Annotated in this window: 55 protein-coding genes, 2 tRNA genes and 1 pseudogene (1 of these 58 running past the window's edge); 13 read left to right on the plus strand and 45 right to left on the minus strand. The window is 72.8% G+C overall.

Translation table 11 applies throughout. From position 1 onward, the window contains the following. Positions 1 to 18 precede the first annotated feature (18 nt). From ABD127_RS14575 to ABD127_RS14585, 3 genes are all read right to left on the minus strand, one after another. Complete coding sequence (locus ABD127_RS14575; RefSeq protein WP_344202839.1) at positions 19 to 918, minus strand: AIM24 family protein; 900 nt, start codon at positions 916 to 918, stop codon at positions 19 to 21. A gap of 3 nt (positions 919 to 921) precedes the next feature. Next, positions 922 to 2,478: a long-chain-fatty-acid--CoA ligase gene (locus tag ABD127_RS14580; RefSeq protein ID WP_344202840.1), complete on the minus strand. Its 1,557-nt coding sequence runs from the start codon at positions 2,476 to 2,478 to the stop codon at positions 922 to 924. Between the two features lie 87 nt (positions 2,479 to 2,565). Continuing rightward, a complete protein-coding gene (locus ABD127_RS14585) occupies positions 2,566 to 3,429 on the minus strand; it encodes a phosphoribosylaminoimidazolesuccinocarboxamide synthase (RefSeq protein ID WP_344202842.1) in 864 nt (287 codons plus the stop codon). Between the two features lie 55 nt (positions 3,430 to 3,484). On the opposite strand from ABD127_RS14585, the gene ABD127_RS14590 reads away from it, so the two are divergent. After that, complete coding sequence (locus tag ABD127_RS14590) at positions 3,485 to 4,039, plus strand: maltokinase N-terminal cap-like domain-containing protein (RefSeq protein ID WP_344202844.1); 555 nt, start codon at positions 3,485 to 3,487, stop codon at positions 4,037 to 4,039. A gap of 3 nt (positions 4,040 to 4,042) precedes the next feature. Further along, complete coding sequence (locus ABD127_RS14595; RefSeq protein ID WP_344202845.1) at positions 4,043 to 5,050, plus strand: LLM class flavin-dependent oxidoreductase; 1,008 nt, start codon at positions 4,043 to 4,045, stop codon at positions 5,048 to 5,050. Position 5,051: 1 nt separating this feature from the next. On the opposite strand, the gene purB is transcribed toward ABD127_RS14595, so the two are convergent. From purB to ABD127_RS14610, 3 genes are all read right to left on the minus strand, one after another. Then, positions 5,052 to 6,473 carry an adenylosuccinate lyase gene (gene purB, locus ABD127_RS14600; RefSeq protein WP_344202847.1) on the minus strand — a complete coding sequence of 474 codons (1,422 nt, stop codon included), beginning with the start codon at positions 6,471 to 6,473 and terminating at the stop codon, positions 5,052 to 5,054. A gap of 165 nt (positions 6,474 to 6,638) precedes the next feature. Next, positions 6,639 to 7,898, minus strand: a complete 1,260-nt coding sequence (purD, locus tag ABD127_RS14605) for a phosphoribosylamine--glycine ligase (protein ID WP_344202848.1) — start codon at positions 7,896 to 7,898, stop codon at positions 6,639 to 6,641. 46 nt (positions 7,899 to 7,944) lie between these two features. After that, positions 7,945 to 8,817 (minus strand): alpha/beta hydrolase, encoded by an 873-nt coding sequence (locus tag ABD127_RS14610; protein WP_344202850.1) that lies wholly within the window; start codon positions 8,815 to 8,817, stop codon positions 7,945 to 7,947. Positions 8,818 to 8,937: 120 nt separating this feature from the next. Here ABD127_RS14610 and ABD127_RS14615 point away from each other — a divergent pair, with 120 nt between their 5' ends. Next, positions 8,938 to 9,516 (plus strand): TetR/AcrR family transcriptional regulator, encoded by a 579-nt coding sequence (locus tag ABD127_RS14615; protein ID WP_344202851.1) that lies wholly within the window; start codon positions 8,938 to 8,940, stop codon positions 9,514 to 9,516. Positions 9,517 to 9,520: 4 nt separating this feature from the next. On the opposite strand, the gene ABD127_RS14620 is transcribed toward ABD127_RS14615, so the two are convergent. Then, complete coding sequence (locus tag ABD127_RS14620; protein ID WP_344202853.1) at positions 9,521 to 10,819, minus strand: adenylosuccinate synthase; 1,299 nt, start codon at positions 10,817 to 10,819, stop codon at positions 9,521 to 9,523. Between the two features lie 89 nt (positions 10,820 to 10,908). Between ABD127_RS14620 and ABD127_RS14625 the strand changes: the two genes are divergently transcribed. Beyond that, positions 10,909 to 11,859, plus strand: coding sequence for a diacylglycerol/lipid kinase family protein (locus ABD127_RS14625; RefSeq protein ID WP_344202855.1), 951 nt, complete (start codon positions 10,909 to 10,911; stop codon positions 11,857 to 11,859). A 5-nt stretch (positions 11,860 to 11,864) separates the two neighbouring features. Then, positions 11,865 to 13,169, plus strand: coding sequence for an MATE family efflux transporter (locus ABD127_RS14630; RefSeq protein WP_344202857.1), 1,305 nt, complete (start codon positions 11,865 to 11,867; stop codon positions 13,167 to 13,169). 111 nt (positions 13,170 to 13,280) lie between these two features. Here ABD127_RS14630 and ABD127_RS14635 read toward each other — a convergent pair whose 3' ends face one another. From ABD127_RS14635 to ABD127_RS14700, 14 genes are all read right to left on the minus strand, one after another. Beyond that, positions 13,281 to 14,039: an ABC transporter permease gene (locus ABD127_RS14635; protein ID WP_344202858.1), complete on the minus strand. Its 759-nt coding sequence runs from the start codon at positions 14,037 to 14,039 to the stop codon at positions 13,281 to 13,283. Continuing rightward, positions 14,036 to 15,052 carry an ATP-binding cassette domain-containing protein gene (locus ABD127_RS14640; protein WP_425545829.1) on the minus strand — a complete coding sequence of 339 codons (1,017 nt, stop codon included), beginning with the start codon at positions 15,050 to 15,052 and terminating at the stop codon, positions 14,036 to 14,038. The genes ABD127_RS14635 and ABD127_RS14640 overlap by 4 nt, the downstream gene beginning before the upstream one ends. Positions 15,053 to 15,118: 66 nt before the next feature. Next, a complete protein-coding gene (locus ABD127_RS14645; RefSeq protein ID WP_344202860.1) occupies positions 15,119 to 15,523 on the minus strand; it encodes a DUF3151 domain-containing protein in 405 nt (134 codons plus the stop codon). Positions 15,524 to 15,571: 48 nt separating this feature from the next. Then, positions 15,572 to 16,240, minus strand: a complete 669-nt coding sequence (locus ABD127_RS14650) for an SDR family NAD(P)-dependent oxidoreductase (protein ID WP_344202862.1) — start codon at positions 16,238 to 16,240, stop codon at positions 15,572 to 15,574. A gap of 196 nt (positions 16,241 to 16,436) precedes the next feature. Then, positions 16,437 to 17,804 (minus strand): AMP-binding protein, encoded by a 1,368-nt coding sequence (locus ABD127_RS14655; protein ID WP_344202863.1) that lies wholly within the window; start codon positions 17,802 to 17,804, stop codon positions 16,437 to 16,439. After that, positions 17,804 to 18,898, minus strand: a complete 1,095-nt coding sequence (locus tag ABD127_RS14660) for an MSMEG_0565 family glycosyltransferase (RefSeq protein ID WP_344202865.1) — start codon at positions 18,896 to 18,898, stop codon at positions 17,804 to 17,806. The genes ABD127_RS14655 and ABD127_RS14660 overlap by 1 nt, the downstream gene beginning before the upstream one ends. Beyond that, a complete protein-coding gene (locus ABD127_RS14665) occupies positions 18,895 to 19,737 on the minus strand; it encodes a carbon-nitrogen hydrolase family protein (RefSeq protein WP_344202866.1) in 843 nt (280 codons plus the stop codon). The genes ABD127_RS14660 and ABD127_RS14665 overlap by 4 nt, the downstream gene beginning before the upstream one ends. Before the next feature lie 3 nt (positions 19,738 to 19,740). Beyond that, entirely contained in the window at positions 19,741 to 20,994 is a 1,254-nt protein-coding gene (locus tag ABD127_RS14670) for an MSMEG_0569 family flavin-dependent oxidoreductase (RefSeq protein ID WP_344202868.1), read from the minus strand. After that, positions 20,991 to 21,293, minus strand: coding sequence for an MSMEG_0570 family nitrogen starvation response protein (locus ABD127_RS14675; protein ID WP_344202870.1), 303 nt, complete (start codon positions 21,291 to 21,293; stop codon positions 20,991 to 20,993). Before ABD127_RS14675 ends, ABD127_RS14670 begins: the two co-directional genes overlap by 4 nt. Further along, entirely contained in the window at positions 21,286 to 22,137 is an 852-nt protein-coding gene (locus tag ABD127_RS14680; RefSeq protein ID WP_344202872.1) for a carbon-nitrogen hydrolase family protein, read from the minus strand. Before ABD127_RS14680 ends, ABD127_RS14675 begins: the two co-directional genes overlap by 8 nt. Next, positions 22,134 to 23,558, minus strand: a complete 1,425-nt coding sequence (locus ABD127_RS14685) for an MSMEG_0567/sll0787 family protein (protein ID WP_344202873.1) — start codon at positions 23,556 to 23,558, stop codon at positions 22,134 to 22,136. Before ABD127_RS14685 ends, ABD127_RS14680 begins: the two co-directional genes overlap by 4 nt. Before the next feature lie 5 nt (positions 23,559 to 23,563). Further along, on the minus strand, positions 23,564 to 24,652 hold the full coding sequence (locus ABD127_RS14690; RefSeq protein ID WP_344202875.1) for an MSMEG_0568 family radical SAM protein: 1,089 nt from the start codon (positions 24,650 to 24,652) through the stop codon (positions 23,564 to 23,566). Positions 24,653 to 24,656: 4 nt separating this feature from the next. Then, a complete protein-coding gene (locus ABD127_RS14695; RefSeq protein WP_344202877.1) occupies positions 24,657 to 25,181 on the minus strand; it encodes an MSMEG_0572/Sll0783 family nitrogen starvation response protein in 525 nt (174 codons plus the stop codon). Positions 25,182 to 25,273: 92 nt separating this feature from the next. Then, complete coding sequence (locus ABD127_RS14700; protein ID WP_344202878.1) at positions 25,274 to 26,101, minus strand: amidohydrolase family protein; 828 nt, start codon at positions 26,099 to 26,101, stop codon at positions 25,274 to 25,276. A 236-nt stretch (positions 26,102 to 26,337) separates the two neighbouring features. Between ABD127_RS14700 and ABD127_RS14705 the strand changes: the two genes are divergently transcribed. Continuing rightward, complete coding sequence (locus tag ABD127_RS14705) at positions 26,338 to 27,282, plus strand: type IV toxin-antitoxin system AbiEi family antitoxin domain-containing protein (protein ID WP_344202880.1); 945 nt, start codon at positions 26,338 to 26,340, stop codon at positions 27,280 to 27,282. Between the two features lie 97 nt (positions 27,283 to 27,379). Here the strand turns inward: ABD127_RS14705 and fbaA are convergent, their stop codons facing one another. Then, a complete protein-coding gene (fbaA, locus tag ABD127_RS14710; protein ID WP_344202882.1) occupies positions 27,380 to 28,399 on the minus strand; it encodes a class II fructose-bisphosphate aldolase in 1,020 nt (339 codons plus the stop codon). A gap of 55 nt (positions 28,400 to 28,454) precedes the next feature. Next, the gene (locus ABD127_RS14715; RefSeq protein WP_344202884.1) at positions 28,455 to 29,816 is read right to left on the minus strand and encodes an FAD-dependent oxidoreductase; all 1,362 of its coding nucleotides are present in this window, start codon (positions 29,814 to 29,816) and stop codon (positions 28,455 to 28,457) included. A gap of 78 nt (positions 29,817 to 29,894) precedes the next feature. Between ABD127_RS14715 and ABD127_RS14720 the strand changes: the two genes are divergently transcribed. Then, positions 29,895 to 30,509, plus strand: coding sequence for a hypothetical protein (locus ABD127_RS14720; protein WP_344202886.1), 615 nt, complete (start codon positions 29,895 to 29,897; stop codon positions 30,507 to 30,509). Here the strand turns inward: ABD127_RS14720 and ABD127_RS14725 are convergent. Genes ABD127_RS14725 through ABD127_RS14740 form a run of 4 tightly spaced genes read right to left on the minus strand, consistent with a single transcriptional unit; the run spans position 30,498 to position 32,966 of the window. After that, the gene (locus ABD127_RS14725; RefSeq protein ID WP_344202888.1) at positions 30,498 to 30,965 is read right to left on the minus strand and encodes a GNAT family N-acetyltransferase; all 468 of its coding nucleotides are present in this window, start codon (positions 30,963 to 30,965) and stop codon (positions 30,498 to 30,500) included. The genes ABD127_RS14720 and ABD127_RS14725 overlap by 12 nt on opposite strands. Beyond that, the gene (locus ABD127_RS14730) at positions 30,962 to 31,588 is read right to left on the minus strand and encodes a TrmH family RNA methyltransferase (RefSeq protein ID WP_344202890.1); all 627 of its coding nucleotides are present in this window, start codon (positions 31,586 to 31,588) and stop codon (positions 30,962 to 30,964) included. Before ABD127_RS14730 ends, ABD127_RS14725 begins: the two co-directional genes overlap by 4 nt. Beyond that, the gene (gene pyrE / locus ABD127_RS14735) at positions 31,585 to 32,250 is read right to left on the minus strand and encodes an orotate phosphoribosyltransferase (protein ID WP_425545830.1); all 666 of its coding nucleotides are present in this window, start codon (positions 32,248 to 32,250) and stop codon (positions 31,585 to 31,587) included. The genes ABD127_RS14730 and pyrE overlap by 4 nt, the downstream gene beginning before the upstream one ends. After that, a complete protein-coding gene (locus tag ABD127_RS14740; protein WP_344202892.1) occupies positions 32,247 to 32,966 on the minus strand; it encodes a sortase domain-containing protein in 720 nt (239 codons plus the stop codon). The genes pyrE and ABD127_RS14740 overlap by 4 nt, the downstream gene beginning before the upstream one ends. Before the next feature lie 197 nt (positions 32,967 to 33,163). Between ABD127_RS14740 and ABD127_RS14745 the strand changes: the two genes are divergently transcribed. Further along, positions 33,164 to 34,324 (plus strand): pyridoxal phosphate-dependent aminotransferase, encoded by a 1,161-nt coding sequence (locus tag ABD127_RS14745; protein WP_344202894.1) that lies wholly within the window; start codon positions 33,164 to 33,166, stop codon positions 34,322 to 34,324. A gap of 354 nt (positions 34,325 to 34,678) precedes the next feature. Here ABD127_RS14745 and ABD127_RS14750 read toward each other — a convergent pair. Both ABD127_RS14750 and ABD127_RS14755 read right to left on the minus strand, forming a co-directional pair. Beyond that, a tRNA-Thr gene (locus ABD127_RS14750) sits at positions 34,679 to 34,755 on the minus strand. Positions 34,756 to 34,793: 38 nt separating this feature from the next. Further along, positions 34,794 to 34,869 (minus strand) — tRNA-Thr (locus ABD127_RS14755). Between the two features lie 112 nt (positions 34,870 to 34,981). Between ABD127_RS14755 and ABD127_RS14760 the strand changes: the two are divergent. Then, a pseudogene (locus ABD127_RS14760) lies at positions 34,982 to 35,344 on the plus strand (chorismate mutase). Positions 35,345 to 35,367: 23 nt separating this feature from the next. On the opposite strand, the gene ABD127_RS14765 reads toward ABD127_RS14760, so the two are convergent. The 9 genes from ABD127_RS14765 to ABD127_RS14805 all read right to left on the minus strand — a co-directional run bounded on the left by ABD127_RS14765 (position 35,368) and on the right by ABD127_RS14805 (position 46,481). Continuing rightward, positions 35,368 to 36,891: an alpha/beta hydrolase gene (locus ABD127_RS14765; protein ID WP_344202895.1), complete on the minus strand. Its 1,524-nt coding sequence runs from the start codon at positions 36,889 to 36,891 to the stop codon at positions 35,368 to 35,370. Positions 36,892 to 36,912: 21 nt separating this feature from the next. Further along, positions 36,913 to 38,073, minus strand: a complete 1,161-nt coding sequence (locus ABD127_RS14770) for a DNA polymerase III subunit delta' (protein ID WP_344202897.1) — start codon at positions 38,071 to 38,073, stop codon at positions 36,913 to 36,915. Next, the gene (gene tmk / locus ABD127_RS14775; protein WP_344202899.1) at positions 38,070 to 38,723 is read right to left on the minus strand and encodes a dTMP kinase; all 654 of its coding nucleotides are present in this window, start codon (positions 38,721 to 38,723) and stop codon (positions 38,070 to 38,072) included. Before tmk ends, ABD127_RS14770 begins: the two co-directional genes overlap by 4 nt. Before the next feature lie 28 nt (positions 38,724 to 38,751). Continuing rightward, a complete protein-coding gene (locus ABD127_RS14780) occupies positions 38,752 to 39,576 on the minus strand; it encodes a hypothetical protein (RefSeq protein WP_344202900.1) in 825 nt (274 codons plus the stop codon). Between the two features lie 49 nt (positions 39,577 to 39,625). Then, a complete protein-coding gene (locus ABD127_RS14785; protein ID WP_344202902.1) occupies positions 39,626 to 40,654 on the minus strand; it encodes an adenosine deaminase in 1,029 nt (342 codons plus the stop codon). 109 nt (positions 40,655 to 40,763) lie between these two features. After that, on the minus strand, positions 40,764 to 41,609 hold the full coding sequence (locus tag ABD127_RS14790) for an alpha/beta fold hydrolase (protein ID WP_344202904.1): 846 nt from the start codon (positions 41,607 to 41,609) through the stop codon (positions 40,764 to 40,766). Between the two features lie 203 nt (positions 41,610 to 41,812). Beyond that, positions 41,813 to 44,557, minus strand: coding sequence for a type I DNA topoisomerase (topA, locus tag ABD127_RS14795; RefSeq protein ID WP_344202906.1), 2,745 nt, complete (start codon positions 44,555 to 44,557; stop codon positions 41,813 to 41,815). A gap of 113 nt (positions 44,558 to 44,670) precedes the next feature. Continuing rightward, entirely contained in the window at positions 44,671 to 46,143 is a 1,473-nt protein-coding gene (locus ABD127_RS14800; RefSeq protein ID WP_344202908.1) for a DUF7059 domain-containing protein, read from the minus strand. Beyond that, positions 46,140 to 46,481, minus strand: coding sequence for an STAS domain-containing protein (locus tag ABD127_RS14805; protein WP_344202909.1), 342 nt, complete (start codon positions 46,479 to 46,481; stop codon positions 46,140 to 46,142). The genes ABD127_RS14800 and ABD127_RS14805 overlap by 4 nt, the downstream gene beginning before the upstream one ends. A gap of 111 nt (positions 46,482 to 46,592) precedes the next feature. Between ABD127_RS14805 and ABD127_RS14810 the strand changes: the two genes are divergently transcribed. Then, the gene (locus tag ABD127_RS14810) at positions 46,593 to 48,893 is read left to right on the plus strand and encodes a DEAD/DEAH box helicase (RefSeq protein ID WP_344202911.1); all 2,301 of its coding nucleotides are present in this window, start codon (positions 46,593 to 46,595) and stop codon (positions 48,891 to 48,893) included. Positions 48,894 to 48,895: 2 nt separating this feature from the next. Here the strand turns inward: ABD127_RS14810 and ABD127_RS14815 are convergent, their stop codons facing one another. The 3 genes from ABD127_RS14815 to ABD127_RS14825 form a co-directional block, all read right to left on the minus strand. Beyond that, on the minus strand, positions 48,896 to 49,258 hold the full coding sequence (locus ABD127_RS14815; RefSeq protein WP_344202912.1) for an Rv3654c family TadE-like protein: 363 nt from the start codon (positions 49,256 to 49,258) through the stop codon (positions 48,896 to 48,898). Further along, positions 49,258 to 49,626, minus strand: coding sequence for a TadE family type IV pilus minor pilin (locus tag ABD127_RS14820; RefSeq protein WP_344202914.1), 369 nt, complete (start codon positions 49,624 to 49,626; stop codon positions 49,258 to 49,260). The genes ABD127_RS14815 and ABD127_RS14820 overlap by 1 nt, the downstream gene beginning before the upstream one ends. A gap of 61 nt (positions 49,627 to 49,687) precedes the next feature. Then, positions 49,688 to 49,876: a DUF4244 domain-containing protein gene (locus ABD127_RS14825; RefSeq protein WP_344202915.1), complete on the minus strand. Its 189-nt coding sequence runs from the start codon at positions 49,874 to 49,876 to the stop codon at positions 49,688 to 49,690. Between the two features lie 165 nt (positions 49,877 to 50,041). Here ABD127_RS14825 and ABD127_RS14830 point away from each other — a divergent pair, with 165 nt between their 5' ends. Beyond that, positions 50,042 to 50,911, plus strand: coding sequence for an MEDS domain-containing protein (locus ABD127_RS14830; RefSeq protein WP_344202917.1), 870 nt, complete (start codon positions 50,042 to 50,044; stop codon positions 50,909 to 50,911). Positions 50,912 to 51,067: 156 nt separating this feature from the next. Continuing rightward, entirely contained in the window at positions 51,068 to 51,367 is a 300-nt protein-coding gene (locus ABD127_RS14835) for a putative quinol monooxygenase (protein WP_229052204.1), read from the plus strand. Positions 51,368 to 51,399: 32 nt separating this feature from the next. On the opposite strand, the gene ABD127_RS14840 is transcribed toward ABD127_RS14835, so the two are convergent. The 4 genes from ABD127_RS14840 to ssd are packed head-to-tail and all read right to left on the minus strand — an operon-like array spanning position 51,400 to position 55,103. Then, entirely contained in the window at positions 51,400 to 52,092 is a 693-nt protein-coding gene (locus ABD127_RS14840) for a type II secretion system F family protein (protein ID WP_344202920.1), read from the minus strand. Next, positions 52,089 to 52,895, minus strand: coding sequence for a type II secretion system F family protein (locus ABD127_RS14845; protein WP_344202921.1), 807 nt, complete (start codon positions 52,893 to 52,895; stop codon positions 52,089 to 52,091). Before ABD127_RS14845 ends, ABD127_RS14840 begins: the two co-directional genes overlap by 4 nt. Next, the gene (locus tag ABD127_RS14850; protein ID WP_344202922.1) at positions 52,892 to 54,055 is read right to left on the minus strand and encodes a TadA family conjugal transfer-associated ATPase; all 1,164 of its coding nucleotides are present in this window, start codon (positions 54,053 to 54,055) and stop codon (positions 52,892 to 52,894) included. Before ABD127_RS14850 ends, ABD127_RS14845 begins: the two co-directional genes overlap by 4 nt. A 10-nt stretch (positions 54,056 to 54,065) precedes the next feature. Next, the gene (ssd, locus tag ABD127_RS14855; protein ID WP_344202923.1) at positions 54,066 to 55,103 is read right to left on the minus strand and encodes a septum site-determining protein Ssd; all 1,038 of its coding nucleotides are present in this window, start codon (positions 55,101 to 55,103) and stop codon (positions 54,066 to 54,068) included. Positions 55,104 to 55,391: 288 nt separating this feature from the next. Between ssd and ABD127_RS14860 the strand changes: the two genes are divergently transcribed. Next, positions 55,392 to 55,439: the 5' portion of an HAD family hydrolase gene (locus tag ABD127_RS14860; protein ID WP_344202925.1), read on the plus strand. It continues 780 nt past the right edge of the window; 48 of the gene's 828 nt are visible here — the first part of the coding sequence; its start codon is at positions 55,392 to 55,394; its stop codon lies beyond the right edge, outside the window.

Here is a 55,439-nt window from a genome sequence, read left to right on the forward strand (position 1 = left end):
GGCGGTCGTGCAGCGGTGTCAGGCGGTCGGGATCTGCGGACCCTCGGACGGCTGGACGATGACGAAGCCCGCGCCCTGGAACGCGACCTGGAAGGCCTCGCCCGAGCCGCGTCCGATCAGCGAGCCGGCCGTGAAGCTCGACTTGATCGACGTCTGCAGGCCGAGCGACCACGCGATCAGCGCGTTGGCGTCGGCGAACGTCGCCGCCTCGCCCGGGTTCAGCACGACGGGCTCACCGTCGGTCGTGATGGCGACCCAGCCCGTGCCGCGGAGCGTCGTGTTGAACAGGCCGCCGGCGACGATGCTGCCGCCCTTGACCCGCTCGACGTTCCAGTCCAGCGACGACGAGAACGCGAGGACCGCGTTGCCGTTGACCGAGAGGCCGCCGTTGTTGATCTTGAGGATGTGCACGTGCTTGCCGGTGTCGGCGAGGAACACGTCGCCCTGGCCGCTGACACCCATCAGCGACAGGCCCTCACCCGTGACGGCCTTCTTGAGGAACTTGGCCGCGCCGCCGCCGGAGTACTGGAAGTCGACGTTGCCCTGGTAGGCGACCATCGAGCCCTGCTTGGCCATGAACGGCTCGGCGATGCGCACGCGCAGCAGCTTGCTGTTCTGCTTCTGCGGACCGATGCCCTCGACCTCGCTGAAGGTGCCGTCGACCAGGTCGCCGGACAGGCCGGCCCACGGGTCGCCGCCCACGGCGGGCTGGGTCGTCAGGCCACCCGAGGCGGCCTGCTGCTGCGCGGGGAATCCTCCGGAAGCGGCGGCAGCGCCGGAGTCGGCCGGCGGCGCGGAGCCGAGCGGCGACACCGACTGGGTGCCCCCGTTGCTCACGTGCTCGGTCCAGACGTTGCCGTCCCAGTAGCGGTACTCGTTGCGGCCCTCGGGGTCCGGGTGCCAGCCTGCTGCGCTCATCGCTTAGCTCAACTCTCTCTTCAAGATCTTGCCGGTGGAAGTCATGGGGAGTGCGTCACGGAACTCGACGACGCGAGGGTACTTGTACGCGGCGAACTGCTCCTTGCCCCAGGCGACGAGCGTTTCCTCGGTGACGTCGTCGTGGTCCTTGTTCTTGACGACGACGGCCTTGATCTCCTCGCCGTGCGACTCGTGCGGGACACCGATCACCGCGACCAGCGAGACCGCCGGGTGCGACATCAGCACCTCCTCGATCTCGCGCGGGTACACGTTGTAGCCGCCGCGGATGATCATGTCCTTGGAGCGGTCGACGATGAAGTAGTAGCCCTCGGCGTCCTTCTTGCCGAGGTCGCCCGAGCGGAACCAGCCGTCTCGGATCGCCTCGGCCGTGGCCTCGGGGCGGTCGTAGTAGCCCTTCATGACGTTGTGGCCCTTGATCGCGATCTCGCCGATCGCCTCGGGGTCGTCGGGGACGTCCGACCAGTCGTCGTTGATGAGCTTCATCTCGACGCCCGGGATGGGCTTGCCGATCGAGCCGACCTTGGGCTCCTCGCCGAACACGCTGAACGAGGCGACCGGTGAGGTCTCCGAGAGGCCGTAGCCCTCGAGGATCGTGACGCCGAAGCGCTCCTTGAAGTTCTTGTGCACCTCGACCGGCAGCGCCGAGCCGCCGGCGGCGGCGACGCGCAGGTTGGCCGCGATCTCGGCGACCGGGTGCTCCGGCGTCAGAGCGCCCAGCAGGCCCCAGTACATCGTCGGGACGCCCGCGAAGAACGTGACCTTCTCACGCAGCATCAGGCCGATGGCCGGCTCGGCCTCGAAGCGCGGCAGCATCACGACGGTGCCGCCGAAGGCGAAGCCACCGTTCTGGATGACGGTCTGGCCGAAGGAGTGGAACAGCGGCAGCACGCACAGGTACGTGTCGGGGGTGTCCTCGTTCGCGCCGAAGAGGTCCTTGCCGGACAGCGCGTTGTCGCGCATGTTGCGGTGCCGCAGCTCGGCGCCCTTGGGCTGCCCGGTGGTGCCGGAGGTGTAGAGGATCACGGCGGTGTCGTCGTCGTCGCGCTCGACGGTCTCGAACGTCGGGGGCTGCGTACCGACCAGCGGCGCGTAGTACTCCGGGCCCTCGAGCGGCGCCGGGGCGGCCGAGTCGAGCTTGATCAGGAAGAACTCCTTGCAGGAGTCCGTGGCCTGGAAGCCCTCCCACGCGGCCTCGCCGATCGGCAGGTCCGCGGTGCCCTCGAACGCGAAGTAGGCGACCGCGTCGGAGTCGTCGAGGTGGTAGGCGACCTCGCGGGCCTTGAGCAGCACGTTGAGCGGGACGACGGTCGCGCCGGCCTTGAGGATGCCGTAGTAGATGATCGAGAAGTACGGCAGGTTGGGGCACGAGAGGGCGACCTTGTCGCCCGGCTTCACGCCTCGTTCGACGAGCAGGTTCGCGACCTGGTTCGCCGCGCCGTTGACCTGCGCGTAGTTCAGCTTGGTGTCGCCGAACACGATCGCGGTGCGATCGGCGTACGTGGCTGCCGAGTTCTCCAGCAGAGCGGACAGATTGGCCACAACGTCTCCTCGTCGATTCCGGAAGGTGATCGGCGTCTCAGCCGACGCGGTCAGCCTAGCCGCGAGGCGCTGACCGCACCGGGACGGTCAGAAAGCCTGGCCCGTCAGGCGCTCGTACGCCTCGATGTACCGGGCCCGGGTGCGCTCGAGCACCTCGGGCGGCAGGGTCGGCGGCGGGGCGTCGGAGGCCTTGTCCCAGCCCGACTCCGGCGAGAGCATCCAGTTGCGCACGATCTGCTTGTCGAAGGAGGGCTGCGGGCCGCCCAGGCGCAGGTCGTCGGCGGGCCAGAAGCGCGAGGAGTCCGGGGTCAGGACCTCGTCGGCCAGCACGATCGTGCCGTCCGCACGGGCGCCGAACTCGAGCTTGGTGTCGGCCAGGACGATGCCGCGCTCGCGGGCGATCTGCTCGGCGCGGGAGTACACCGCGAGCGTGAGGTCGCGGAGGCGCTCGGCGACCTCGAGCCCGACCGTGGCCACGACGTGGTCGAAGTCGACGTTCTCGTCGTGCTCGCCCATCTCGGCCTTCGTGGCGGGCGTGAAGATCGGCTCGGGCAGACGCGAGCCGTCGACCAGACCCTCGGGCAGGGCGACGCCGCACACGCCTCCGGTCTCGGCGTAGTCGAGCAGTCCCGAGCCCGTGAGGTAGCCGCGGGCGACGCACTCGACGGGGAACATTGCGAGGTTCTCGCACACCACGGCGCGGCCGGCGACCTGCTCGGGCACGTCGGTCGAGATGACGTGGTGCGGCACGATGTCGGCGAGCTGCTCGAACCACCACAGCGACATCCGCGTCAGGATCTCGCCCTTGTCGGGGATCCCCGGGCTGAGGACGTGGTCGAACGCGCTGATGCGGTCGGACGCGACCATCAGCAGGTTCCCGTCGGGGAGCGTGTACAGGTCGCGGACCTTGCCCGAGTGCAGGTGGGTGGCTCCGGGGATCTCAGGCGTCACGGGACCAGGCTAGTGGGCACGGGTGCCGGCACCGCAGTCGTGCCACGATGGCGGCATGGCGATCGTCCACACCGGGGCCGACATGACCCCCACCAAGCACGAGCTCCTCGCCGCCTGGCTGCCGACGCAGCCGTGGTGGCCGACCGGAGCGCAGGTCCCCGAGCCCGAGGCGAGCTTCCGGCTCGACGATCCCGCCGGCGAGGTCGGCATCGAGACGTTCCTGCTGCGGGTGGGCGGCGGCGTCGTCCAGGTGCCGGTGACGTACCGCGCTGCACCCCTGCCCGGCGGCGAGCTGATCGGCGAGACGGAGCACTCCGTCCTGGGTCACCGCTGGGTGCACCTGGCCACGAGTGATCCGGTGTACGTCGCCGAGACCACCGCCACGATCCGCGAAGGTCGGGGGCAGGCAGCGCTCCAGGAGCCCGACGGAACCTCGATCACCCGGACCACGACCGCGACCGTGCAGGGGTCCGGCGCCGGCTCGGGCCAGCTGCACGTCGCGGTGGCGATCGCGCCCGACGAGCCGGTGCCGGCCGTGGCCGGCACGCTCACCGCGACCTGGGCCGAGCAGCCCACACCTGTCGCTCTCGCCTGGCTCTCCGGCAGCTGAGACATGACCGCTCCCCTGCGCCGCCTCGGGTTTCTCACGATCGGGCTGTTCGACGAGGCCGACCCGGGGCCGGGTCACGAGGCCACGCTGCGTCTCATCGAGCTCGGTGAGCAGCTCGGGTTCGACTCGGCCTGGCTGCGACACCGCCACCTCCAGCACGGCATCTCGTCACCGGTCGCGGTGCTCGCCGCGGCGACGCAGCGGACGAGCCGGATCGAGCTGGGCACGGCCGTGACCCCGCTCGGCCTGGAGAACCCGTTCCGCCTGGCCGAGGACCTGGCGACGGTCGACGTGCTGAGCGGCGGGCGGCTGAACCCGGGCGTGAGCGTCGGTCCGCCCATGAACTACGAGCACCTCAAGGAGCACCTCTATCCCGGCACCGCCGATCTGGAGGACTTCTCCTACGCGCGGGTCGAGCGGCTGCTCGCGAACCTGCGCGGCGAGCCCGTCAGCACGTTCGAGGGCACGCAAGGCATCGAGACGTTCTCGCGGCGGATCCAGCCGCACGCCCCCGGCCTCGCGAGCCGGGTCTGGTACGGCGCCGGGAGCCTCGCCTCCGCGCGCTGGGCCGGCGAGCAGGGGCTCAACCTGCTGACCAGCAGCGTCGTGAAGGCCGAGGAGGACGACGACTTCGCCCGCATCCAGCGCGCGCAGCTCGACGCGTTCCGCGACCGGCACCCGCAGGGGGCCGCCGCCCGCGCCTCGCAGGGACTCGTCGTGATCCCCACCGACTCGGCCACCCCGGCGCAGCGGGCGAAGTACGAGGCCTACGCCGCGTCACGCCTGCCGCGCACCCGCGAGCCGCAGGGCCTGGCGCGGATGATGTTCGCGCCCGACCTGGTGGGCGAGTCGGCCGAGGTCGCCGAGCAGCTGCAGGCGCACGCCGGTTTCCAGGCGGTCGACGAGGTCGTGTTCGCCCTGCCGTTCACGTTCGAGCCCGACGACTACGTGCAGATCCTCACCGACGTCGCGACCCGCCTGGGGCCCGAGCTCGGCTGGTCCCCCGCCTGAGTCAGAGGATGGCGCCGGGGGTGTAGGCGGCGGCCTCGGGGTCGGCGTCGAGGACCTCCTGCACGCGGGCGACGACCGTGGCCACCTGGTGCGTGGCAGCGCCGGTGAAGGCGATCGGCTCGGCCACGAGCGAGGCGAGGTCGGCCTGCGTCAGACCGAGGCGATCGTCGGCGGCCAGGCGCGCGAACAGGTCGTTCTCGGCGGTGCCCTTCTCGCGCATCTCGAGCGCGACCGTGACGGCGTGCTCCTTGATCGCCTCGTGGGCGGCCTCGCGGCCGACACCGGCCCGCACCGCGGCCATCAGGACCTTGGTCGTGGCCAGGAACGGCAGGTAGCGGTCGAGCTCGCGCTGCACGACCGCCGGGAACACGCCGAACTCGTCCAGCACGGTCAGGAAGGTCTCGAACAGGCCGTCGGCCGCGTAGAACGCGTCGGGCAGGGCCACGCGGCGCACGACCGAGCACGACACGTCGCCCTCGTTCCACTGGTCGCCGGCGAGCTCGCCGATCATCGAGACGTAGCCGCGCACGATGACCGAGAGTCCGTTGACGCGCTCGCACGAGCGGGTGTTCATCTTGTGCGGCATGGCGCTGGAGCCGACCTGGCCGGGCTTGAAGCCCTCGGTCACGAGCTCGTTGCCGGCCATGAGGCGAATGGTCGTGGCCAGGTTGCTCGGGGCGGCGACGGTCTGCGCCAGCGCGGTGACGACGTCGTAGTCGAGCGAGCGCGGGTACACCTGGCCGACGCTCGTGAGCACCTGCGTGAAGCCGAGGTGCGCGGCGACGCGGTCTTCGAGCTCGGCGAGCAGCGCCACGTCGCCCCCGAGGAGGTCGAGCATGTCCTGGCCCGTGCCGACCGGGCCCTTGATGCCGCGCAGCGGGTAGCGCTCGAGGAGCGAGTCGAGGCGACCGAGCGCCACGAGCAGCTCGTCGGCGACGGTGGCGAAGCGCTTGCCCATCGTCGTGGCCTGGGCCGCGACGTTGTGGCTGCGGCCGGCCATGACGAGCTCGGCGTTCTCGCCCGCCAGGCGGCCGAGGCGCGCCAGGGCGGCGACGACGCGCCGACGCAGCAGCTCGAGCGAGGCCTTGACCTGCAGCTGCTCGACGTTCTCGGTGAGGTCGCGCGACGTCATGCCCTTGTGGATGTGCTCGGTGCCCGCCAGCGCGGCGAACTCCTCGATGCGGGCCTTCACGTCGTGGCGCGTGACCCGCTCGCGAGCCGCGATCGACGCGAGGTCGACCTGGTCGACGACGGCCTCGTAGGCCTCGATCACGCCGTCGGGCGTCTCGATGCCGAGGTCGCGCTGCGCCCGGAGCACGGCGATCCAGAGCTGGCGCTCCAGCACGATCTTGTGCTCGGGCGACCAGAGGTGGGCGAGCTCGGCGGAGGCGTAGCGCGAGGCGAGGACGTTCGGTGCGGTCACCGGCCCATTCTCGCAGCCCGCCCCGCCACCCCCGCCCCGGGCGGTGAGTTGGTCGGCCTTCACGCGTCCGAGCGGTGAGCTGGTCGGCCATGGGCGACCTTCAGAGGCGACACACCCACCGCTCATGCTGGCGAAAGGCGACCAGCTCACCGCCCACGAGTGGGGTCAGAGGACGATCTCGCCGAGCTGGGCCTTGAGCGCGATGTCGGTGCGGTGCTGGCCGCCCTCGATGATGATCGCGTCGACGCCCGCATAGGCCCGGATGCGCGCCTGCTCGAGGTCCTCGCCGACGCCGGTCACGGCGAGCACGCGCCCGCCGGCCGTGACGAGGTGGCCGTCGTCGTCGAGCCCGGTGCCGGCGTGGATCACGTCGACGCCCTCGATCGCGTTCGCGGCGTCGACCCCGAGGATGCGGTCGCCCGTGCTGCTGCTGGCGGGGTAGCCCGCCGACGACATCACGACCGCGACGGACGAGCCGCCCGTCCACTGCGGCAGGCCGACCTGCTCGAGCGTGCCGTTCGCGGCGCCGCGCAGCAGCGCCGAGATGGGCGTCCGCAGCATCGCCAGGAGCGCCTGGGTCTCGGGGTCGCCGAACCGGGCGTTGAACTCGATGACGCGGACGCCGCGCGAGGTGAGCGCGAGCCCGGCGTAGAGCAGGCCGCTGAACGGCGTGCCCCGGCGCGCCATCTCCTGCACGGTCGGCACGAGCACGCGGCGCGTGACCTCCGCGACGAGGTCGTCGGGCGCCCAGGGCAGCGGCGTGTACGCGCCCATGCCACCGGTGTTGGGGCCCTCGTCACCGTCGAGGGCGCGCTTGAAGTCCTGGGCCGGCTGGAGAGGCAGCACGGTCTGGCCGTCGGTGATCGCGAACAGCGAGACCTCGGGGCCGTCGAGGAACTCCTCGATCACGACCCGGTCGCACGAGAGCGCGTGGTCGAGCGCCTCCTGGCGGTCGTCGGTCACGACGACGCCCTTGCCGGCCGCCAGGGCGTCGTCCTTGACGACGTGCGGCGCACCGAAGGCGTCGAGGGCCGCCTCGATCTCGTCGCGGGTCGTGCACACGCGGGCCATCGCGGTGGGCACCTCGGCCGCCGCCATGACCTGCTTCGCGAACGCCTTCGAGCCCTCGAGCTGCGCGGCCTCCGCGGTGGGGCCGAAGCAGTCGATGCCGACCGCACGGACGGCGTCGGCGACGCCCGCGACGAGCGGCGCCTCCGGGCCGATGACGACGAGCTCCGCACCGATCTCGGTCGCGAGCGCCGCCACGGCGTCGCCGTCCATCGGGTCGACCTGGTGCAGCGTGGCGACCGCCGCGATCCCCGGGTTGCCTGGTGCCGCGTGCACCTCCGTCACGGCGGGGTCGCGGGACAGGGCGAGGGCGAGGGCGTGCTCACGGCCGCCGGTCCCGATCACGAGCGTCTTCACCCGGCTCACCCTAGCGAGGGCGGGACGGGTGAAGAGCCGGGCGGGTTCAGAGGCCCTGGGCTCGCAGGAAGGTCAGCGCGGCGTCGGCGGTGGCGCTCCAGCGGGAGTCGATGACCAGGGAGTGGCCCGCGTCGGGGATCTCGACGAGCTCGGTCACGCCGGGGTTGCGCGACTGGCGCTTGAAGGCCGCGTTCGCGAGGGCGAAGGGGACGATGTTGTCCTTCTCGCCGGTCACGACGAGCATCGGGCCGCGCTGCGGGTTCTTCTTGTCGGCCCGCACCACGGTCCACGGCCACACGTTGGCGGTCGCGGCCTGGAAGAGCGGGCGTCCCGCGGCCGGCACGTGCTGCGTCTCGTAGAGCTCGCGCGCCTCGGCCTCGGGCACCGCGTTGGCGAAGCCGTAGCGGAACTCCTCGAACGTCAGCAGCACGGTGCGCCCGCGGTTGGCGGGGTTGCCGAGCACGGGGAACGCGGCCCTCAGCGCGCTGAACGGAAGCGGAAGCACTCCCCGGCTCGGCGCGGGGTCGATCGCGACGGTCGCCTCGGCGAGACCGCGGCCGGCGACCATCTGCACCAGCAGCCCGCCGAAGGAGTGCCCGATCAGGATCGGCTTCTGGTCGAGGCCCTCGACGACGGCGGCGACGTGGTCGGCGACCTCGGCGACCGAGGTCCCGGCCAGGGCCTGGTCGGTCAAGGCTGCCTCGCGGTCGGCGGCGTCGCCGGGCCAGTCGACGGCGACGACGGCGTAGCCCTCGTCCTCGAAGCGAGCCTTCCAGGCGTCCCAGCTCGAGGCCAGCAGCCAGAGGCCGTGGACGAGGACGACCGGGCGGCGACCCGAGGCGTTGGCGGCGGCCACCTCGGCCGACTCGCGGGTGGACAGGACGGAGGGGGCGGGACGGGTGGTGGTCGAGCGGCTCATGATGACTCCTGAAGTAGAAAGAACGATCGTTCTTGTGTGGTTCGAGCATGGCACCGCCCCCCGCTCCTGTCAAGAACGATCGTTCTTTCTTTTTGAACCTTTTCTGTCTACCCTCGACACGTGTCCACCACCGCCGCCCCGTCCGAGCCCCGCGACCGCCTCCTGCGCACCGCGGCGCAGCTCTTCTACGCCGAGGGCATCACCGCGGTCGGGGTCGACCGGATCGTCGCCGAGGCCGGCGTCACCCGCGCCACGATGTACCGCCACTTCGCCGGCAAGGAGGGACTCGTCGTGGCCTACCTCGAGCAGGAGGACGCCACCCTCCGCGCTCTCTTCGCCGGCGCCGCCGCGCAGACGTCCGACCCGCACGAGCTCGTCGCCGCCGTGATCGACGGCATCGCCGCCGACGCGACCCAGTTGCACCGCCGCGGGTGCCCCTTCATCAACGCGAGCGCCGAGTTCCCCGACCCCACGAGCACGGTCCGGCAGGTCGTGCGCCAGCACCGGGACTGGTTCCGCGCGACGCTCGCGAGCCTGCTGCGGGGGGCTGGGCTCGACGACCCCGACCAGCGGGCGGCGTCGCTCGTGCTGCTGCGCGACGCGATGCTCGTCGGCAGCTACCTCGACGGCCAGGACGAGCCCGGCGCAGCGTCACTCGAGGCCGCCTTCCGTTCGAGCGCGGCCCGCATCCTCGCCTGAGGCGTCAGAGGAGGTCGTGCAGGACCACGGTCTCCTCGCGGTCCGGACCGACGCCGACCGCGGAGATGCGAGAGCCGCTGATGGCCTCGAGCTCACGGACGTAGGCCTGCGCGTTGGCCGGCAGGTCGCTCATCTCTCGAGCACCGGAGATGTCCTCGGTCCAGCCCGGGAAGTACTCGTAGATCGGCTTCGCGTGGTGGAAGCCGGTCTGGCTGACGGGCATCTCGTCGACCCGCTCGCCGTCGACGTCGTACGCGACGCACACCGGGATCTGCTCCCAGCCGGTCAGAACGTCGAGCTTGGTCAGGACGAAGTCCGTGACGCCGTTGATGCGGGCCGCGTAGCGCGCGATCGGCGCGTCGTACCAGCCCGTGCGGCGGGGGCGGCCCGTCGTGGTGCCGAACTCGCCACCGGCCGTGCGCAGCTTCTCGCCGTCGCCCGCCGGGTCTACGTCGCCCGTGAGCTCGGTGGGGAACGGGCCCTCACCGACGCGCGTGGCGTACGCCTTCACGATGCCGATGACGCGCGAGATCTCGGTCGGGGCGATGCCCGAGCCGGTGCAGGCGCCGCCCGTGGTGGCCGAGGACGAGGTCACGAACGGGTACGTGCCGTGGTCGACGTCGAGCAGCGTGGCCTGGCCGGCCTCGAGCAGCACGGTCTCGTCGCGGCGCAGGGCCTCGTGCAGGACGAGCGCGGTGTCGGCGACCATCGGCGACAGCCGGTCGGCGTGCACCAGCAGCTGCTCGACGATCTCGTCGACGCTGACCGCGCGGCGGTTGTAGACCTTGGTGAGGATCTGGTTCTTGAGCTCCAGCGCACCCTCGACCTTCGCGCGCAGGATCTTCTCGTCGAACAGGTCCTGCACGCGCACGCCCAGGCGGTTCATCTTGTCGGCGTACGTCGGGCCGATGCCGCGCCCCGTCGTGCCGATCTTGCGACTGCCGAGGAAGCGCTCGGTGACCTTGTCGAGCGTGCGGTTGTAGTCGGCGATCACGTGCGCGTTGGCGCTGACGAGCAGGGCGCTCGTGTCGATGCCGCGGGCCTCGAGCCCGTCGATCTCGTGGAACAGCACGTCGAGGTCGACCACGACGCCGTTGCCGATGATCGGGATGCACCCCGGGGTCAGGATGCCGCTCGGGAGCAGGTGAAGGGCGTACTTCTCGTCACCGATCACGACCGTGTGGCCGGCGTTGTTGCCGCCGTTGAACTTGACCACGTAGTCGACGCGGCTGCCGAGCAGGTCGGTCGCCTTGCCCTTGCCCTCGTCGCCCCACTGGGCACCCACGATCACGACTGCGGGCATGCAGGCCCACCCCTCACGACATGAGACAAGCCCCGCACGCGGGGCTCTTACGACCGCAGTCTAGCCGCTGGACGCCTACTGTTTCCATCGTGAACCCCACCTCGAGCCCTGACGACCAGCGGGCCGCGACTCCTTGGACGGTCGTCGTGAACTCTGCGGCAGGCAGCAGCGAGGACACGGTGGTCGACGCGGTCGTGGCCGCCTTGCAGGAGTCGGGCGAGGTCGAGGTCGCCCGCACCGAGGACCTCGACGACCTGGCCGAGGCCCTCGGGAAGGTGCCGTCCGGGGCGACCGTCGTGGCCCTCGGTGGCGACGGGAGCCTCCACGCCGTGGTCGAGACGCTCGACCGGCTGGGCCGGGCCCGCGACGTCGTGGTGGGGCTCGTCCCCCTCGGCACGGGCAACGACTTCGCGCGCACGATCGGGGTCGACGCGACCGATCCCGCTGCGGCGGCCCGCGCCCTGCGCGGCGCCACCGAGCGCGACGTCGACCTGATCCGCGTGGCCGACGGATCGGTCGTCGTGAACGCCGCCCACGTCGGCGTCGGAGCGGACGCGGCCGTCGCGGCCAAGCCGTGGAAGGAGCGCTTCGGCATCATCGGCTACGCGATCGGCACGATCTTCTCCGGCTTCTCGGCGGAGGGCTTCCGCGGCGAGGTGCGGGTCGACGGCCAGCTCGTGAAGGTCAAGGGCCGCCTCCTGCAGGTGGCCGTCGGCAACGGTCGCTTCGTCGGCGGCGGCGCGCCGCTGCTGCCCAACGCCGACCCCTTCGACGGCAGGATCGACGTCGTCGTCTCATGGGCCGACACCCCGCTGCGGCGCCTCCGCTACGCCTGGCGCCTGCGCAGCGGGCGACACACGCAGGGCGACGACGCGGAGCCGCTGCGCGGCACGAGGGTCGTGGTCACGGTCAAGGGCTCGACCGCGGAGGACGGTGGCATCCGCGGCAACAGCGACGGCGAGCTGACCGATCCCGCGACCGAGCACGCCTGGACCCTCGAGCCCGGCGCCTGGCGCCTGCTGGTGCCCTCCGCCACGTGAGCCGGGTGGAGAATACCCGCGGGACGTCCCGCCAGATCCTCGCCGTCGCCCTTCCGGCGTTCGCGGCCCTGGTGGCCGAGCCGGTCATGCTGCTGGCCGACACGGCGATGATCGGCCACCTCGGCACGCCCGAGCTGGCCGGACTCGCGGTGGCCTCGGTCGTGCTGACGACCATCGTCGGGCTGTGCGTCTTCCTGGCGTACGGCACGACCTCGGCGGTGGCGCGCAGTCACGGTGCGGGCCGCGAGGCGGAGGCCGGGGCGCAGGCGGTCGGTGGCATCTGGCTGGCGGCTGGCCTGGGCGTCGGCCTCGGCATGCTCGCGGCCCTGCTCGCCCGGCCGGTCAGCACCGCCCTGGCGAGCTCGACGGAGGTCGCCGACCACGCCTCGACCTATCTCGCCATCAGCGCAGCGGGCGTCCCCGCGATGCTCCTCGCCCTCGCGGCGACCGGCGCGCTGCGCGGCGTGCTCGACCTGAGGACTCCGCTGTACGCGACGGTCTCGGCGTGCGTCGCGAACGTCGGGCTCAACGCGGTGCTGATCTACGGTCTCGGTTGGGGTGTCGCCGGCGCCGCGCTGGGCACGGTGGTCGCGCAGTGGGGTGCGGCCGTCTGGCTCGTCACGACCGTCGTGCGGCGCGCCTCCGCCGACGGGGTCAGCTCGCGGCCACGCCTCGCCCCGGTGCTCGACGCCGCCCGGGCCGGGGTCCCGCTGCTGATCCGCACGGCCACCCTGCGCGTCGCGGTGCTGCTGGCCACGGCGGTCGCCGCGACGTTCGGCGACGCGTCCCTCGCGGCCTACCAGGTGACCGCGATCGTCGTGACGTTCTGCGCCTTCGCGCTCGACGCCATCGCGATCGCCGGCCAGACGCTGACCGGGCGCGCCCTCGGGGCGGGCGACGCCGACCTGACCCAGGCCCTGACGAGCCAGATGCTCCGGTGGGGGTGGGGCATGGGCGCGGCCATCGGCCTGGTGGTCGCTGCGCTGACGCCGTGGCTGCCCGCGGCGTTCACGACCGACCCGGCCGTGGTCGACGTCCTCGTGCCGGCCTTGCTCGCGGCCGCCCTGGTGCAGCCGTTGTCGGGCGCGGTGTTCGTGCTCGACGGGGTGCTGATCGGTGCCGGCGACGGTCGCTACCTCGCCGTGGCCGGCGCCGTGGCGCTCGTGGCCTACGCCCCGTTCGCCCTGCTGGCAGGCGTGACCGACGCCGGGCTGACCTGGCTCTGGGTCGCGTACGCGGGCTTCATCGCCGCCCGGTGGGTCACGCTGGAGCACCGGCGCCGCAGCGGCCGGTGGATCGTCCTGGGCTGAGTCCCGCCCTTCGAGGCTCCTCGTGCCTCGTCGCACCTCAGGGCGCGGATGCGTGACCGCCCCCTGAGGTGCGAGGAACGAGCCTCGAAGGGGGTTCCGGAGGATCGAGGTTCAGCTGTTCTCGCGCTTGAACACCGCAGTGCCCCACCACAGCGCGAGGACGAACAGGACGAGCGCCCAGCCCGTGCCCCACGCGACCTCCGAGCTGGCGAACTCGCCGCCGAAGACGTCGCGGGTGGCGTCGACGACGTGCCGGATCGGCATGAAGTCGCTGGCCCTGTCGAGCCAGGCCGGCCCGATCGTCATCGGCAGGAGGATGCCCGAGAGCAGGAGCACCGGCATCATCACCATGTTGATGACCGGGGCCATGACGTCCTCGCTCTTGACCGTCAGCGCGAAGGCGTTCGAGGCCGCGGCGCACGCACCACCGATCAGCAGCGTCAGCAGGACCCCGAGCAGCATGCCACCGAACGACGCGGTCATGCCCAGCGCGTAGCCGAGCACCACCAGGATGATCGCCTGCACGAACAGCTGCAGGAGGTCGCGCGTGAGCCGGCCCACGAGCAGCGCCGTGCGGCTGGCCGGCGTGACTCGTTCGGCCTCGATGACGCCCTCGCGCCACTCTCCGATCAGGCTGAAGCCCGCGAAGAACGCGCCGAAGATGCCGAGCTGGATCAGCATGCCGGGCACGAAGAACGTGTACGCGTTGGTGGCGCCGAACTGGCTGATGAGCGGCTTGAGCAGCGGCCCGAACAGCAGCAGGTACATGACCGGCTGCAGCATCCCGATGATGACCCAGGCGGGGTTGCGCAGGTTCATCCGCAGCTGGCGGCGGAAGACGATGAAGCTGTCGTGGACGAACGTGGTCATGCGAGGCTCCCCTCGGCGACGGGCTCGACATCGGTCTCGGGTGCCGCCTCGGCGTCGCGCAGCGAGCGCCCCGTGAGCGTCAGGAAGACGTCGTCGAGCGTGGGCCGGTGGACCTCGATCGCGTCGAGCACGATGCCGGCGTGGTCGAGGTCGCGCAGGAGGCCGGGGACGGCTCGACCGGCCTTTGGGATGCGGCCGCTGACCCGGTTCCCGTCGACCACGACGTCGGCCTCGGTCAGCGCGCCGAGGCGGCCCGCGGCATCCGCCACGTGGGCGGCGTCGGCGATCTCGAGGTCGACCAGGTCGCCCGAGACGGCCGCCTTGAGGTGGTCGGGCGTGTCGGAGGCGACGATCCGGCCGCGGTCGATGATGACGATGCGGTCGCTCAGCGCGTCGGCCTCGTCGAGGTAGTGCGTGGTGAGGCAGATCGTGGCCCCGTGGCGCTTGCGGAGGTCGGCGATGTGCTCCCACAGGTTCGCGCGCGCCTGCGGGTCGAGGCCCGTCGTGGGCTCGTCGAGGAAGATCAGGCTCGGGTCGTGGATCAGCCCCATCGCGATGTCGAGGCGGCGCTTCTGGCCGCCCGACATGGTCTTGGCGGTGCGCTCCCACAGCCCGTCGAGCTGCAGCTGCTCGAACAGCTCCTTGCCGCGCTTCTCGACCTCGGCCTTGGTGCGGCCGTAGAGCATCCCGTGGTCCATGACCTCCTCGCCCGCCCGGGCGAAGGTGGACACGCCGCCGGCCTGGGACACGTAGCCGATGCTGCGCCGGACGTCCTCGGACTGGGTGACCACGTCGTAGCCCGCGACCGTGGCCGTGCCCGCGGTGGGCTTGAGCAGGGTCGTGAGCATGCGCAACGTCGTGGTCTTGCCGGCCCCGTTCGGGCCGAGGAAGCCGACGACCTCGCCCTCCTCGATGTCGAGGTCGACGCCGTCGACGGCGCGCACCTCGACCTTCTGCCGGCCCTGCTTGGTCTGGAACACCTGGACGAGCCCGCGGGCCTCGATCATGCGCATGGCGCCATGCAACTACACGGCGCGGACGAAATCGAGGGTCTGGCGCCGATTCACCGGCGCAGGGCGTCAGCCCACGAGGATCGCGTACGCCTCGGGGCTCGACTCGCGCAGGAACTCGCGGCAGCGGTGGGCCTCGACCTCGTCGCCGAGGCGCTCGGAGCCGTCGGCCAGGACCGCGAGCGAGCGCAGGAAGCCGCGGTTCGGCTCGTGGCCCCACGGCACGGGGCCGTGGCCCTTCCAGCCGTTGCGGCGCAGCAGGTCGAGCGAGCGGTGGTACGACGTGCGGGCGAAGGCGTAGCCCTCGACCTCACGGCCTCCGGCCAGCGCCTCGGCCGACAGCAGGGCCCACGCGAGCGTGGACTCCGGCACCGCCGCCGCGACCTCGCGGGCCGGCTCGCCGGCCGCGATCCGCGCAGCACCCGGGTCCTCCGGCAGCAGGGTCTCCGGCGGCTCTCCCAGCAAGTTGCTCATGCCCCGACCCTAACCCGGCTCCCCCGCGCGGTTTCCCGCAGCGCGGGGTCAGTCGGCGTCGAGGTCCTGGGCGAAGGTCCGGAAGTCGCCGCGGGTCGTGTGGATCTCCCACAGCCGCTCGGCGATGACCTCGGGGTCCTTGCGCGGGTGGCCGGGCTCGATCGCGCCCGGGATGATGAGCTGCCCGACGTGGATGTCGTCGGGCGCGAGCGCCTCGTGGAACATCTGGCCGAGCGCCGACTCCGCCGCGAACGAGACCGAGGTGCCCGCGAACTTCGCGACCGGGCGCACCGCGCTGCCGCCGTTGACGAGCAGGATCGTGCCGCCGCCGAGGAAGCGCATGTGCTGGGTGACGTGGTGGATCGCCGTCAGCGGACCGTGCACCGAGAACTCGAGCGCGGGCTGCAGGTCGTCGACCGTCGTCTCCAGGACGGGGCGCAGGTACTCCTTGGCCGGCAGCGGGCTGTACTGCAGGACGTCGACCGGACCGAGGTCGGCCGAGACGGCGTCGAGCGCCTCCCGGATCGACGCCGGGTCGCGCACGTCGGCGCTGTAGCCGCGGGCCGTGATGCCCTCGGCGCCGAGGTCGTCGGCGAGGCTCGTGATGCGCTCGAGGTTCCGGGAGATCAGCCCGACCGAGAAGCCCTCCTTGGCGAAGCGCCGGGCGACCGCGGCCCCGAGGTTGGATCCTGCTCCGATGATCGCGAGGGTCGGCATGGGTGATTCCTCCAGCAACGTCGTCGAACGGGGGGTCACCTCCAGCCTGCCCCGCCGGTGGTGACCCCGCAGCCCGACCACCCGCCCCTGGGCGGTGAGCCAGGGACGTGTCGCCACCCTGGCGGTGAGCCAGAGACGTGTCGAGGGCTTGGACACGTCCCTCACTCACCGCCCGGTGGGACGACAGGTTCCTGTCTCACCGCCCGGCGGCGGGGCGGTGGCGGGCGCGGCGGGTCTTGCCGGTGTCGTCGCGCAGGGGTTCGGCCGTGGTCTCGAGGGTGCGGGGTCGCTTCTCGGGATCGAGCCGGGCGCGCACCCACGCGAGGAGCTCGTCCGGATCCGCCTGCGACTCGGCGACGACGTGGACGACCTCGCCCAGCTCGGCGTCCGGCCGCCCCACCGCGACCGACGACCGCACGTCCGGGTGCGTGTCGACGACCGCCTCCACGTCGGCCGGGTGCACGATCACGCCCCCGACCGTGATCGCGTCGTCGAGCCGGTCGGCGACGAACACGTAGCCACCGGCGTCGACCCAGCCGGCGTCGGAGAGCGAGTGCCAGCCCGGGAGCCCGCCGTCGCGCTGCATCACCAGCTCCCCGACCTCGCCCGGCGCGCAGTCCGAGCCGTCGGCCCGCACCGCCCGGAACCGCGACCCCGCGACCGGCCGCCCCACCGAGCCGGGCCGATCGAGCCACTCGTCGCCGCGGATCATCGTGATCCCCTGCGCCTCGGTGCCGGCGTAGACCTCGACGACCCGTTCCGGGCCCAGCCAGTCGATCCAGCCGCGCTTCAGCGGCTCGGGACAGCGCGCCGCCATGTGCATGACCGAGTGCAGCGACGACACGTCGGTCCGGGCCCGCTCCGGGTGCCGCCAGATCCGCGCCATCGTGGCGGGCACGAGCATCGTCCACCCGACCCGGTGACGCTCGATCGCCGCCAGCGCCTCTCCGGCGTCGAAACGCGGCAGCACGACGAGCTCGTGCCCCTTCATCAGCCCGCGCATCGCGTACGTGAACGGCGCGGCGTGGAACAGCGGCCCGGCCACGAGCTGCACGACGTCACGCGGCACGAACGGCGCCACGACGGCGTCCGGGTCGACGGTCGAGGGGTTCGGGTCGCGCAGCAGCTTCGGCACCCCGGTGCTGCCGCTCGACGTCGGCGCCTTCCACGACGCGGCGACGGCGTCCGGCAGCGGCGCGTCGTCGCGCGTGCCGATCTCGACCGGGGCATCCACGACGAGGCGGGGATCGATCGCCGTGAGCAACCGGAGCCGCTCGGCGGCCGGCAGCCGGGGCGACAGCGGCTGCGGCGTCGCACCGAGCTTCCACGCCGCGACGCACGCCAGCACGAGGTCGAGCCCGTTCGGCAGGCTCACCGTCACGAGGTCGTCGACTCCCACGCCCTCGGCCGCCCAGGTCCGCGCGAGCCGGTTGCCGAGCGACTCGAGCTCGGCCCGGGTGACGACCCGCTGCCCCACCGTGACCGCCGGACGGTCGGGCTCACGCTCGGCGAGGAGCGTGAACGCGCGACCGATCGGCACCGCGCTGCTCGAGGGGGAGGGCATCAGGCCAGCTGCGCCTCGTAGAACGCGACGTGCGCCCGAGCCGCCCGTTCCCAGGTGTAGGACCGCGCGAGCGCGCGCCCGACCTCGGGCTCCCCCGGTGTCGTGACGGCGGTGGCCAGTGCCCCCGCGATGCCGACCGGAGAGGTCGCGTACGAGACCGCCGAGCCGAACACCTCGCGCAGCACCGGCAGGTCGCGCGCCACGACGGGCACCCCGGCGGCGAGCGCCTCCATCGCCGCGAGCCCGAAGCCCTCCTTGGTCGAGACGAACGCGAGGGCCTCGGCCTGGGCCACGAGCGACGGCAGGTCGGCGTCGTCGACCACGCCGAGCATCTCGTGCACGACGTGCAGCTCGCGCGCCCGGCGATCGAACTCGCGGCGGTAGTCGCGGTAGTCGAACAACGTCTCGCCACCGGCGAACACCAGGCGCAGGTCGGGGCGCCGACGACGCAGCATCGCGTAGGCCTCGAGCAGGTCGATGCTGCCCTTGCGCGGCTCGATCCCGCCCAGCGCGAGCACGTACGGCCCGAGCTTCTCGCCCCACCGAGCCCGCCCCTCGGCGTCCGCCGCGCCCGCCTCGAAGCGCGCGGAGTCGACGCCGTTCGCGATGACGGTCGGGGCGAGGCCCCAGCCCATGCGCACCTCGGTGGCCACGGCCGACGAGACACAGATGCGGGCGACCGGCTCCACGACGGCGCGCTCGTGGCACGCCGCGAGCTCGGGCGTCGTGAACGTGTCGAGGTGGTGGATCGTGCGCACGCACGGCAGGCCCGCCGTGGTCACGGAGTTCGCCGTGATGCAGTCCTGCGCGTGCACGACGTCGTACCCGGCGTGCTCCGGCGCGAAGGCTCCCCGCAGCGTGTCGATCGACCGCAGGATCCGCGCGCCGACCTCCTCGCCGTCGATCGTCGGGAACGGCACGGCGTGCACCGTCACGGCGGGGTCGACGGGCCGGAAGAAGGCGGTGTCGCCGCCGCGCGCGAGCGTCCAGACGTGGACGTCGTGGCCCAGCGCCGCGAGCGCCTCGGCCAGCGCGAGCGTGTGCACCACCCCGCCGCGCGGCTTGGACGAGTACGTCAGCAGGGCGAGCTTCACGAGCTCTCACCCGTCCGGTAGCTGCTCGGCGTGAGCTCCTTGAGGTGGTGCAGGATGCGCCGCGAGCGGGCGATCTCGAGCGGCACGTCGACCTCGGCGACGGCCAGTGCGCCCTTCGACCAGGTCCGGGCGAGCACGTCGCCGCCCGGCCCCACGACCTTCGCCTGCCCGAGGAACCGCAGGCCGCCCATCACTCCGGTCTGGTTCGAGGACACCCAGACGACCTGGTTCTCGGCCGCCCGGGCGCTGTCGTACAGGTCGAACAGCCGCGACTGCCGGTCCTGCGGCAGGCGCGACGCCCGGTCGGTGACGCTCGCGGGCCACGCCGAGAGGCACGCGAGCACCTCCGCGCCGTCGAGCGCGAGGGTGCGTGCCGCCTCGGGAAAGGTCTTGTCGTAGTCGATCAGCATCCCCATGCGGCCCACCGGGGTGTCGAAGGCCTCGAAGGAGTCGCCCGCGGCGTAGACCAGCGACTCCCCCGCCGGCTGGTGCACCTTGCGGTGGCGCCCGAGGATCCCGTCGCCCGTCACGCACAGGGCCGCGTTGTGGTGCCGCAGCTCGCCGCCGTCGAACGTCTCCTCGGTGTAGCCGAAGCAGACCACCATGTCGCGCGCCATCGCGACGACCCGACCGACCTCGAAGGAGTCCTCGGCGAACGCCGGCGGCAGGGCGTTCGGGTCGGGGCTGCGCAGGTCGGCGAGGTAGCCGCCGAGGGTCGCGTCGGGCAGCACCAGCAGGTCGACCCCCGACTCCCGGGCGTCGCCGATGATGCCCTCGACCTTGTCGAGGGCCCGCGGGACGTCGCGCCCGAAGTGGGCCGCGACGGCGCCGATGCGCACGGCCTACAGCTCGACCGCGGCGGGCTGTCGAGCACCGACGATGCTGCGGAAGACGTGCTCCGCGTCGCGGGCGATGCCGTTGAACCGGCCCGACCCCCACGTGTGCATCCACGGCAGGCCCAGGAAGTACAGCCCGGGGACCGAGGTGACCCCGCGGGTCTGCGTCGGCGCGGCCGCACCGTCGAACACGCCGACCTTGACCCAGCGGTAGTCCGGTCGGTAGCCGATGCCCCACACGATCGAGGTGATGCCGGCCTCCGCCAGGTCGAGCATGCGCGGCTCGTGGTCGGGCGACCAGACCGCCTCGTAGTGCTCGCCGGCCGGGGCGTCGATGCCCTCGCGCTCGATGAACGCGTCGATGTCGCGACAGATGGAGTTGTAGACCGCGTCGGCGGAGTCGAGCGCGGCGGTCATGGTGGGCTCGAACGACAGCCGGGTGCCCTCCGCGCCGGACATGAGGCCGTAGAGGCGCATGCCCTCGGCGGCGAACTGGCGCAGGTCGATGTCGCGCCCGCCGTCGCGGCCCGTCACGTAGTGGTTGGTCTTCTCGCGCGCCGCCCGGCCTCCGGGGTACTGCTGCACGGGCGTGTCGTACAGACCCATGTCGGCGAGCCACGTCATGCAGTCGCGGCCGCGGTAGAAGCGGGCCACGCGCGGGGCGTCGCCCAGCGCGAGGTGGACCTTCCGCCCTTCGAGGTGCAGGTCCTCGGCGATCTGCGCGCCCGACTGCCCCGATCCGACGACCAGCACGTCGCCGTCGGGCAGCTGCGCGGCGTTGCGGTAGTCGGCCGAGTGCACCTGGGTGATCGACGGGTCGATCGCCGCGGCGAACGGCGGCACGATCGGCAGGTGGTAGCCGCCCGTGGCCAGCACGACCTGCTCGGCCTCGAGCACCTCCTCGCCGTCGGGGCCCGCGAGCGTCAGCACGAAGCCGCCGCCCTCGCGCTGGGTCATCAGCGTCACGGCGGTGTGCTCGCGCACCGGCGGGTCGAAGCTGGCCGCGTACCCGGCGAGCCACGCCGCGACCTGCTCGCGGTTCATGAAGCCGTCGGGGTCGTCGCCCTCGTAGACGTACCCCGGGAGGCGGCAGTGCCAGTTGGGCGTGACCAGGGTGAAGTTGTCCCACCGGCGGTCGGTCCACTCGTGGGCCGTGGTGGAGGCCTCGAGCAGCACGTGCTCGACCCCCTCCTGGGTCAGGAACCAGCTGACCGAGAGCCCGGCCTGGCCGGCTCCCACGATCGCGACGGGAACGGTCATGACGACTCCTTCGGAAGGTCCGGATGCATCGTGAGCACCTCGACGACGCCGCGGTCCGAGTGGCGTCCGGCGGTGCTGACGATGCGGTCGAGCGAGGCTGCCGACGCGGTGCAGGCGAAGCCGTACTTCGCCCGGACGCGGTCGCTGGCGATGCCAAGCGCCGTGCGACAGCGGTCGACGAACTCGGGGACCGCGTACGTGCCGCCGACGTCCAGGTGGTCGTGCACGACGAGCGACGGCGAGTAGCAGTCCTCGACCGCACCGTCGGGCCAGCGCACCGTGAAGGTCATCTCAGGCATGGACCGGCGCCTCCGTGACGTAGGTGTCGGGGCGGCGGTCGCGCAGGTGGAACATCGACCGGCGGGCGGTCGCGAGCGCGTCGTCGAGGTCGACGCCGGCGATCGCGAGTCCCGCCTCGGTGCCGGTCGTCGCCAGCACGTCGCCGCCGGGACCGACGATCTTGGCGTTGGCGACGAACCGCATCGAGCCGAACGTGCCGACCTGGTTCGCCGCGACCCAGACGATCTGGTTCTCGAGCGCGCGTGCCTGGTCGAACAGGTTGAACCGCTTGGTCCAGCGGTCCTCCGCGATGTCGCTGGCACCCGCGGTGCGCGAGGAGGGCCAGGCCGAGATGCAGGCGACGACCTGGGCGCCGTCGAGCGCCAGCGCACGGGCCGCCTCGGGGAAGGCCTTGTCGTAGCAGATCAGCATGCCGAGGCGCCCGATCGGCGTCTCGAAGGTCTCGTAGACGCTGCCGGCCTCGTAGTAGAGGTTCTCGCCGAGCGGCTGGTGCACCTTGCGGTGCACGCCGATCACGCCGTCGCCGGTGAGCGCGGCGGCCGAGTTGTAGCGCGTGCCGCCGTCGGCCTCGCAGAAGCCGAGCACCACCGTCATGTCGCCCGCGATCTCGGCGACGCGACGCAGCTCCGGTCCGTCGAGGTCGATGATCGGCGGCAGCGAGTCAGGACCGTCGCCGTCGGTGTGCAGCGTCGAGAGGTAGCCACCGAGCGCCGCCTCGGGCAGCGCCAGGAGCTTCACGTCGCGGGTGCGGGCCTCGGCGACGAGGCGGGTGATCTGGGCGTAGGCCTCGTCGAGGTCGCGTCCGAAGTTGGCCGACGCGGCGGCCAGGTGGGTCAGCGTCATGAGGGGTCCTTGGTCTGGGAGGTTCCGAGTCCGGTCACGCCGTCGGCGACCGCCGACGTCACGAGTCCGTCGGGCCAGCGCAGGTCGACGCCGTGCCCCTGGGTCAGCCGTCCGCAGACGGCGGTGTCGACGAGTGGCGGGAGCGTGTCCGTCAGCACGGCGCGGCTGGGGGTGCGCTCGGCCGTGACCATCGCGAACCCGGGGAAGCACGTGAGCCAGTCGCCGGCGCTCGCCTGGGCCGGCATCGGGACGTCGGCGACGTCGAGCACGGCCTTGCAGCCGCTGGCCTCGGCGAGCATCCCCGTGGTGCCGATGACGCCGGTCATGCTGACGTCCTTGGCGGCGGTGGGCTGCAGGGCCGGCACCACGCCGGCCAGGGCACGCAGCTCGTCGGCCCGGCGGTGGGACGAGGAGTCCCACTGCGACCCGGTGTAGCCCGGCCGCCAGGCGCCGCCGAGGTCCGCGGTGAGCCGCAGGGACTCGCCGGGACGGCCTCCGCCCCCGGGGACCGGCGCATCGGCGCGGCCCAGTGCGGTGACGCTGAGCGAGGCCGGCACACCGAGCTGCGTGTGACCGCCGAGCACCGGCACGCCCCACGCCTCGGAGGCGGCGCGCAGTCCACGGAGGATGCGACGGGCGAACGAGGCGTCGCGAGCGCCGACCGCGTCGAGCAGACCCACGGGCGCGGCCCCCATCGCCGAGATGTCGTTGAGGTTGACCAGCACGGCGCACCAGCCCGCCCACTCCGGGTCGCGCTCGACCATCGACGGCAGGATCGCGTCGCACGCGGCGAGCAGGTCGGAGCCGGGCACGGGAGCGGCGTCGTCGCCGACGAACCCGGCGGGCGCGTCCAGTCCGTCGAGCAGGGCGCCGAGCGCCGCCTTCGTGGCGCGGGCCAGGCGCTCGACGCGGTCGATCGGCCACAGCATGTGGACGTGCGGGCGCCCGTGGACGTCGAGCGAGCGGAGCGTGGTCCAGCCGAGCCGGACGAACAGCGGCTCGTTCTGTGCCTGCACCGTGGCGTCGAAGCGCAGCGCGCCCTCGGCCTCCGCCCGGGCGCAGGCGGCACGCACCAGGGCTCCACCGATGCCCGCGTGGGTGCGGGCCGCGGCGCTCACCGCGAGGCGGCTGCCGGCCCACCAGCCGATGTCGCGACCCTCGACCGCCGGTGCGATCCGCACCCCGCCGAGGAGCGAGCCGTCCGGGGTGCGGGCCACGAGCACGATCGTGCGCGGGTCGTCGTCGACCCGGTCGGCGTCGTCGCCGGCGAAGATGCCCTGCTCGGCCACGAACACCTCGCGGCGCAGCGCCCGGTAGGCGTCGAGCTCCGCCCGGGTCTGCGCCTGCTCGACCAGGAAGGTCGGGGCGGGCGACGGGCGGGTGCCGGTGAGGATGCCGCGATCGAGGTCGACATAGGCCACGGGGATCACGCCCCCTCGGACTGCAGCACGCTGCAGGCGCCACAGGCCGCGCAACCGGCGGCCTGGTCGGAGCCGTGCATGCCGGCCTCCATCAGGGCGTGAGCCACGCGACGCGTGACGTCCTGCAGCACCTCCGCCGGGGGCGGGGGCACCTGGTCGACATCGGTCGCGAGCGTGCCGGCGAGGGGCCGGAACGGCACGACGAACGGGTAGACACCCATGTCGACGAGCTCCTGCGCGGCCTCGACCATCTCGTCGGGGTCCTCGCCGAGCCCCACGAGGAGGTACGTCGAGACCTGGTTGTGGCCGAACACGCGCACCGCCTCGCGCCACGCGGCGCGGTACTCGTCGAGCGGCACCGACGACTTGCCCGGCATCCACCGCCGGCGCACGTCCTCGTCCATCGACTCGACGTGGATGCCGATCGAGCGGGCCCCCGCCTCGTACAGGTCGGTGATCGTCCGCAGGTCGGCCGGCGGCTCGCACTGCACCTGGATCGCGAGGTCGGGCAGCACCTCGCGCACGGCCCGCACGCAGCGGGCCAGGTGGGTCGCGCCCCGGTCGCGTCCGTTCGACGTGCCGGTGGTCATGACCATCTGCGTGATGCCGTCGAGGTCGTGCGCGGCCTTGGCCACCTCGGCGATCTGCGCGGGCGTCTTGACCGCGATCGTCGAGCCCGCCTCGAGCGACTTCTCGATCGCGCAGAACCGGCACCGCTCGGCCTCGTCGTACCGCACGCACGTCTGCACGACGGTCGTGGCGAGCACGTTGGCCGAGTGCAGGCGGGCGATCTTCTCGTACGAGACGCCGTCGGCGGTCTCGAGGTCGTAGAACCTCGGACGGCGCACCGGCTCCACGCCGAGGCCGGTGTCGGCCCCGTCGAGGAGCAGGCGCCCCCGGTTGATCGTGAACGGGCTGTCGGGGTTGATCGGGATCGCGGTCCCGATCCCCCCGAGCAGCACGTGACCGTCGTCGCTCGGTCCCGCGCCCGACTGCCGGCTGACCGGCGCATCGAGCAGTCGGATGCCCGAGATGGCGACGTCGACTCGAGTGCTGGTGCGGGTGGCCGTGGCTCCGCAGCTGGGCGCGTTCACGGGATCAGAGGTTGTAGACGGAGTTGATGATCGCGCCCTTGCGGGCGTAGTGGATGATCGCGTCCTGCACGTCGAGCGGGTGCGCCGGGATGACGCCCTCGATCAGGTCCTCCTCGCGGATGCCGTGCAGCGCCAGGCCGAAGCGGCACGCGAACACGGTGCCACCCTCGGAGATGTACGTCTCGAGCGAGCCGTTCATGTTGAGCTCGCCCGGGAAGCCCGCGTCGCCCGTGGTCGGGAAGCCACGGTTGGCCGAGACGGCCAGCGTGCCGGGGCCGTAGAAGTAGATCGCGGTCTCGAAGCCCTTCCGCAGCGCGCGGGTGGCCTGCAGGATCGCGACGAAGCTGACCGAGGACTCGTGCGGGATGCCGTGGATCAGGGTGAAGTACGACTGCCCCTCCTCGGCCTGGTAGTCGGGGAAGATCTTCGTGGAGCCGTAGAGGTTGGTGCCCTTCGGCAGCGACGGGTGCGCGATCTCGCCGAGCGAGGCCTCGATGTTGGCGGCGATCTGGTCGTCGATGTCGGTCATCAGTTCTCCTGGTGTGCTGCGGTGGGTGTCGGGTCGAGCCGGGTCGTGCAGCTGGCGTCGCGCCGTTGCGGGCCAGGGGCTGGTGGTCGAGGTCAGGTGCCGTAGAGCGCCTCGAAGTTGCGACGGAAGAAGTGGTCGGCGAGCTCGCCGTCGCCCGCGGCGGCCGCGAGGCGCGCGTGCTCGCCGGCGAAGTCGCCCCAGGGGGCGTCGGTCGCGAAGAGGATCCGGTCGTGGCCCACGCCGCGCTTCTCGATCTCGCTGACGAGCCAGAGCGGGGCGAAGCCGATCGTCCAGCTCGTGTCGGTGTAGACCTGCTTGCCGGCCTCGATCCAGTCGAAGAGCCGGCCGCCGATGAGCTTCATGTGGCCGCTCATGCCGCCGCCGAGGTGGACGAGGTGGATCTTGGTGTCGTCGCCGTACTTCTCGACGAGGTGGCCGATCTGGTCGACGTCGCTCGCGGCGCCCGGCGAGGTGTGCACGTGGACCACGAGGTCGTGGGCGGCGGCCGTGGTGAAAATCCGGTCGATCTGCTCGGCGCAGTCGGGGTCGGTCGGGGAACCACCGAGGAGGAAGCTCGTCTTGAGCGCCTTCACGCCGTGCTCGGTCGCGAGGGCCAGGGCGCCGTCGTTGCGCTCGGCGTCGGACGCCTTGGGCGAGACCCAGAGGCCGCAGCTGACGCGGTCGTCCTTCTGGGCCGCCTCGATCGCGAGCGGGTTCAGGTCGAACGCGGCATCGGGGATCGGCACGCCGTAGTTCGGCAGCACCAGCGCCCGCTCGGTGCCCTCCTCGTCGAGGGTCGCGATGAACTCGGCGACGGTGGCCTTGGCGGTGACGTCGGCCTGGATCGGCGGGCCGCCGTAGAACGCGAACTCCGGCAGCCGCCCGATGTGGCGGTGTGCGTCGAGGTGGCCCGTGGTCATGGCTCAAGTCCACGGCCCCGTCGTTTCGGACTGGTTTCGCTCGGAACAAGACCGTGTGAGGTCGCGTGTCCTCCACGTTTCCCCGCCGCGGTTTCCCACGAGACCGCTCGAATCCTGCATCGAGCGTACGAAACTTCGTGCGCTCGATGCAGGATTACTGGGATCACCCAGGAATCCGCGCGCGGGGCTGTGGGTAGCCGTTCGACCCGTCGGCGGCGGGCACCGATGCTCGGTCCATGCACCCGGACCTCGACCACCTCGTGCGCGACCGCGGTTTCATCACCCGCCCCGACGTGCTGGCGCGCGGCATCGACGACCGCGTGCTGTCGCACGCCGTGCGCGACGGCACGCTCCTGCGCATCGGCGTGGGCCTCTACGCCGGACCAGAGTTCGCGCGCCTGCGCCCGGAGGAGCAGCACGCGCTGCGCTGCCACGCGATCGCCACCCGGTTCGACGGCGCGGTGGCCTTCTCCCACCAGTCGGCGGCGATCCTGCACGGCGCCGCGACGTGGGGCGTCGACCTCGCCCACGTCCACGTCACGCGGCTCGACGACGGCCGGGGCCGCCACCAGGCCGGAGTCGCCCACCACGTCGCGCGCCTCGACGACAGCGACGTGATCGAGGTCGACGGACTGCTGGTCACGACGCCCGCCCGCACCGCGTGGGACGTCGCGGTGCGCGAGACCACCGAGTCCGGGCTCGTGATCGTCGACTCGCTGCAGCACCTCGGGCTGACCGACGAGGACCAGCTGCTGCGCGAGGCACGCTCCCACTCCGACTGGCGCCGGGCCCGCCACGCCAAGCTCGCGCTGACCTTGAGCGACGAGCGGGCGGAGTCGGCCGGCGAGTCGCGAGCGCGCTACCTGATGTGGGAGTTCAAGCTGCCGCGACCCCAGCTGCAGGTCGAGGTGCGCGACGAGGACGGCGAGCTCGTCGGCAAGTCGGACTTCGGCTGGTGGGAGTACCGCCACCTGGCCGAGTTCGACGGGATGCTGAAGTACCAGACCGGCCGGGACCTGGCGCACGAGAAAGTGCGGGAGGACGGCGTCCGACGGCTGATGTGGGGCATGAGCCGGATGATCTGGGGCGATCTCGAGGGTGGTCGCCGCCGCGGCACCGCGGTCGGCCTGCTCGCCGCGATGGAGCAGTCACGTCGCCTGTATGGCGGCCGAGCAGCGTGAGGATTCCTGGGCCCACCCAGGAATCCCGCGTCGAGCGTACGAAGTTTCGTGCGCTCGACGCGGGATTCGAGCGGTCTCGTGGGAAACCGCGGAGGGGTCAGAGCTTGGTGCCGGTGCTGCGGAGCTCGGTGCAGGCCTGGACGATGCGGGCGGCCATGCCGGCCTCGGCGGCCTTGCCCCACGCGCGCGGGTCGTACTGCTTCTTGTTGCCGACCTCGCCGTCGACCTTCAGGACCCCGTCGTAGTTCGCGAGCATGTGGCCCGCGACCGGACGCGTGAACGCGTACTGGGTGTCGGTGTCGACGTTCATCTTGACGACGCCGTAGTCGACGGCCGCCGAGATCTCCTCGGGCAGCGAACCCGAGCCACCGTGGAAGACGAGGTCGAACGGGGCGTCCTTGCCGTACTGCGCGGCGACGGCCTCCTGGGCGGCCTTGAGGATCTCCGGACGCAGCGTCACGTTGCCCGGCTTGTAGACGCCGTGCACGTTGCCGAACGTCAGCGCGGTCAGGTAGCGCCCCTTCTCGCCGACACCGAGCGCGGCGGCCGTGGCCAGCGCGTCCTCGGGGGTCGTGTACAGGTGCTCGCCCATGCCGCCCTCGACGCCGTCCTCCTCGCCGCCGACGATGCCGATCTCGACCTCGAGGATGATCTTGGCGGCCGCGGCACGGGCCAGCAGCTCCTGCGCGATCTCGAGGTTCTCCTCGAGCGGCACGGCCGACCCGTCCCACATGTGCGACTGGAAGTACGGCAGCCCGCCGCTCTTGACGCGCTCCTCCGAGGCGGCGATCAGCGGCCGCACGAAGCCGTCGAGCTTGTCCTTGGGGCAGTGGTCGGTGTGCAGGGCGACGTTGACCGGGTACTTCTTGGCCGCCTCCTGCGCGAACGCGGCGAACGCCAGCGAGCCGGACACCATGTCCTTGACGGTGGGGCCCGAGAGGTACTCGGCGCCGCCGGTCGAGATCTGGATGATGCCGTCGCTCTCGGCCTCGGCGAACCCGGCGAGCGCCGCGTTCAGGGTCTGCGAGCTCGAGACGTTGATGGCCGGGTAGGCGAACGACTCGCGCTTGGCCTTGTCGAGCATCTCGGCGTAGATCTCGGGAGTGGCGACGGGCATGGGGGCTCCTGGGTCACGGACGACTGACCCCGCCAGTATTCCAGCCCCGGCGGCCTCAGGAGTCGAGGGCCTTGACCGCAGCCCGCGCGGCGACCTGGATCGGGCTCCACACCGACGCGAACGGCGGCGCGTAGGCCAGGTCGAGCATCACCACGTCGTCGACCGTCATGCCCGCCGTGATCGCGGTCGCCGCGGCGTCGACCCGCAGTCCGGCGTTCTCGGAGCCGACGACCTGCACGCCCAGCAGTCGGCGCGTCTGGCGGTCGGCGACGAGCAGCACCGTCATCTCCCCCGGCTCGGGCATGTAGCCCGCCCGGTCGCTGGTCTGGATCGAGACGACGACCGGGTCGAACGCCGCGTCCTTCGCCTGCTGCTCGCCCAGGCCCGTGCGGGAGATCTCGAGCGCGCAGAACTTCGTGATGGCGGTCTGCACGACTCCCGGGAAGGTCAGCCGGTTCGGTTCCCCCAGCAGCGTCGCCGCGACGTCGTCGGCGACGACCATCCCCTGCTTGTTGGCGTGCGTGCCGAGCGGCAGGTGGATCGGCAGGTCGGTCGTGCGGTCGCGCGTCTCGACGCAGTCGCCCGCCGCCCAGACGCGATCGGCCCCGGCGACGCGCTGGCGGGCATCGGTCACGATGCCGCCCTTCACGCCGGTCGGAAGGCCCGCCGCGGCGGCGAGGTCGGACCTCGCCCGCACCCCGAGCCCCAGCACGACGAGGTCAGCCGGGATCGTCTCGCCGTCCACCACCACGCCGCGCACGTGGCCGTCGTCGTCGAGCTCGAATCCCTCGACCGCGGCGTCGGTCAGCAGCTCGATGCCCCGGCCGCGCATCGCCTCGGCCACCTTCTCGCCCAGGCTCGGCTCGATGATCGAGAGGGGCACCGGAGCCTTCTCGACGACGGTCGTGCCGATGCCACGCGCGACGAACGCCTCGGCCATCTCGAGACCGACGTAGCCGCTGCCCACGACCACCACGTTCTTCGGCTTCTGCTCGAGCGCGTCGATGACGGCCTGGCCGTCGCCGAGCGACTGGACGCCGAGGACGCCCTCGCCGTCGATGCCGGGCAGGTCCGGCCGCAGGGGCTCGGCGCCCGTCGCGACGATCAGGACGTCGAACGCCAGACGCTCGCCCGCGTCGGTCTCCACCTCGCGCGCCTCGAGGTCGATCGCGACCGCGGCGGTGCCCGTGCGCAGGTCGATGCCGTTCTTGCGGTGCTGCTCCGGGGAGCGGGCCACCAGGTCGTCGGCCTCGGCGACGTCGCCCGCGACCCAGTACGGGATGCCGCAGGCCGAGTAGGAGGTCCACGCGTCGCGCTCCAGCACGACGACCTCGTAGGCGTCCGGCAGACGACGACGCAGGGCCGCCGCGGCGCTCATGCCGGCGGCGTCACCCCCGATCACGAGCACGCGAGTCATGCCTTCGACCCTAGGTCCTGACCCGCGACGCCGCTGGACGACACCGCGCGTTCATCCGGGCTCCCTAGCGTCCGCGCCGTGACCACCTCGACCCGCGACCTCACGGCCACGGCCGCCTGGGTCGCCGCCGGCGCCCTGCTGCTGCTCTACCCCGCCCTGCGGCCGTGGGAGGACGAGACGACGCTGGCCGGCGTCGTGGCCTGGGACTCCACGGCCTGGGTCGTGTCGCACACCGCCGCGATGCTCGGCCTCGTCCTCCTGGTGGCGGCCGCGAGCCTCGACGCGGCCGTGGGTCGACTGCGTGTCGCCGTGCCGGTCCTGCTCGCACTCGGCACCGCGCTCGTGCTGCCGTACTACGGCGCGGAGGCCTACGGCCTGCCGATGGTCGGCGAGCTCGCCCGCGACACCGGCGACGCCTCGCTCGTCGAGCTCGGTGACGGATTCCGCTACGCGCTGGCCCCGGTCACGCTGTTCTCGGTGGGCCTGCTGCTCCTGGCCGTCGCCGGGGTCCTGCTGGTCCTGCGGGCGCGCCGCTCGGCCCTGCCCGCCGGTCCGATCCTGCTCGGCGTCTGGCTCGTGGCCTTCCTGCCGCAGTTCTTCGGCCCGGCCCCGGTCCGCATCGCCCACGGCGTCGTGGCCCTCGCAGCCGGTCTGCTGCTCGCCCTCGCGATCAGGCGCGAGTCACGGGTCTAGGCGCTTCTCGAACCACAGCCCGGCGTACGGGTTGTCGTTGTACCGCGGCACGTCGCGGTAGCCGTTGGCGCGGTAGAGCGCGATCGCGGCAGCCAGGTCGGGGTGGGTGTCGAGCCGGACGACGGGGCGCCCGCTCGCGAGCGCCGTCGCCTCGAGCTGCTGCAGCAGCCGCCTGGCGAGTCCGAGGCCGCGACGTGAGGGGTCGACCCACATCCGCTTGATCTCGGCAGTGTCATCGGAGAGCCAGCGCAGAGCACCGCAGCCCACCACGTCGTCGTCGACGCGGGCGACCAGGAACCGGCCGCGCTCACCGGTGAACTCGACCTCGTCGTGCGCCGCCTGCTCGGGGTCGAACCCGGTGGCGAAGCGCTCGTCGAGCTCGCGCAGGTACGCCGAGACGGCCGCCCGCGCGTCCGGGTCGTCGGGCTCGACGATGTCGATCTGCACGTCGCTCATGCGGTTCCCTCCATGTGCTCGCGGACCCAGGCGTGCATCGCGATCGCGGCGGCCGCGCCGACGTTGATCGAGCGCGTGGACCCGAACTGGCTGATCGAGAGCGTCGCGCCGCACGCCGCGAGGAGGTCCGGCGACAGGCCCGGTCCCTCCTGCCCCAGCACGAGGGCGACCGTGCGTGGCAGCGTGGCGGTCTCGATCGGCACCGAGCCCGGCCCGTTCTCGATGCCGACCAGCGGCACGCCCTCCGCGGCCGCCCAGGCGGTCAGGTCGGCGACGTCCGGGTGGTGGCGCACGTGCAGGTAGCGGTCGGTGACCATCGCGCCGCGGCGGTTCCAGCGGCGCCGGCCGACGACGTGCACCTCGGCGACGTTGAACGCGTTGGCGGTGCGGACGACCGAGCCGATGTTGAAGTCGTGCTGCAGGTTCTCGATCACGACGTGCAGCGGATGGCGACGGGTGTCGAGATCGGCCACGATCGCGTCGTGGAGCCAGTACCGGTACCGGTCGACCACGTTGCGGCGGTCGCCGTCGGCCAGCAGCTCCGGGTCCCAGTGGTCACCCTCGGGCAGCGGGCCTTCCCACGGGCCGACGCCGACCTCGAGCCGCTCCGGCTCGTCGGTCATACCCCGTAGGTGCTGCGGTACGCGCGGACGGCGTCGAGGTGCTCGGCGTGATGGCCGGTCTCGACCAGGTACGCGATGAGCAGGTCCAGGTTGACGATCGTGTCGACGCCGATCCCGAGGTCGCGCTCGACCTCGCCGATCGCCGACAGCTCGCCCTGGCCCCGTTCCTGCCGGTCGACCGCGACCGTGACACCGACCAGCTCGGCACCGGCACCCTCGACCAGCGCGGCGACCTCGCGGATCGCGGTGCCCGCCGTGATGACGTCGTCGATGACCATGACCCGACCCTCGAGCGGGGCGCCCACGATCGTGCCGCCCTCGCCGTGCGCCTTGGCCTCCTTGCGGTTGAAGCACCACGGGACGTCGCGCCCGTGCTGCTCGACCAGCTGCACGGCCGTGGCGGCCGCGATGGGGATGCCCTTGTAGGCGGGGCCGAGCAGGACGTCGAACTCGCGGTCTGCGGCCACGATCGCATCGGCGTAGAAGCGGCCGAGCCCGGCCAGGGCCGCGCCCGTGCGGAACCCGCCGAAGTTGAAGAAGTACGGCGAGGTGCGTCCGGACTTCAGCGTGAACTCGCCGAACCGCAGCACCCCGAGGTCGAGCGCGAGCTCGACGAAGGCGCGCTGGTAGTCCTGGATCGGCGCGGTCGCCTGACCGCTCACGGGGCGGGAGCGGCCTGGGCGGCCGGCTTCTCCACGACGTCGACGAGCTCGCCGATCACGACACGACGGTTGTCGGTGTGGAACATCTCGGCGCACGTGATCATCGTCATGAGCGGCTCGGTCGGCACCTGGCCGCGCGCGTTCGGGTCGGGCACCGGGAACAGCGGCCAGCCGGTCGAGTAGTCGACCTTGATCTCGTCGCCGTTCATGCGCAGCTTGTAGGTGTACAGGTGCGTGCGGGTCTCGATCTCGACCTCGTCGCCGGCGCGCAGCTCGGGGAGGCGCTTGAACACGGCGCCGCGACCACTGCGGTGACCTGCGATCACGAAGTTGCCGACCTCGCCGGGGCCGACGCCCTTCTCGTACCAGCCGACACCGCTGGCGAGGGCCGCGCGGCCCTTCGAGTCGAGCAGGTCGCTGCCGGGGATGATCGGCATCTCGTAGTCGCTGCCCCAGCGGGGGACGCGGAGCAGGCCGATCGCGTTGGAGTCGATGTTGTTCGCCCAGTCCTCGGCGATCTGCTCCTTGACCGCTTCCTGCTTCTGCCCGGCGATGATGTTGGTGCCGTAGAGCTCCCACCCGACGTAGGCGATGAAGCCGACACCGGTCAGCACGAGGGCGAGGCCGAGGATCGTCAGAAGACGACTGCGGCGCCGCGGCTTGCGGCGGCGCGGCGGGGGCGAGGAGGGCTGCTCGGGAGCCTCGATGACGGCCATGGTGATCAGATCCTCCCACACGGGTCCCGGATCGTGGGAGTAAGAAAAGCGGATCGCCTCTCTCAGCATGCAAAAAGTTGTTGACGGTTGTACCGCTGATGTGCGTACACTGGACACAGCCCCGCCGTTTCACCCCCCGAGAACGGCGGGGTCTTTACATGTCCGGACCCGTCTCGGGCGGCGTTAGGCTCGCGGGCATGGTTCGCCCCAGCAGCCGCATCGACGGCTTCGGCACGACGATCTTCGCCGAGATGAGCGCCCTCGCGGCGCGCACGGGGGCGGTCAACCTCGGGCAGGGCTTCCCTGACACGAGCGGGCCTCCCGAGCTGCTCGAGCGGGCGCGCGCCGCAATCGCCAGCGGTGACAACCAGTACGCACCCGGCCTCGGCACGCCCGAGCTGCGAGCCGCGATCGTGCGCCACCAGGCGCGCCACCACGGCGTCGAGCTCGACGCGGACACCCAGGTCGTCGTCACGACCGGCGCTACTGAGGCCATCGCGGCCGCCGTGCTCGGCCTCGTGGACGCGGGCGACGAGGTCGTCGTGATCGAGCCGTTCTACGACTCCTACGTCGCGATGATCCGCATGGCCGGCGCCGTCCCCGTTCCCGTCACGCTGCGCGCGCCCGACTTCCGGCTCCCGGTCGAGGACCTGCAGGCCGTGATCGGTCCGCGCACCCGCGCGATCATGGTCAACACCCCGCACAACCCGACGGGGGCGGTGCTGTCCGACGAGGAGCTCACGGCGCTCGCGGAGCTGGCCGAGCGGCACGACCTCACCGTCATCAGCGACGAGGTCTACGAGCACCTCACGTTCGACGGCGTGCGTCACCGGCCGGTCGCGACCGTGCCGGGCCTGGCCGACCGCACCGTGACGATCTCGAGCGCCGGCAAGTCGTTCTCCGTGACGGGCTGGAAGATCGGGTGGGCCACCGGGCCGGCCCACCTCGTCGAGGCCGTCATGGCGGCCAAGCAGTGGCTGAGCTACACCTCGGGCACGCCGTTCCAGGGTGCCGTGGCGTGGGCCCTCGATCACGCGGACGACTTCGTGGCCGACCTGGCTCGCCAGCTGCAGGACCAGCGCGACCGACTGTGCGACGGCCTCGAGGCCGTGGGCTTCGGCGTGATCCGCCCCCAAGCGACCTACTTCGCGACGACCGACATCCGTCCGCTCGGCTTCGACGACGGGCTCGACTTCTGCCGCCGGCTGCCCGAGCTGGCCGGCGTCGTCGCGGTCCCCCACCAGGTCCTGCATCTCGATCCCGAGCCCGGCCGGCCGTTCGTGCGCTGGGCCTTCTGCAAGCGACCCGAGGTCATCGACGAGGCGCTGACCCGGCTGCGACGTCTGTCACCTGCGTAACCGGCGCACGGCTGCCTCGTTGAACCCTTCAGAACCTCGACGCAAGGGAGAACATCGTGGACCAGTGGCTCGGACTCATCCTCGCGACGCTCGTCCTGCTCGAGGGCTTCCTCCTGGCGGTCGCGCTCTACCCGCTGATCTTCGAGCGCAAGAGCAGCGCGAGCTGACCGCCCTCCCTCACACCTCACGTGACAGGACCCCGGCCACCCGGCCGGGGTCCTGCCGCGTCGGGGGGTCAGTCACGGGCATGGTCACGCTTCCCGCCCCCTGAGGTGCGAGCGAGGCACGAGTGAGCCTCGAAGGGGGTAAGCCCACCAACGACAGGACCCCGGCACGGGGCCGGGGTCCTGATCGTGGAGCCGCCTGTCGGAATCGAACCGACGACCTTCTCATGACGAGTGAGACGCTCTGCCGGGTCGAGCTGAGGCACCAACGACAGAACCCCGGCACGGGGCCGGGGTCCTGATCGTGGAGCCGCCTGTCGGAATCGAACCGACGACCTTCTCATTACGAGTGAGACGCTCTGCCGACTGAGCTAAGGCGGCGGAGTCCGCCAGGGATCGCCCGTCGGACCGAGAACCGATGCTACCCACCTGCGGGCGGCGAGGCGAATCCGGGTCGGGGCTCTCCTAGAATCGACCCGTGAGCGACGACAGCGTGACCGAGGAGCTCGGTCGAATCCGGTCCAGCATCGACAACATCGACGCGGCGCTGGTGCACCTGCTCGCGGAACGGTTCAAGCACACCCAGCGGGTCGGCCGGCTCAAGGCGACGCACGACCTGCCGCCGTCGGACCCGGCCCGCGAGGCCCGTCAGATCGAGCGCCTGCGCGCCCTGGCGATCGACGCCGACCTGGATCCGACGTTCGCCGAGAAGTTCCTGACGTTCATCATCGACGAGGTCATCCGGCACCACGAGGCCGCCCGCCAATAAGCAGGGTCAGCCTCGCGGCTCGGATCCATGGCCGAGCGCAGCGAGGGAGAGGGGCCCGGTGCGAGCTCTAGCGAGCGCCGGGAGTGAGCGCGACGAAGGAGCGCGGCCCCTCAGCACTCGGGGTCCTTCTCGGGGACCGTGCCGTCGACGAGGTAGGCGTCGACCGCGTCGGTGATGCAGCGGTTGCCCGACTGGTAGGCCGTGTGGCCGTCGCCGTCGCGCGAGATCAGGACGCCGGAGTCGAGGATGTCGGCCAGCTCGACGGCCTGCTCGTACGGGGTGGCGGGGTCGCGGGTCGTGCCGAGCACCAGGATCGGCGGCGCACCCTTGGCCGAGAAGTCGACCGGCTCCGCGTCGGACTCGAACGGCCACGCCGAGCAGCCGGCCGCGCCGAGGCCGAGGGCTCGGCCGAAGACCGGCGAGACCTCCTCGAACTGCGCGAGGTCGGCCTCCATGTCGGCGAAGGTCGGACGCTCGGTGGCGTCGAGGCAGTTGACGGCGGTGATGACCTGGCCGATGTTCGAGCTGTAGGAGCCGTTGGGGCTGCGCTCGAAGTACAGGTCCGAGAGCATCTGCAGGCCAGAGCCGTCGCCGTCGCCGACGGCCGCGTCGAGCGCCTTGGTCAGCTCAGGCCACAGCGACTCGCTGTACAGCGGCAGGGCGACGCCGAAGAACGCCTCACCCTCCGTGAGCGGTCGGTCGGCGTTGCCCGTGGGCATCGGCTGGGCGTCGATCTGCGCCAGGAGGTCGGCGAGCCGCTGCTCGCCCGCCACGGGGTCGGTGCCGAGCGGGCAGTCCGACTCGGTCGCGCAGTCGGCGATGTACGCCTCGAGCGCGCGCTGGAACCCGGTGGTCTGCCCCAGGGCGGACTCGACCGGACCGAGCTCGGGATTGATCGCGCCGTCGAGCACCATCCGGCCGACCTTCTCGGGGAACAGCGCCGCGTACGTGGCGCCGAGGTAGGTGCCGTAGGAGGCGCCGAACCAGTTGAACTCCGAGTCGCCGACGAGCGCGCGGGCGATGTCCATGTCGCGCGCGACCTCGACGGTGGAGACGTGGGCGGCGAGCTCGCCGGAGTTGGCCTCGCAGGCCTCGGCCATGCCGGACAGCTGGTCCTGGGCCGCCTGGACCTCGGCCGGGTCGTCGGGCGTGGGGTCGGTGTCGACGTACGCGTCGAACTGCTCGTCGTCGTAGCACTCCAGCGGCGAGCTGATGCCGACGCCGCGGGGGTCGACACCCACGACGGCGTACTCGTCGAGCACGTCGTCGCCCAGGGCGTATGACATCGACACGGCGTAGTCGATCGCCGAGCCGCCCGGGCCACCCGGGTTGACGAAGAGATGCTTCTCGGCGTCGTCGTCACCGATCACGCGCATCTCGATCTCGGTGGTCTCGCCGTCAGGCTCGGCGTAGTCGATCGGCACCGTGATCGTGGCGCAGCGGTCGGTGCCGCAGTCGCGCCAGTCGAGCTCCTGCGAGTAGTACTGCTCGAGCCCCTCGGGGACGTCGCTCTCGCTGGTGGGCTCGGGATCGGCCCGCTGGTCGTCGTCGCCGGTGAGCAGCAGGACCGCGGTGATCGTGCCAGCCACGACCAGCGCGATCACGACCCCGCCGATGATCCACAGCTTCTTCATCGTCCATCCCCCATTGGTCGGTCAGGTGCTCGGTGTGCGGCTCGCGGGCACGAAGCTCGACATGAGCCGTTCCAGCGCCAACAGCGGCGCAGCGTTGGCCTCGAGGGCCGCCCGGCACTCCACGATGGCATCGATCGCGCCCAACGTCGTCTCGACCGTCCACAGGCGGGCCTGGTCGGCGATCGACTCGGCGACGTCGGCGTTGACGAGACCCGCGGTGGCCGAGGCCGCGCCGAGCTGCACCGCGACGACATCGCGGCAGAACGACAGCAGGTCCAGCAGCACGCCGTCGATCGCGTCGCGGGCGAGGCGCTTGCGGCGTCGCTCCTGCTCCTTGGTCAGGCTCGACAGGGCGCCCGCGTAGCCGGCGGGCCGCTTGCCGCGGTCCTCGACGCCCCAGGAGGCCTTGATGTCGTCGAGCTCGCGGGCGTCGGCGACGTCGCAGAACGCCGCAGCGCGGGCCGTGGCCTCGGTGTCGACCTGGGTGGCCGCGACGAGCGCGTCGCCCAGGTGGCCGACCCGCTGCGGGATCGAGAGGATCTCGCGGCGGCGCTCGCGCGACGCGGGGTCGCGGGCCAGACCCCGGGCCCGACCGATGTGACCCTGCGAGGCCGCGGCGACGGCCGCGGCCAGCTCGGGCTCGACGCCGTCGCGGCGCACGAGCAGCTCGGCGATCGCGGCGGCCGGCGGCGTGCGGAGCACGACCGAGCGGCAGCGCGAGCGGATCGTGACGATGACGTCCTCGGCCGCCGGGGCGCACAGCATCCAGATCGTGTGTCGCGAGGGCTCCTCGAGCGACTTCAGCAGCGCGTTGGCGGCCTGGTCCGTCAACCGGTCGGCGTCCTCGACGACGAGGACCTGCCAGCGCCCGAGCGACGGGTGCAGGGCCGAGCGGCGCACGGCGTCACGCGCCAGGTCGACGCCGATCGAGAGCCCGTCGGTGCGGACGACCTGGACGTCGGGATGGGAACCGGCCGCGGCCATGCGGCACGACTCGCAGGCGCCACAGCCCCCCGTGTCGCACTGCAGCGCGGCCGCGAAGGCCAGGGCAGCGGTGGAGCGGCCCGAGCCGGGCGGACCCGTGAACAGCCAGGCGTGGGTGGAGCCGCGCGGGTCTCCGACGACGTCCTGCAGCGCGCTCACGACCGGCTCCTGGCCGACCAGCTCGTCCCACACCGTCATCCGGGGCCCACCTGCGACAACCGCGCCTCGAGGGCTGCACGGATCTCGGCGTGCACGACGGCCGGGTCGCGGTCGGCGTCGACGACGAGGTACTCATCGGGCCGCGCCGCCGCGAGGTCGAGGAAGTGCTGACGCACCCGGCGGTGGAACTCCAGCGGCTCGGCCTCGATGCGGTCGTGCCCGTCGCCCGCCCGACCGGCGCGGACCAGGCCGACCTCGGGGTCGACGTCGAGCACGACGGTCAGGTGCGGACGCAGGTCGTCGGTGGCCCACGCGGCGACGCGGGCCAGCTCGTCGGCGTCGATCGCGCGGCCTGCGCCCTGGTAGGCCAGCGTGGAGTCGACGTAGCGGTCGCACACGACGACCTCGCCGCGCTCGAGCGCCGGTGAGATCACGGTGGCCACGTGCTCGGCCTTGTCGGCCGCGTAGACCAGCGACTCGGTGCGCGGGTCGAGCGTGCCGGTCTCGGGCGACAGCAGGATCTCGCGCAGGCGGAGGCCGACCGGCGTGCCGCCCGGCTGACGGGTCTGCACGACGGTGCGCCCGGCCGCGCGGAGCCACTCGACCGCGCGTGCGGCCTGGGTGGACTTGCCGCCGCCCTCGCCGCCCTCGAGCACGAGGAAGAAGCCGGAGCCGAGGTCAGAGGGCATGCGGGGAGCCTAGTCCGTCGGACCGACGTCAGACCGACACGACCTCGAGGGTGATGCCCAACCGGCTCGCCGTGGTCTCGACCGCGGACAGGTCGACGCCCTCGGCGGCCGGGACGGAGACCCGCAACCGGGGCTGGGTCTGGTGCAGGTCGCGCTTCAGGTCGTAGGCCGGGACGACGGCGACCTGGGCCAGGGCGTCCAGCACCTCACGCCCGTCGCCCAGCCAGTCGCAGTCCTCCGCCTCGGTCAGTCCGACCTTGGTGGACTCGCCCGTCGGCAGGATCCCCTCGACCGAGAAGCCCTCGAGCAGCTCGGTGAGCTGGTCGTCCGCGCAGACCGCGGAGGCGAACGCGAGGGCGTCGGACTGCGTCGACACCGTCGTGAGCCTCACGAACGCCTCGACCGACGTCTCGCCCGAGCCGAGGGCGGCGAGCGCCCGCGCCCGGTCGAGCCGCTCGGCGATGTCGTCACGTAGGCGGTCCTCGTCGGGGGCCGGACCCGGCACCCGGAAGGCGAACTCGGTGCGGGCCGGGCCACCGTCGGCGTTCTCCGCGGCTACACCGACCTGCAGGTCGTAGCCGATCTGGTTGTCGACCTCGTGGGCCGTGATCTCCCAGACCGCCTCGACGAGGTCCGCGTCGCTCAGGTCGTCCGCGAGCGTGACCGAGACGCTCGCCGTGCCCGACCAGGGGAGGTTGTTCGAGGCCGAGATCGACGACTCGACCACGGCCTCCTGGTCGTCGAGGAACCGCTGGAACTCGGCGGCGAAGGCGGTTCCCTTGTTGACCGCGCCGCAGCCCACCAGCGCCGTGACGACCAGCGCCGCCACGATGACCCCCGTCGTCCTCCGCATGTCCCCGACCCTAGGCGACCAGCGACCAGCAGCCGAGGGGACGACTCCCCTAGCGAGCCGCGACCGCGTCGATCTCGGCCAGCAGGGCGGCCTTCGCGGCGTCGCCGGCGAACGAGAACCGCACCGACTGACGGACCAGGTCAACCACGCCGTCGGCGTCGAGCCGGAGGAGGTCGGCGGCGACGGCGTACTCCTGCAGCAGGGTCGTGGAGAACATCGGCGGGTCGTCGGACGAGATCGTGACCGGCACGCCGGCCGCGACGAGCTGCGGGAGCGGGTGGTCGGCCAGGCTCGGCACGGCGCCCGTGCAGACGTTGGACGTCGGGCAGACCTCGAGCGCGATCTGCCGCTCGGCCAGGTGGGCCATCAGGGCGGGGTCCTGCGCGGCAGCGATGCCGTGGCCGATGCGCTCGGCGCCGAGGTGCTCCAGCGCGTCCCAGATCGTCTGAGGTCCGGTCGTCTCGCCCGCGTGCGGGACGCTGCGCAGGCCGGCGGCGCGGGCGGCCGCGAAGTGCGGGGCGAACTGCGGGCGCGGGACGCCGACCTCGGGGCCCCCGAGCCCGAAGCCCACGAGGCCGTCGGGGCGCTGGGCCAGGGCGATCTCGAGCGTCGCGTCGGCTGCGGGCACGCCCGACTCGCCGGGCACGTCGAAGATCCAGCGCAGCTCGGTGCCGTGGTCACGGGCCACCCGGTGCCGCGCGTCCTCGATCGCCTCGCAGAACGCCTCGGGCGCGATCCCGCGGATCACCGAGGTGTACGGGGTGACCGTGAGCTCGGCGTACCGGACGTTCTGACGGGCCAGGTCGGCGCCGATGTCGTAGGTCAGGGTCGCGACGTCGTCGGGGGTGCGGATCAGGTCGACGACCGAGAGGTAGACCTCGATGAAGTGGGCGAAGTCGGTGAAGGTGAAGTAGTCCGCCAGCCGGGCGGGATCGGTGGGCACCGGCGTCGACCCCTCGTGCCGCGCGGCGAGCCGCCCGACGGTCTCGGGGCTGGCGGAGCCCACGTGGTGCACGTGCAGCTCGGCCTTCGGCAGGGCGGCGATCAGGTCGGTCAGGTCGGACGTCTGGGGTGCCATGGTGGCCTCCTCGGAATCGGAGGCGCCCTTGCGTCGTGCGGGTGGCCGAGCGTGGCGGGCCCACACCGTCGAACGAGCCCGTCGCAGCGCCTCTCGGCGACCGTGGTCGTCAGGCTACGCCAGCGGACGCGACCCGCGCCAGGATCGCCTCGGCGGCGGCCTGGGGCGCCTGGGTCGGGATCCAGTGCGTCACGTCGGGCAGCACGCGCAGCTCGTACGGGGCGTCGACGAAGCGGGCGCTGCCCTCGACGGAGTCGCGGCCGACGTACAGGTCGCGGTCGCTCCAGACCATCGTCGTCGGCACCGTGACCCGCGTTTCCGCGGAGCGGTCGAGGAACGGCAGGGCTCGGTACCAGGCGATGCCGCCGGGCAGGGCGCCGTAGTCGACGATGTCGCGGTTGAACCGGCTGATCGCGGCGTCGTCCATCCCGCCGGTGCGCATCCACCGCTCGATCGGACCGCCCCTCCAGCCCGCGAGGAGCTCGGGGAGCGCAGGGAGCTGGAAGGCCGCCATGTACCAGGACTTGAGGCCCTGCGTCGTGCGCGTCATCGCGTGGAGGAACGAGGTGGGGTGCGGCACCGACAACGCCGTCAGCGTGCGGACGAGGTCGGGCCGGGCGATCGCGAGCGACCAGGCGACCATCGCGCCCCAGTCGTGACCGACGACGTGCGCCCGCCCGCCGGCCTGCTCGACCAGCGCGGCGACGTCGCCGACGAGCAGGTCGATGCGGTAGGCCCGGCGCCCCTTCGGCCGGGCTCCGGGCGAGTAGCCGCGCTGGTCCGGCGCGAGCGTCCGGTAGCCCTCGGCGTGCAGCCGGGCGGCCACCTGCTCCCACGACGACGCGCGCTCGGGGAAGCCGTGCAGCAGCACGACCACGTCACCGTCGATCGGGCCCTCGTCGATGACGTCGAACGTCAGTCCGTCGTGGACGTAGGTCGTGAGGCGAGTGGTCATACCGAGAGTATGGACCGAGCCGAGCGCACCCCACCACCCTCAACCCCTCGCCCTCCCCCAGATGTGCGCGCTTGCGCGGCAGTTCCGGGGCTCCGACGCCGAGTTAGCGCGCACATCTGGGGGACGACGATCAGGCGCGCTGGGCAGGAGCCACGCCGGGTGGTCCAGGCCGCTCGTCCGTCACCACCGGACTTGGGCAGCGACTACTCGGTCTTCTTGGCGGTCTTCGTGGACGTGCCCGTCTTCTTCGCCGTGGTCTTCTTCGCCGTGGTCTTCTTGGCCGCCGTCTTCTTCGCGGCGGTCTTCTTGGCGGGCGCCTTCTTGGCCGTCGCCTTCTTCGCCGTCTTCTTGGCGCCCTTCTTGGCCGGGGCCTTGGCACGGCGCTCCGCGAGCAGCTCGTGGGCGCGCTCGGGGGTGATCGTGGCGACGTCGTCGTCCTTGCGCAGGCTCGCGTTGTGCTCGCCGTCGGTGACGTACGGGCCGAAGCGGCCGTCCTTCACCACGATCGGCTTCTCGCTGACCGGGTCGTTGCCGAGCTCCTTGAGCGGGGAAGCGGCAGCGCGGCGGCCGTAGGTCTTCGGCTGGGAGTAGATCGCCCGCGCCTGCTCCTCGGTCAGGGTCAGCAGCTGCTCCTCGGTCTCGAGCGAGCGGGAGTCGGTGCCCTTCTTGAGGTACGGGCCGTAGCGACCGTTCTGCGCCGTGATCTCCTCGCCGTCCTCACCCGTGCCGACCACGCGCGGCAGCGTCAGCAGCTTGACGGCGTCGTCGAGCGAGAGGGCGTCGAGCTCCATCGACTTGAACAGGCTGGACGTGCGCGGCTTGGCCGTCTTGGGCGAGCCGTCGGGCAGCGACTCCACGACGTACGGGCCGTAGCGGCCGTTGCGGGCCACGACGTCCAGGCCGGTCTCGGGGTGCGTGCCGAGGTGCTTCTCCTGGCCCGCCGGGTTGCGCAGCAGCTCGCGGGCGGCCTCGAGGGTCAGCTCGTCCGGCGGCAGGTCCTCCGGCACGTTGGCGCGGGTGGGGACCTCGGAGCCACCGTCACCGGGCACCATCGGCGGGCCCTCGACGTATGGGCCGTAGCGGCCGACGCGCACCGCGACACCCTCGCCGAGCTCGAACGTGGCCAGGCCGCGGGCGTCGATGTCGGGCAGGTTCTCGACGAGCCGCTTGAGGCCCGTGTCGCCCTCGCCGCCGCCGGTCCAGAAGCCCTCGAGCACGCGCAGACGGTCCTCGCGACCGTGCGCGACCTCGTCGAGGACGTCCTCGAGCTGGGCCGTGAAGGAGTAGTCGACGAGTCGGCTGAAGTGCTGCTCCAGGAGCCGGACGACGCTGAAGGCGATCCACGCCGGGACGAGCGCGGTGCCCTTCTTGTAGACGTAGCCTCGGTTCTGGATCGTGTTGATGATCGAGGCGTAGGTCGACGGGCGACCGATCTCGCGCTCCTCGAGCTCCTTGATCAGGCTGGCCTCGGTGTAGCGCGCCGGCGGCTTGGTCTCGTGGCCGCTGGGCACGAGCTCGTGCGCGAGCACGGTGTCGCCCTCGGCGAGGTTGGGGAGCTTGGTCTGCTGGTCGTCGCCCTGCGCCGTGGGGTCCTCGTGCGTCTCGACGTACGCCTTGAGGAAGCCGTGGAACGTGATCGTGCGGCCCGAGGCCGTGAACTCGACCGCGCGACCGTCGGCGGCGTCGCCGGCGAGCTTGATCGAGAGCTGCTCGCCCTGCGCGTCCTTCATCTGCGAGGCGATCGTGCGCTTCCAGATGAGCTCGTAGAGCTTGCCCTCGTCGCCGCCGACGCCCGCCTGCTGCGGCGTGCGGAACCGCTCGCCCGACGGACGGATGGCCTCGTGGGCCTCCTGCGCGTTCTTGGACTTGCCGGCGTAGACGCGCGGCTTCTCCGGCAGGTACGCGGCGCCGTAGAGCTCCTTGACCTGGGCGCGGGCCGCGGTCAGGGCGGTCTGGCTCAGCGTCGCCGAGTCGGTGCGCATGTAGGTGATGTAGCCGCCCTCGTAGAGCCGCTGCGCGACCTGCATCGTGCGGGCCGCGCCCCAGCCGAACTTGCGGGACGCCTCCTGCTGCATCGTCGTGGTGCGGAACGGGGCGTAGGGCTTGCGCGTGTAGGGCTTGGCCTCGACCGAGGCGACGCGGAGCGGGCGACCCCGCAGGCCGTCGGCGAGCGCCGTGACGGCGGCCTCGTCGAGCTGCACGACCTCGGGGTTCTTGAGCTGGCCGTCGGCACCGAACGCCGAACCGGTCGCGATGCGCTTGCCCTCGACCGTCATGAGGCGGGCCGGGAAGTACTGCGGGTCGTGCTTCTCGTCGGCGTCGAACGTCGCGTCGAGGTCCCAGTAGGAGGCGGAGCGGAACGCCATGCGCTCGCGCTCGCGCTCGACCACGAGGCGGGTCGCGACCGACTGCACGCGGCCGGCCGACAGACCGCTCATGACCTTCTTCCACAGGACCGGGCTGACCTCGTAGCCGTACAGGCGGTCGAGGATGCGCCGGGTCTCCTGCGCGTCGACGAGGTCCATGTCGACGTCACGCGGGTTGGCGATCGCGCGCTGGATCGCCTCCTTGGTGATCTCGTTGAAGACGATGCGCTTGACCGGGACCTTGGGCTTGAGCTCGTCAAGGAGGTGCCACGCGATGGCCTCGCCCTCGCGGTCCTCATCCGTCGCGAGCACGAGCTCGTCGGCGTCCTTCAGCAGCTTCTTGAGCTTGGTGATCTGCGACTTCTTGCCGGCGGACACGACGTAGACGGGCTCGAACCCGTTGTCGATGTCGACGCCGAGGCGCGCCCACGGCTGGCCCTTGAACTGGGCCGGGACCTCGTCGGCACCCTGCGGCAGGTCACGGATGTGACCCACGGAGGCGTCCACGACGTAGCCGTCGCCGAGGTAGCCCGCGATGCTGCGGACCTTGTTCGGAGACTCGACGATGACGAGGCTGGTCACGGGGGGATCCTTTCTTTCGCCGGGAAGATCAGCAACCCGGCGGGCACACCGTAGCGCGTTCGCTCAACCGGACGGCACGCACGAGGTCCGGAGCGCCCCGTGTCGACCCGGGGTCAGGCCGGGCGGAGGAAGCCGTCGGCGACGAGCTCGGCGACCTCGGAGCGACGCTCGGAGCGGACCGTCTCGGGGTCGAGGTCGAGCAGCGTGCCGATCGCGCCGAGCACCTGCCCGGCCGTCAGGTCGCCGTCGCACGCCGACAGCAGACCGGCCGTGATCGTGTCGACGCGGCGCTCCCGGCGCAGGCCCTCCTGGAGCCGCACCGTGATCACGGCGGGGTCCTCCGCGCCGGGCTCGCCCCACGTGTGCTGGACGAGGTCGGGGGCCACGACCCACGCGTGGTCGAGGACGTCGCCGGGCACGTCGAGCGCCTCCGCCCACTGCAGGGTGACGGGACCGACGGGGCCGGAGACCTGGCCGTCCCAGGCCTCGACCCGCACCGACGGGACCTCGCGGCCGGCGCGACGCAGCGTGATCCAGCCGAATCCCATCGCCCCGATGCGCTGCTCGTCGAACCAGGTCAGCCAGCGGTCGTACGCCTCGGTGTAGCCGGGGCGTCCGCGGTGGCCGGAGTCGGCGAGCCACATCTCGGTGTAGGTCGGCAGGTCGACCTCCTCGCGCTCCAGGACCCAGGCGTCGAGGCCGGTGGGGGCGATCCAGGAGGCGAGACGGTCCTGCCAGTCGCCGTCGGCGGGGTGCACCCACGCGGCGAGGAGGTGGCACAGGCCGTCCTCGGCGAGGTGGTCGGCGGCGCCGCTGACGAGCCGGCGCACCACCTCGTCGCCGGCGAATCCCGTCTCGCGGTAGACCAGGCGGTCGCCGTCGGGCGGCGAGACCACGAACGGCGGGTTGGAGGCGATCAGGTCGAACCGCTCCCCCGCGACGGGCTCGTAGAGGCTGCCGTCGCGCACGTCGATCGCGATGCCGTTGAGCCGGCCCGTGAGACGAGCCATCGCCAGGGCGCGGGCGTTCACGTCGGTCGCGACGACCTCGCCGGCGTGCTGGGCGAGGTGCAGCGCCTGCACCCCGCAGCCCGTGCCGACGTCGAGGGCTCGAGCGACCGGTCGGCGGGCGACCAGCCGGGCGAGCGACGACGACGCCTCACTGATGCCGAGCACGTGCTCCGGCCCGACCTCGACCGGCATCGCGTCCTGCCCGGGCGTCAGGTCGCAGACGACCCACCAGTCGTGGACCTCGTCGCCGTAGGGGCGGACGTCGACGAGCGCGCGGACCTCGCTGCCGGAGGACGCGAGGAGTCCGTGGGCCGCGAGCGGCTCGACGAGCCGCGGGAGGGCCCGGTCCGCGGCTGCGCGGTCGACCGGGTGCTGCAGCGTGAACAGTCGCACCAGCGTCGCCAGCGTCGAGCCGTCAGCCGTGGCTCGCGTCGCCGGCGTGGTCTCGTTGCGTCCGAGGGCCGCGTGCGCGAGGGGACCGAGCAGGTCGTGGACCGCCCCGGCCGTGAACGGGGCCGAGCGCAGCGCGTCGGCCAGCCGGTCGACGACGTCAGCGGGAGGGGCGAGGTCGCTCACGCGTGGGAGGCGACGGCAGCGTCCACGCTGTCGTGCAGACCGAAGACCTTGTCGAGGCCCGTGATCTGGAAGATCTTGAGCAGCCGCTCGTGCGTGCACACGATGTCGAGCGTGCCGTCGTCGGCCCGCACCCGCTTGAGGGCGCCGACCAGGACCCCGAGCCCGGTCGAGTCGAGGAAGTCGACCCGCTGGACGTCGATGATGAGCCGCAGCTTGCCGGCCTCGATCGCCTCGACGACGGCCTCGCGCAGGCGCGGTGCCGTGTAGACGTCGATCTCGCCACCGATCTCGAGCACCTCGAACGGCGGCAGCGATCGTGTGTCGACCGTGAGCTCCATGGACTCCCCTCCCAGTTGGCCGACATTCTGGCACGGTCCGGCCGGTTGCGAACGTCGACGCCGTGACGCTCGCCGAGCGGGACGCCACCTGCGGTCTGGGACACTCGTGCCGTGCGGCCGGAAGATCTCGTTGCGCGCCACGGGGCGCGGGTCACGCACGTCGAGGAGCAGCCGGCGCGCGAGGCCGTCGTCGAGCCGTGGCCCGACTGGGTTCCCGCCGCGGTGCGCTCGGGGTTCGCCGCGCAGGGCGTGACTCACCTGTGGGCGCACCAGCGCGAGGCGATCGACCACGTGCACGCCGGACGCAACGTCGTGGTGACGACCGGCACCGCCTCGGGCAAGTCGCTGGCCTTCCAGGCTCCGGCCCTCACGGCCCTGTCGGCCGGCCGTGGCGGCGAGGCGCTGCAGGGATCGCGCCTGCCGTCGGTGCTCTACCTCGCGCCGACCAAGGCCCTGGCGGCCGACCAGCTGCGCCGCGTGCGCGAGCTGGACCCGCTCGTGCGCGCGGCGACCGTCGACGGCGACAACAGCCGCGAGGAGCGGCAGTGGGCGCGCGACCACGCCGCCTGGGTGCTGACCAACCCGGACACGCTGCACCACGTGATCCTGCCGTCGCACCAGCGGTGGTCGCGGCTGCTGCGCGGCCTGAGGCTGATCGTGGTCGACGAGTGCCACCACTACAGGGGCGTCTTCGGTGCGCACGTCGCGCTCGTGCTGCGCCGCCTGCTCCGGCTCTGCGAGCACGTCGGCGCGACACCCGTCGTGGTCTGCTCGTCGGCCACCGTGGCCGACCCGGAGGCGTTCGCCCGGCGGCTCACGGGGCTCGACACCGTGGCCGTGACCGACGACGCCTCACCGCGGGGCGCCCGCACCGTCGCACTGTGGGAGCCGCCCCTCCTCGACGCTGACGACGCGCCCACGGGCGCGCGGCGATCGACCTCGTCGGAGGCGGCCGACCTGCTGGCCGACCTTGCTGCGGCCCACGTCCAGACGGTCTGCTTCGTGCGATCGCGCCGCGGCGCCGAGCACGTGACCTCCCGGGCCCAGCAGCGTCTCGCGGAGGTCGACCCGGAGCTCGTCGACCGCGTGGCCACCTACCGCGGCGGGTACCTGCCGGAGGAGCGTCGGGCGTTGGAGGCCCGGCTGCGCGCCAAGGACCTGCTGGGCCTGACGTCGACCTCGGCCCTCGAGCTCGGCATCGACGTGTCCGGCCTCGACGCCGTCGTCAGCGTCGGGTTCCCGGGCACACGCGCGTCGCTGTTCCAGCAGTGGGGGCGGGCGGGCCGTGGCGGCCAGGAGTCGCTGGGGGTGCTGATCGCGCGCACCGACCCGATCGACACGTACCTGGTGCACCACCCCGAGGCGATCTTCTCGGCGCCGCTGGAGTCGACGGTCTTCGACACCGACAACCCGTACGTGCTGGGCCCGCACCTCGCGGCCGCCGCGCACGAGCTGCCCCTGACCGAGGCCGACCTCGACCGCTTCGGCCCGCGCGCCCGGGAGGGGGTCGACGCCCTGACCGAGGCGGGGTGGCTGCGACACCGCTCGACCGGCTGGTTCTGGACCCGGCGCGAGCGGGCCAGCGACCTCGCCGACCTGCGGGGCAGCGGCGGCAAGCCGGTGCAGATCGTCGACGCCGAGACCGGCCGGCTCGTGGGCACGGTCGACGCGGGGTCGGCCGACGCCGCGGTGCACGAGGCCGCGGTCTACGTGCACCAGGGCGACACCTACGTGGTCGAGGAGTACTCCCCCGAGGACGCGACCGCCGTCGTGCGGCGTGACGACCCGGGGTGGACGACCCAGGCGAAGTCCTCGACCCGGGTCGACGTCGTGGAGACGGCGCGCACCACGGGGTGGGGCCACGCGACGATCTCGAGCGGCACGGTCGACGTGACCAGCCAGGTGACCTCCTACCTGCGGCGCTCGAACCGCGGCGGCGGCAACCTCGGCGAGGAGCCGCTGGACCTGCCGGAGCGCAGCCTGCGCACCTCGGCCGTGTGGTGGACCCTGGAGCCGGAGCAGGTCGAGGCCTGCCTCGACGCGATCGACGTGCCGGGCGCGGCGCACGCCGCGGAGCACGCCTCGATCGGCCTGCTGCCGCTGCTGGCGACGTGCGACCGCTGGGACCTCGGCGGCCTGTCGACCGCCTACCACCCCGACACGGGTCGGCTCACGGTCTTCGTGCACGACGGCCACCCGGGCGGGGCCGGCTTCGCCGAGCGCGGCTACACGATGGCGGCCACCTGGCTGCGCTTCACGCGCGACACGATCGCGGCCTGCCCGTGCCCGACGGGCTGCCCGGGGTGCGTGCAGTCGCCCAAGTGCGGCAACGGCAACGAGCCGCTGGACAAGGCCGGTGCCGTGCGCCTGCTCGACGCCGTGCTGCGCGAGGCCCACGACCCGCTCGACTGACGTCACGGCTCCTCCAGGTAGGTGGCCGGGGCTGCCCGGGCGGTCTGTCGCGACGTCCAGGCGCGACCCCACCACCGCGGCGACCGGACCTCGGTGGTGACGGTGGCGACCGCGACGTCGAGGCGGCACGAGACGACCCGGGCACCGTTGCGTCGCGCCACGTCCTCGGCGGCCGCGCACCCGTCGTCACCCGACTCGACCGCCCGCGAGCCCGCCAGAGCGGCGAGGTCGGCGGCCGAGGCGGCGGCGTGCTTGACCCGCACGGCGGCACCGAGCTCGACCGCTCCACCGGCGACCACGAGCAGCAGGACGCCGAGTCCGATCGCCAGCGAGGAGACGGCGCCCTGGTCGGGCCGCCGCGTCATCATGACTCCGCCGCCGCGACGGCCACGGCGGTGAGGTCGCGCCCGACCGCGCGGTCGAACCACTCACCGGGCAGCGTCGACCGGACCGAGACCGTGACGACCACGAGGCCGTCGTCCTGCTCGACGTCGACGGCGGCCCCGGGCGGCGACTGGTCGAGGGCGAGCTGCTCGGCGACCTCGACCGGGTCGCCCCGGGCCACCATCCGGGCGGCCTCGCGGGCCGCGTCGGTGAGCTGCACCTGCGCGAAGGCCAGGGACCCGACCCACAGCAGGAGGGTGCCGAGCGCGACCAGCAGCGGGGTGATGACGGCGAGCTCGGCGGTGGCCATGCCGGCGTCGGGGTGGCGCCGGGGGCGAGGGAGTGACATCGGGACCTCCTGCGGTCCGTCGGTGGGGCCGGGACGCCCGCGGCGCCCCGGCCCCGGTCGGTCAGAGGAACCCGAGCGTGGGGATCTTGTCGAAGACGCTCTGGATCATGTTGTTGAACCACTCGCTCTGCGCGATCTGCACCAGCACGCCTCCGACGGTGCACGCGCCGATCGTGCCGACGGCGTACTCCGAGGTGGTCATGCCGCTCTCGTCGCGACGGGTGGGACGGCGGGGAAGGAATCGACTCATGGGAGTCCTTTCGTGGTGGGTTGACGCCGGGAAGATGGGCCGGGGCGGGGACGATCTGCGGTCGGATCCCGTCGCTGTGGACCCCGCGGGGCTGGGGACGAGTAGGGTCGGGGCTCTCCCGCGGATCCTCGAACGGCGGCCACCATGCACGGTTTGAGCCTCGGGATGCCCGGAGTCGGACCCCTCAGCCCCGGAACGCACTTCTGCGCGCTCTACTCCGGACCGGACGAGCGTGACCGGCTCCTGTTCCCCTTCCTCGACGAAGGGCTGCGACACGGCGACATGGCGTGGTGCCTGGTCGACGACATCGAGCCGTCGCTGGTTCGCGACCGCGCGGTGGGACGGGACCACCCCGGGCCTCGCCCGGCGGGGCGGCTCGACGTCGCGCGGGCGACGGACGTCTGCCTCCGGTCGGGGGAGGTCGACGTCGACCACACGATCCAGGTCCTGAGCGACCGCGTGGACGCCGCCGAGGCGGCCGGCTTCGAGCTGTTCAGAGCCGTCGGCGAGATGTCGTGGGTGCTGCCTCGCCCTCGCGGTGGCGACGACCTCCTGCTCCACGAGTCGGCTCTCAACCGCTTCGTCGACCACGCCCCCGCGGTCGTCATGTGCCTCTACGACCTGAGGAAGTTCGGCGCCGACAGGCTCGTCGACGTGCTCCGCACGCACGCCAAGGTCCTGCTGGACGGCGCGATGGTCGACAACCCCTTCCACGTCGACCCGGCCGGGGCACAAGCGGCCGCGTGCGACGACGCGACTGCCCCCCAGCGGCTCGTCACGGCGGACGAGGACGTCAGCCCAGGGTGGGGCTCGCTCACCCTCGCCGAGCGGCGAGTCGCCTCTCACGTCTCACGCGGGACGACGAACCGCACCATCGCCGCGGACCTCCAGGTGTCGCGCCACACCGTGGACGCCCACTTGAAGCACATCTACCTCAAGCTCCGCATCCACTCCCGGGTCGAGCTCACCGTCCTGGTCCTGCAGCACCGGCTCGCCCTCGACCCGCCCCGCGAGGTCCGCCCGCCCCGCACCTGAGGACGCCCAGAGCGGGTTGCGGCGGTCAAGAGCACCTGTTCACGGGATGCAGGGGGGCCGAGATCCCGACCACCATGGGCGTTCACCGGTGTTCGGGACGGCGTCCCCCAGACGGCCCTCCAGCCGGCGCGCCTCCCGGACCGAAGGAGTCCGACCATGCTGACGAAAGCACTTCTCGTGCGTCTCGACGCACTGCCCGGCAAGGAGGAGGAGCTCGCGGAGTTCCTCGTCGGAGCGCGGTCGATCGTGATGGCAGAGCCTGGCACCGTCGCCTGGTTCGCCCTGCAGCTCGGACCGTCGACCTTCGGCGTGTTCGACGTGTTCCCCGACGACGAGGCCCGAGACGCCCATCTCGCCGGTGGGGTGGGCCAGGCTCTCGGTCCCAGCACCGGCGTTCTCTTCTCGGAACCGCAGATCGAGAAGATCGACCTGCTGGCCGACAAGATCCCCGGCTAGGCACCCCTGCCCGATGCCCTGCCGCTCGGTGGTCAGCCGAAGACCGAGCCGACCAGCCCCAGGAGCGTCGGGGCGATGCCGATCAGGAAGAAGGCTGGCAGGAAGCACAGCCCCAGCGGCAGGGCCGTCGCCACGCCTCCGGCGCGCGTGCGGCGCAGGCGCTCGGACTGACGGCGACGCCGCAGGTCGTCGGCGACGTTCGCGACCACGGCGGCAGGGGCCGACCCGGACCGTTCGGCGCGCAGCACCGCCCGGGCGAGCTCGGCCAGGCCAGGTCGGGTGGCGACGTCGCGCCACACCTCGCTCGGATCGGCCACCGTGACGAGCCGAGCCGCCACCGCGTCGAGTTCGGCGCCGACCTGACCTCCCAGCGCACGGGCGGCTGCCGCGACGGCGACGCCGGGAGGGCGCCCCGCGGCGAGGGCCGCTGCGACCAGGTCGAGGGCCACCGGCAGCTCCGCCGCCACCGTTCCGGGACCACTGCGGCCGGCTCGCGCCACCCGGGCCCGCACGAGCGGTGCGGCCGCGCCGGCCGCGAGGGTGCCCCACGGCCAGCCACCCACGAGGGTGCCGAGCAGGACGACCCCTGCGGCGACGACCAGACCACCGTCGACCTCGCGTCGCTCGGCCGCGGGACCCAGGACGCGCCGGGCTCCACGCCCGGGAGCGGGGCCGAGGAGGAGTGCGACCGCGCACGCCGCCAGCGCCGCTGCCGCCAGGGTCATCCGCGCTCCGCTCGATCGGCCGTGGTCTCGATCCAGCGCACGCCCGTGCAGGCCAGGACGGTCCCGAGGACCAGGCACGCCGCCCCGGGGAGGGTCGTGGTCAACACCTCGACGGGGTCCGCCCCCAGCCCGGCCCCCAGCAGCAGACCGAGCAGCGGGAGCACGGCGAGCAGGCGCCCCGTGGCGCGCGCCGGCTCGACCGTCGAGCGGATCTCGTCGGCGAGCTCGGACTCGAAGCGCAGACCTCGCCCGACCTGGTCGAGCACGTCGGCCAGCGGAGCGCCGCACGTCTCGCTGAGCCGCCACGCGCCTGCGACAGCCGCCATGCCCTGGCACCCGGGGCGGTCGACCAGCAGCCGCAGCGCGGCAGCCACGTCGCCGCCGAGCCGAGCGACCCGGGCCGCCGGCGCCACGAGCTCGTGGTCGACCGCAGCCGTCGCCAGCGCCTGCTCCGGGAGCGTGCCCGCGCGCAGCTCGGCTGCCAGCAGGTCGACGAGCGCGGTGACCTCCTGGAGCGCGGCGCGAGCCGCGTCACGGCGAGTCGCCCGCCGCACCTCGCGCCCCACGAACGCCGCAACGGCGGCGCCCGTCACGAGCACCAGGACCGGTGCCACGCCGCCGACGGAGGGCAGCACCGCGGCGACGGCCGGGACGGCGACGAGGATCAGCAGGAGCCGAGGCCAGCGCGCGGGCCCGGCGAGGTCCAGCCGGTGCGCGGCCGCCCAGTCCGGGTCGGGCCACCGCAGCAGCACCGCGCAGCCGGCCGCCACGGCTGCCCAGGTCGTCAGCGGCAGCAGGCTCACGGCCGCGGACCCCGGTCGAGCACCGTCAGGAGGTCGGCGTGCCCCGGCCCCTCGCGCAGCCCCTCGGGGGTGAGGAACAACGCCGGGACGCAGTCCACGACGCGGTCGGCACCGGCTCGGAGCACGCCCACGTGGTCGACGACCCGGCGCCCGTCCCGCGACCGGTCCAGGTGCACGACCAGGTCCAGACCTGCCGCGAGCTGGGCGTGCACGGCCGCTCGCGGCAGGCCGGCGGGCAGCGCGAGCGCCTCGAAGCGAGCCGGCACGTCCGCCGCGGAGTTCGCGTGGATCGTGCCGCACCCGCCCTCGTGACCGGTGTTGAGCGCCGCCAGCAGATCGACGACCTCGGCCCCTCGCACCTCACCGACCACGAGACGGTCGGGTCGCATCCGCAGCGCCTGGCGGACCAGGTCGCGCAGCTCCACGGCACCGCGGCCCTCGACGTTCGCGGGGCGGGCCTCCATCGTCACGACGTGCGGATGGCGGGGTCGCAGCTCGGCGGAGTCCTCCACGACGACGAGCCGCTCGCCGGCCGGCACCTCCGCGAGCAGCGCCGCGAGCAGGGTGGTCTTGCCGGTACCGGTGCCGCCGGAGATCACGAACGCCGACCGCGCCGCCACGACGCGGCGCAGGACGGCGGCTCCGGCCGGGCTCGTCGCCCCGGCCGCCACCAGGTCGTCGAGGCTGAAGGTCTGGCGCGCCGGCACCCGCAGGCTCAGGACGGTGCCGGGGTGTGCCACCGGAGCGAGCACCGCGTGCAGCCGGGTGCCGTCCGGGAGCCGCGCGTCGACCCAGGGGCTCGCGTCGTCGAGGCGACGACCGGCCAGCGAGGCCAGCCGCTGGGCGAGCCGGCGCACCTCCGCCTCGTCGTGGAAGCGCACGTCGGCGGGCTCGAGCCCGTCGCCGCGATCGAGGTACACCCCGGTGGCCCCGTTGACGAGCACGTCGGTGACCCCGGGGACCGTCAGCAACGGCTCGAGAACCCCGGCCCCGGCCGTGTCGCGGCGCACCTGGTCGAGGACGGCGAGCACCGTGCCCGGGCCCATCACGCCCGGCTCGGCCCGCAGCGCCCGGGCGACGTTCTCGGCCGTCGGCGCCTCGGCGTCGGCCGCGAGCCGGCGGCGCACCCGCTCGACGAGCCCTTCGGAGGCAGGCGTCACCGTGGTCTCCTCACGGTGTGCCGCCCAGGCCGACGAGACCGAGGACGGTGCGTGCGACCCGGTCGAGCGCGCGGCCGGGACCGCGACCCGCAGCCACGTCGCGACGCACCGAGCCGCGGTGCGCGACCCGGGCCACGACCGGGACGGCGAGGTGCTGCGCCAGGCCGCTCCGTCCGAGCCCTCCGGGCAGGCCGCGACCGACCACGACGACGGTGCCCGCGACCTGGCGCAGGTCGTCGAGGAGGTGACGCGCGGCCGCGACGCTGCGGACGTCCTCGGGCACCACGACGACCGTGAGCTCGGCGCACCCGAGCACCCCGTGGGCCGCCGGGTGGCGCGGCACGTCGAGCACGACGAGGTCGCCGGCCCGTCTCACGGCCGTGACGACCTCCGCCGGCTCGGTCGAGGTCGTCGCTCCCCCGCGCGAGCGGGTCAGCAGGGCGACGTCGTGGTGACGGGGCAGCACGTCGACGAGCGCTCCGGCGGGCAGCGGTCCGCCCGTGGCGTCGAGGGTGTCCCAGCGCGCGCCCGGCACCGACTCCGCCCCGAGCACGAGGTCGAGCCCACCGGCCGGGTCGAGGTCGACCAGCACCGCGCGCCAACTGCGACGGGCCGCCGACAGGGCCAGGCCCGCCGCGAGCACCGAGGCGCCCGCGCCCCCGACCGCGCCGACCACGGCGATGACGCAGGCCTCGCCCCGCCCCTCGAGCGCCGACGACATGAGCTCGAGCACGGCGGTCTGCGACCCAGGATCGGGCCGGCACACCAGCGCGGCCCCGAGCGTGATCGCGGTCCGCCAGAGCTCCTCGCCGTGGCCGACCTCCGGGTCGACCACCACGACGTGCGGCCGGCGCGGGGTGCCTGCCTGGACCAGCCGGCGCGCCATCGCCGCGTCGACCAGGACCGCCGAGGCGCCGGACCAGTGCCGCCGCGCCCCGGCCGCGGTGTCGGTCAGCTCGACGGCGGCACCGAGGGCCGCCGCCCACCGCGAGGCCGCGGCGCGGGTCTGCGGATCGGTGGCCGCGACGACGACGGCGGGAGCGTCCATGGCTCGACCCTGCGCGCCGACGGACCGGGGCGCGAGCACCCGATCGACGCCTGTGGACGAGCGGGTGACCCCCGCGGCCTGGGGACGAACCGCGGCCGGGCGGTGGATCCTCCACCGAAAGCCCCACCTGCCGGGGTGGGCGGTGGATCCTCCACCGTTTGAGCGTCCGTACGGTGGAAGATCCACCGCCCCTCCGGGCCACGGCGCCATTCGGTGGAGGACTCACCGCCCCACCCCGGGGAGAGGCTTGCGACCTGCCAACCGCGGCCGGGAGCCTATGCTGAGGCCATGGACCACCCGGTCGACGGCCGCGGAGCAGCCTTCTTCGACCTCGAC

Origin of the sequence: Aeromicrobium alkaliterrae, from assembly GCF_039529015.1 — a bacterium.
GTDB lineage: Bacteria > Actinomycetota > Actinomycetes > Propionibacteriales > Nocardioidaceae > Aeromicrobium > Aeromicrobium alkaliterrae.

Excerpts from the sequence above, each read along its gene's own strand:
- ABD127_RS14575 (WP_344202839.1), bottom strand. The coding sequence starts at position 918 with ATGAGCGCAGCAGGCTGGCACCCGGACCCCGAGGGCCGCAACGAGTAC.
- ABD127_RS14590 (WP_344202844.1), top strand. The coding sequence starts at position 3,485 with ATGGCGATCGTCCACACCGGGGCCGACATGACCCCCACCAAGCACGAG.
- ABD127_RS14595 (WP_344202845.1), top strand. The coding sequence starts at position 4,043 with ATGACCGCTCCCCTGCGCCGCCTCGGGTTTCTCACGATCGGGCTGTTC.
- ABD127_RS14610 (WP_344202850.1), bottom strand. The coding sequence starts at position 8,817 with ATGAGCCGCTCGACCACCACCCGTCCCGCCCCCTCCGTCCTGTCCACC.
- ABD127_RS14620 (WP_344202853.1), bottom strand. The coding sequence starts at position 10,819 with ATGCCCGCAGTCGTGATCGTGGGTGCCCAGTGGGGCGACGAGGGCAAG.
- ABD127_RS14635 (WP_344202858.1), bottom strand. The coding sequence starts at position 14,039 with ATGACCACGTTCGTCCACGACAGCTTCATCGTCTTCCGCCGCCAGCTG.
- ABD127_RS14640 (WP_425545829.1), bottom strand. The coding sequence starts at position 15,052 with ATGCGCATGATCGAGGCCCGCGGGCTCGTCCAGGTGTTCCAGACCAAG.
- ABD127_RS14645 (WP_344202860.1), bottom strand. The coding sequence starts at position 15,523 with ATGAGCAACTTGCTGGGAGAGCCGCCGGAGACCCTGCTGCCGGAGGAC.
- ABD127_RS14650 (WP_344202862.1), bottom strand. The coding sequence starts at position 16,240 with ATGCCGACCCTCGCGATCATCGGAGCAGGATCCAACCTCGGGGCCGCG.
- ABD127_RS14655 (WP_344202863.1), bottom strand. The coding sequence starts at position 17,804 with ATGCCCTCCCCCTCGAGCAGCGCGGTGCCGATCGGTCGCGCGTTCACG.
- ABD127_RS14670 (WP_344202868.1), bottom strand. The coding sequence starts at position 20,994 with ATGACCGTTCCCGTCGCGATCGTGGGAGCCGGCCAGGCCGGGCTCTCG.
- ABD127_RS14675 (WP_344202870.1), bottom strand. The coding sequence starts at position 21,293 with ATGCCTGAGATGACCTTCACGGTGCGCTGGCCCGACGGTGCGGTCGAG.
- ABD127_RS14680 (WP_344202872.1), bottom strand. The coding sequence starts at position 22,137 with ATGACGCTGACCCACCTGGCCGCCGCGTCGGCCAACTTCGGACGCGAC.
- ABD127_RS14695 (WP_344202877.1), bottom strand. The coding sequence starts at position 25,181 with ATGACCGACATCGACGACCAGATCGCCGCCAACATCGAGGCCTCGCTC.
- ABD127_RS14700 (WP_344202878.1), bottom strand. The coding sequence starts at position 26,101 with ATGACCACGGGCCACCTCGACGCACACCGCCACATCGGGCGGCTGCCG.
- ABD127_RS14705 (WP_344202880.1), top strand. The coding sequence starts at position 26,338 with ATGCACCCGGACCTCGACCACCTCGTGCGCGACCGCGGTTTCATCACC.
- fbaA (WP_344202882.1), bottom strand. The coding sequence starts at position 28,399 with ATGCCCGTCGCCACTCCCGAGATCTACGCCGAGATGCTCGACAAGGCC.
- ABD127_RS14715 (WP_344202884.1), bottom strand. The coding sequence starts at position 29,816 with ATGACTCGCGTGCTCGTGATCGGGGGTGACGCCGCCGGCATGAGCGCC.
- ABD127_RS14725 (WP_344202888.1), bottom strand. The coding sequence starts at position 30,965 with ATGAGCGACGTGCAGATCGACATCGTCGAGCCCGACGACCCGGACGCG.
- ABD127_RS14730 (WP_344202890.1), bottom strand. The coding sequence starts at position 31,588 with ATGACCGACGAGCCGGAGCGGCTCGAGGTCGGCGTCGGCCCGTGGGAA.
- ABD127_RS14740 (WP_344202892.1), bottom strand. The coding sequence starts at position 32,966 with ATGGCCGTCATCGAGGCTCCCGAGCAGCCCTCCTCGCCCCCGCCGCGC.
- ABD127_RS14745 (WP_344202894.1), top strand. The coding sequence starts at position 33,164 with ATGGTTCGCCCCAGCAGCCGCATCGACGGCTTCGGCACGACGATCTTC.
- ABD127_RS14765 (WP_344202895.1), bottom strand. The coding sequence starts at position 36,891 with ATGAAGAAGCTGTGGATCATCGGCGGGGTCGTGATCGCGCTGGTCGTG.
- ABD127_RS14770 (WP_344202897.1), bottom strand. The coding sequence starts at position 38,073 with ATGACGGTGTGGGACGAGCTGGTCGGCCAGGAGCCGGTCGTGAGCGCG.
- tmk (WP_344202899.1), bottom strand. The coding sequence starts at position 38,723 with ATGCCCTCTGACCTCGGCTCCGGCTTCTTCCTCGTGCTCGAGGGCGGC.
- ABD127_RS14780 (WP_344202900.1), bottom strand. The coding sequence starts at position 39,576 with ATGCGGAGGACGACGGGGGTCATCGTGGCGGCGCTGGTCGTCACGGCG.
- ABD127_RS14785 (WP_344202902.1), bottom strand. The coding sequence starts at position 40,654 with ATGGCACCCCAGACGTCCGACCTGACCGACCTGATCGCCGCCCTGCCG.
- ABD127_RS14790 (WP_344202904.1), bottom strand. The coding sequence starts at position 41,609 with ATGACCACTCGCCTCACGACCTACGTCCACGACGGACTGACGTTCGAC.
- ABD127_RS14805 (WP_344202909.1), bottom strand. The coding sequence starts at position 46,481 with ATGGAGCTCACGGTCGACACACGATCGCTGCCGCCGTTCGAGGTGCTC.
- ABD127_RS14815 (WP_344202912.1), bottom strand. The coding sequence starts at position 49,258 with ATGACGCGGCGGCCCGACCAGGGCGCCGTCTCCTCGCTGGCGATCGGA.
- ABD127_RS14820 (WP_344202914.1), bottom strand. The coding sequence starts at position 49,626 with ATGTCACTCCCTCGCCCCCGGCGCCACCCCGACGCCGGCATGGCCACC.
- ABD127_RS14825 (WP_344202915.1), bottom strand. The coding sequence starts at position 49,876 with ATGAGTCGATTCCTTCCCCGCCGTCCCACCCGTCGCGACGAGAGCGGC.
- ABD127_RS14830 (WP_344202917.1), top strand. The coding sequence starts at position 50,042 with ATGCCCGGAGTCGGACCCCTCAGCCCCGGAACGCACTTCTGCGCGCTC.
- ABD127_RS14835 (WP_229052204.1), top strand. The coding sequence starts at position 51,068 with ATGCTGACGAAAGCACTTCTCGTGCGTCTCGACGCACTGCCCGGCAAG.
- ABD127_RS14840 (WP_344202920.1), bottom strand. The coding sequence starts at position 52,092 with ATGACCCTGGCGGCAGCGGCGCTGGCGGCGTGCGCGGTCGCACTCCTC.
- ssd (WP_344202923.1), bottom strand. The coding sequence starts at position 55,103 with ATGGACGCTCCCGCCGTCGTCGTCGCGGCCACCGATCCGCAGACCCGC.